Here is a 55,829-nt window from a genome sequence, read left to right as displayed (position 1 = left end):
CGACCCGGCGCTGGCTTCGGCGGCGGGCGAGCAGACGAGCGCAGTGGGCGTGACTTCGGGACCGCTCGGTTTCCTCGTGGCGGGCGGCAATCAGCGCGGCGCGGATCTCCTCCCGCTGGCGTGGACTTCACGCGACAGGCAGAGCTGGCAGCGCCTCACCGTGCCCGGCACCGGCTCCACCGCGCAGCGTCCGGCCTGTGACACGACGGGCTGCGTGTTGTTCGGGGCGAGCGCGGGCACACGGCCACAGGCGCTGTGCTGGCCCGCCGGTCCGGGCGGCCCGGTGGGCGACGCACGGACCGGGCCCACTGGGTCCACTGTGGACATAACGCAGGCTTCCCTTGGCGCGCAAGCATTCGTGACCTTGCGGGTGGATTCGCAGGCGAAGCTCTACTCGGTCACGCGCGACTGTGCGACCTGGACCGAGCTGTCGTTGCCCGTCAGCGCACCCGAGGCACATTTCGCGTCGGTGCCCGGCGGGCTGCTGCTGGCCACCACCGCGCCCGACGCGTCCCACCTCTGGCTGCGGACGTCCTGAGCGACGGCGACGCAGCGGGTACAGTTCGCCTCGTGCGCGAAATCGCCGTCTTCAGTGGCAGTGCCCATCCCGAGCTGGCCGCCGAGATCTGCGCGAACCTGGACGTGGAGCTGCATCCGGTGCGGGTGCGGCGGTTCGCCAACGACTGCCTGGAAGTGCAGCTGGGCGCCAACTGCCGCGAGCGCGACGTGTTCCTCATCCAGCCGATCGTCGCCCCGGTGCAGGAAAATCTCGTCGAGCTGTTGCTGATGGCCGACGCCGCGCGTGGGGCTTCGGCCGCGCGGACCACGGTGGTGATGCCGCACTACGCCTACGCGCGCTCGGACAAGAAGGACGCGCCGCGGATCTCCATCGGCGGGCGCCTGGTCGCGGACCTGATGGTGACGGCCGGGGCGAACCGGGTGCTGGCGATGACCTTGCATTCGCCGCAGGTACACGGGTTCTTCAGCGTGCCGGTGGATCACCTGCACGCGCTGCGGGAACTGGCCCGGCATTTCCGCGGCTACGACCTCTCGCGCACCACCGTCGTCTCCCCCGACCTGGGCAACGCCAAGCCCGCGTCCCATTTCGCGCGGCTGCTGGGCGTGCCGGTGGCGGCGGGCGCGAAGGAACGGTTCGCCGACGACAAGGTGACCATCAGCTCGATCATCGGCGAGGTGGCGGGCCGGGACGTGATCGTGCTCGACGACGAGATCGCCCGCGGCAGCACGGTGCTGGAGGTGCTGGCGCGGCTGCGGGAGCTGGGTGTGCGGTCGATCCGCGTGGCGTGCACGCACGGTCTGTTCGCCGGCGACGCGCTCAAGCGGATCGCCGACGAGCCGGACGTGCTGGAAATCGTGTGCACCAACACGGTCCCGGTGCGCGTGGCCGAACCGGAGCCCAAGCTGACCGTGCTGTCCATCGCGCCCGCACTGGCCGAAGCGATGCGCCGCATCCACAACGGCGAGTCCGTCAGCGCGCTTTTCGACTGAGCACGCTGGACGACCTGACCGGAAGGAACTGATCCGCTGTGACCATGGGGATGGTTCTGGGCGACCGCTGCTCCCGCGCTTCGGCGCACGAGCAGCACATGTCCACGGCCAGCTGGACTGAGGACGGAACACGGCAAAGCGCGATCTGGTGCCCGGAGAACAGGACTCCGGCACCAGCGCGCATCGCTGTCGTCGACGACCGCATTTCCGCGCTCGAGGCCCTCCGGCTCTGGTCTGCTCTGGCGAGGCGACTTCCGCAACGCCAGGCAGCTCATGCGCGCCACCGACCGCCGTCTCCCGGCGCGATCGACCCCGGCGGCAGAGCGCGCCGACCTGGGCGCCCTTTTCCGCGCGAACAGGAAGGCTCGCGCGGAACGAGCGGCAATACTCGGGAAAATACTGATCACGCTGCAGCAAGACCACTCGGTTCCGCTACGCCGGGCACCTGACGTGCGTGCGGCGCGCGAGCACGCGTACGGGAAGCCAGGGGAAGCGACGACGCTCGTCTCGCTGCCTGAACCTCTCGGCGTCATCGGCGCCTACGAGTGGCACCGCAAGGGCATCGACATCGCCGCTTCGGGCGCCCGGCTGCACCCCGCGTACGGCGTCTTCGCTCCGACCCGCGACGAGTACGTCGATCTCGTCGCCCAGGCTCCCTTGCCGTACGGCATCGAGCACCCCGTCGTATTCGACATCGGCACGGGAACGGGAGTGCTCGCCGCCGTACTCGCCCGGCGCGGCGCCCGGGAAGTGCCGGCGACCGACATCAATCCACGCGCGTGCGGTGCGCGCGGGAGAACATGCAACGGCTCGGTCTCACCCGGGTCCGGGTCACCGAGGCCGATCTCTGGCCCGCCGGCCGGCGGCGCGCCGACCTGATCGTCGGCAACCCTCCCTGGCTTCCCGGACTGCCGACCTCGCCGTTGGAACTCGGGATCTACGACCCGGCCTCCGACGTGCTGAACCGCTTCCTCGGCGGCTTCGCGGACCGGCTCACGCCGCACGGCGAAGGGTGGCTGATCCTGTCGGACCTGGCCGAACACCTCGGTCTCCGCACCCGCGACGAGCTTCTCGCGCGCATCGCCGAAGCCGGTCTCACAGTCACCGCCCGGCACGAGACGACTCCTCGCCACACCAGCGTCGCCGACAGCACCGACCCGCTCCATGCCGCCCGGGCGGGCGAGCGAACCGTGCTCTGTCGGCTGACCGCCGCTAAGTGAGGGTGTGGCCGGACAGGAAGTTCCACATGACGTTCGCCGCCGCGGCCTGGTCGCCGACCGGGGTTGTGTACGGGGCCAAGGTCTTGGCCGCGACCGGCCAGTAGTGCGTCAGGCCCTGGTAGATCCCGCCCACCACCTCGGTCCCCGCGTCACAGCCCGTCCACGTGGTGGTGGTGAGCGGGCCGGTGTGGCCGGTGGCCGAGGCGGTGCAATGGCTCTGTGTCCGCCATTGCGACACCACCGAGTCCACGGCGGCCGTCGAACTCGGTGCCGAACGCGCCTGCCGGACGATCGGATCGTTGGTGCCGGAGGCGATCAGCGCCGAGATCGGTTTTCGCGCCGGGCAGCTCGCCGGGGGCACCGCGCCGTAGGTGGCCACGGCGGCGAACAGGCCCGGCTGCTCGCACACCTCGGTGAACGCGAGCCGCCCGCCGTTGCTGTAGCCGACGAGGTACACCCGCCGCGGGTCGCTGCCGAAATAGCGCGTGGCATCGCCGACCACGGCCGTCACGAATGCCGTGTCGTGCGCGCCGACTTTCACAGCCAATCCACAGCAACCGTGCCCCGCATTCCAGGACTCGCCGATTCCCACGGGGTAGACCACATCCGCGAGACCGCGCTGGGCATAGTCGAGAAATCCGGTTCGTGTCGATTCCTGCCTGGCCGTGATCCCGCGTCCGTGCAAAACCACCAGCAACGGAAGTCCGGTTCGTTTCGTACTCGCCCTGACTGCGAGATAAGAGCGTTTCGTCCCGCCGATGCTCAGGTCGCGCTGCACCGTGGAAATCCCTTTGACCAGCGCGGACTGCGCCGGCACAGCGTGCGCCGCGGAGGTCACGGGTGTCACCGGAGCGGATACCGAGCAGGCCGCTAGGGTGACCAGCGCGCCGACGACCAAAACGACCCGCGCAATTTGTCCAATTGCGGTGCCGCCGCGCGTCTGGCGCCAAAACTTCATGGTCACAGTGTGCCCCTGGGGTGCGCAAAGCCGTGTTAACAGCGGCCTTCTCAGGTATCTCTCATGAGCCTGCCAGCGCACTCCTAGGAAACATGACCAAACTCGGTCACAGTTCGGTGAAAAGCGTGTGGAGGGCTTTATGGCGATTGTGTCCCGTTTACTGTCCACCCGGGCGCGCGAGCAACCGGACTCGCCCGCCTTCCTCGCGGGTGCGGACGGCCGGGCACTGACCTGGCGCGAGGTCGCCGGGCACGCCGCGAGATGGCGCGACGTCCGCCCGGGCAGCCGCGTGGGGCTCGTGATCGCCGATCCGCTCGTGTTCACCGCCGCCTATCTCGGCTGTCTTTCGGCCGGGCTGACCGCCGCCCCGATCGACCCGCGGCTGACCGCCACGGAACTGTCGGAGGTGCTCACCAGGCTCCGGGTCGACGTGCTGGCCACGGACCACGCGGAGCCGGTCATCCGGCCGGAAACGGACACCTGCGAGGTAGACCTCGCAGGGCCGCGCCTGGTCTGGTCCGCCACCACGACGGCCCGGCCGAGCGACGCCGCCGCGCTGCGGCCCGCGGTGCTGCTCACCAGCTCCGGAACCACCGGGCGCCCCAAGGGAATCCCGCTGACCGAGTGGCAGCTGATGCACGCCGCCGGCCGGGTCGCGCGGCACCACGGGTTCGGCCCCGGCGAACGCGGCTACACCCCGCTGCCGCTCTTCCACGTCAACGCGCAGGTGATGGGCCTGCTGGCGACGGTGGCGGGCGGTGGCTCGCTGGTGATCGACCGGCGGTTCGAGGCCGGTGAATACTGGGCCCGCGTCGAGAAGCACTCCCCCACCTGGCTCAACGCCGTCCCCGCTGTCCTGGCCTCGCTGGCGAACCAGCCCGCGCCCTCATCCCGTGTGGCCGAACGGATCCGCTTCGCGCGTTCGGCCTCCGCGCCGCTGCCGCCCGAAACGGCGCGCGCGTTCACCGAGCACACCGGGATCGGCGTGCTGGAAACGTATGGCATGTCCGAAGCCGCCGGGCAGATCACCGCGAACCCGCTCGATCCGGCGCGGCGCCGGCGCGGTTCGGTGGGGCTGCCGGTGGAGCTGGAGCTCATCGTCGGCGGGCCCGACGGAACCCCGGTCGCGACCGGCGCGGAGGGCGAAGTCCTGTTGCGCGGGCCGCAGATCGTCAGCGGTTACCTCGAACTCGACGGCGCAGGGCCGGAACGCGTCCGGCCCGCCCGCACCGCGGAAGGCTGGCTGCGCACCGGCGACGTCGGTGTCCTCGACGACGCCGGGTTCCTGCGGCTGGCCGGGCGCGCGGACGACGTGATCAACCGCGGCGGCGAGAAGATCTACCCGCAGGAAGTCGAAAACGTGCTGCTGGCGCATCCCGGCGTGGCCGCGGTCGCGGTGGTCGGCGCCCCGCACGAACGGCTCGGCCAGGTCCCGGTCGCGTTCGTGACCAGCCAACAGTCCGACGCCGACGCGCTCGCGAGCGCGCTCCGCGACTGGTGCGCCGAGCGGCTCACCCGGTACAAGCGGCCGACGGTGATCGAAGTGACCGACGCGCTGCCGCTCGGTCCGACCGGCAAGGTGCTGCGACGTGCGCTGCGGGCCGAGCTGGCGGGCACTCAATGAGCGGGCGCGGGGAACACCTGCACTACGTCGACCTGGTCCGGGTGCTCACCGTCGGCCTGGTGATCGGGATGCACGTGCTCGCCCTCGCCCCCGTGGTGCCCACCGTGCAGATCGGCGCGCTGATCATCGTCTTCCACGTCAGTCGCGAGGTTTTCTTCCTGCTGACCGCTTTCGTGCTCACCTACAGCACGAAAGGCAAGAAGATGCGCTGGCCGGAATTCTGGCGGCGACGCTATCTGTTCGTGGTGGTGCCGTATCTGACGTGGACGGTGCTGTACTTCTTCGCCAACGGCGGGCCCTACCTCGGCCAGAACTTCGTGCGGCAGCTGCTCACCGGCACCGCGCGCTACCACTTGTACTTCCTGCTGGTGTCGATGCAGATCTACCTGGTGTATCCGCTGCTGCGCGCGTTCCTGCGGGTCACGCGGAGACACCACGGCCTGCTGCTCGGTTTCGCGGTGTCCTTCCAGCTGCTGTTCTCGCTTGCGGTGCAACGGAACTGGGCGCCCGGACCGCTGGCCGGCTGGGTGCACGCGCCGGACGCGCTGCTGCCCAGCTACCTCGGCTACATCCTGGCGGGCGGGATCGCGGCCTGGCACCGCGAGCGGCTGATCGCCTGGACGAGAGCGCACGTGCGAATCGCGTTCGGCGCCTGCGCGGCGTCGATCGCGCTCGGCATCGGGGTGTATCTGCTGCAGGTCTACGCCGAGGGGCTGGACCCGCTGGCGGCGAGCATCGTGTTCGAGCCGGTGGTCGTGGTGGAGAGTTTCGGTGTCGCCTGGGCGTTCCTGGCCGCCGGCCTGCTGTGGGCCGAACGCGGGCGCCCCGGCGAGAAGCTGGTGCGCGGCGGTTCGGACGCCTCGTTCGGTATCTACCTCGTGCACCCGCTGCTGTTGCAGGGCGCGCTGCTGGCGGCCACGTGGCTCGGCTGGGTGGACTACGCCCAGACGGTGCCGAATCCGCTCGTGCTGACCGTGCTCGTGCTGGTGCTGCTGCCGGTGCTGTATCTCGCGTCGGGACTGGTCACCGCGGCCGTCCGGCGCACCCCGCTCAGTCTCGCGCTCTCCGGCCGGGTCTGGGCCCGCCCGGTGCGCCGGGACGTTCCCGCCCAGAGCCGCGAGGACCTCGCGCTCGTGAACTCAGGAGGAGCCCGATGAGCCGCACCACGATGATGATCGACCCCGGCCTGCCGACCGGCCTGTTCACCGATGTGATCACCAGCCACGGCGAGTACGTGGGACTGGTCAAGTTCGGCTGGGGCACCGCGCTGGTGACCCGCGACCTCGACCGCAAGATCGCCGTGCTGCGCGACGCCGGGATCGGGTTCTACTTCGGCGGGACGCTGTTCGAGCGGTACCTGTGGGGTGGCCGGGTCGACGACTACCTCGCGCTCGTCGACCGCACCGGGGCCACGCACATCGAGGTGTCCAACGGGACCATCCCGCTGGACCAGGAGGCGAAGGCCGGCTACGTGCGGCGCATGGCGGGCCACCGGCCGGTGCTCTCGGAGGTCGGTTACAAGGACGCCGAGCGTTCCGCGCGGCTTTCCCCGGACGACTGGGTCGGCGCGATCGAGCAGGATCTGGCGGCCGGCGCCGAGCTGGTGATCACCGAGACCAGGGAGAGCGGCCGCAGCGGGATGGCCCGGCCGGACGGGCACCTGCGCGACGACGTGCTGCGGGCCGTGCTCTCCGCGGTCGACCCGGGCCGGCTGCTGTTCGAGGCGCCGACGAAGGACCTGCAGGTGGAGCTGATCCGCGAGATCGGGCCCGAGGTGAACCTCGGCAACATCGCGGCGGCCGACGTGCTGGGGGTGGAGACGCTGCGCCAAGGCCTGCGCGGCGACACCCTGCTCCAGTTCGCACCCGCCGATTTCCCCGTGTCACGGGCCGTTTCCGTGGCTTGAACCGTCCACAAAGGAGCAAGACAGTGCGCGACATGCACGACGCCTGCCACATCGCGATCCCCGCGCGGGATCTCGACGAGGCGGTCGAGTACTACGTTTTCGGGATCGGCGCCAGGATGGCCCGGCGCTACGACGACCGGGTCACCTTCGACTTCTTCGGTGACCAGCTGGTCTGCCACCTCTCCGACGACGTCCCGGCCGAAGCCGTGATGTATCCCCGGCACTTCGGGGTGAGCTTCGCCCGCGCCGAGGACTTCGACCGGCTGCTGCGGCTCGTGGAGCACCGCAAGCTGAAGGTGCTGGCCGGCCCGGCGCTGCGGTTCGAGGGCACCGCCGAGCAGCACCGCACCATCGCGCTCGTCGACCCGTCGAACAACGTGCTGGAGTTCAAGAACTACGACGATCCCCGGCTGCAGTTCTGATGGTGCTACGTCTGGTGCGGCACGGCGAGAGCGAGTGGAACCTGGCCGGCCGTGTGCAGGGCCAGTGCCCCGAAGCCGGCCCGCTCACCGCCCGCGGGCGGGAGCAGGCGGCCCGGACGGCGGAGCTGCTCGCCGGCTGCCGGGCCGACGCGATCATCTCCAGCGATCTGAGCCGGGCGCGGGAGACGGCGGACATCATCGCCGCCACGCTGGGCCTCGAGGTGCTCATCGATCCGGAGCTGCGGGAGCAGAACCTGGGCTTCCTGGAGGGCCGGGCGTTCGCCGACCCGCTCGGGAACGGCACTGTGCAGGACGTGATCGACGGGCTGTGGTGGGAGCCACGACGGCATCCCGAAGGCGGCGAAAGCATTCTCGACCTGTACCAGCGGATCCACGCCGCGCTGGCCCGCTACGAGGGGCGCGACCTGGTGCTGGTCGCGCACGGTGGCCCGGTACGGGTGGCGACCACCACGGCCGACCCGCGGACCGGCGAATCGGTGCCCCGAGTCCCGGTAGGCAACGCCACTGTCACCCCATTGGGTAGTTTTGTGGGAAAGTAGCGCCGTCTGAGTCCGGGATGCGATCGCGGTGGCGGCCGCCGCGGGAGTGAGGAGGGCCGGTGCCGCTGTTCGAACGCCGGAGAAGGCGCGTCGCCGCCGCCGCGGACAACAGCGTGATCCGGTCGCTGCGCGACAGTGGCGCGATCCAACTCGTCCCGATCGGCGGGCTCGACCCGCTCCGCCTCGGCGTGCATCCGGCCTGGCAACTGCCCGGCGGCGAACCGCTCCCGCCGTACGTGCCGCGCACCGCGGACGCCGAACTGGACCGTGCGCTCTCCCGGGGCGGTCTTGTGGTGCTGCAAGGGGATTCGGCCGCGGGCAAGACGCGCTCGGCGTACGAGGCGGTGCTGCGTAACGCTTCCCGGCTCAGCTGGCGCACGCTCGTCGTGCCACGGGACACCGCGGCGTTGCGTGCGCTGGCCGGTACCAGCATCGGGCTGACCGAAACCGTGCTGTGGCTGGACGACCTGGACCGTTACCTGTCCACCGACAGCCTGGACGACGGGCTGCTCGGCGCGCTGTGCCCGCCCGGCCGTCCCGACGTCGTGCTGCTCGCGACCCTGCGCTCGGGCGCCCGCCCCGCGCTCGACACCGACAAAACGGGCCGGATGCTGACCGGCCCGGTGTTGCTGGCGCGGCGCCTGGACCAGGCGGAAATCGCGGTGGCGCAACGGTTCCGCGGTGACGCCCGGATCGCCGAGGCGCTCGACGGAGACGCCGGACTCGCCGAGCAGCTGGCCGCGGCCCCGGCCGCCGTGCAGCGCTGGCGAGCGGCCGAGAACGAGCCGGGCGCGGCCCTGATCAGTGCGGCGGTGGACCTGCGGCGCGCCGGTTATCTCGACCCGGTCCCGCTGGACTGGCTGGTGGAGCTGCACACCCCGTACCTGTCCGCGCAGTTCCGGAGCGGGTTCGGCGAGACGGATCTCGCCGGTGCGCTGGCGTGGGCCGTCGAACCGGCGCGCGGTGCCGCCTGCGCGCTGCGACCGGTGGACCCGAACCGCTATGTCGCCTTCGACTACCTGGTCGACGACGCCGAGGCCGCCGGGGACGAGATCCCCGACCCGGTGTGGCGCCGGCTGCTGGGCACCCGCGGGCTGGCCGTGGACCAGATGTTCCGCATCGCCGGGGCGGCCGCCCGGCACGGCCGGATCGCGGAAGCGAGCAGGCTGTGGTCGGTGCTGGCGGCGGGCAACGACCCGTTCGCGATGTACAACCTGGGCTGGGCCGCGCAGACCGGCGGGGACGAGGCCGCGGCCGAAGGCTGGTACCTGCGCGCCGCCGAGGCGGGCAACAGCTGGGCGATGTCCGCGCTGGGCACGCAGGCCGAGGCGCGCCAGGACGTGGCGAGCGCGGAGTCGTGGTACCGGCGGGCCGCCGAGGCCGGGGACATCAAGGGGCTGACCAACCTCGGCGGGCTGTTCGCGCAGACCGGCCGGATCGACCAGGCCCGCGCGGCCTACCGTCAGGCGTCGGCGGCGGGTGATCCGGCCGGGGCGCGCAAGGAGGCGGTGCTGGAGATCCTGCACGGGGATCGCCAGCGGGGCGCGGAACTGCTGCGGCGGGTCGCGCTCGCCGGGGACGCGGCGGCGGTGCGGCTGATGGGCCTGTTGTCCCAGACCGGGAACACCGGAGTGCCACGGGAGGACGTGCAGGCGCTGCGCCGGGTCGCGGCCGAGGAAGGCGACACCGAAGCAGCGCTCGAACTGGCCAGAAGCCTCTGGAGCCAAGGAGATCTGGACGCGGCGGAGACGTGGTTCCGGCGCGCGGCGACCGCGGAGCACCCGCGGGTGGCGGAATTCGGCCTGGCTGTGCTGCTGGAACAGCGCCGCCGCACCGAGGACGCCGAGGCCTGGTACCGGCGCGCGGCCGAACACGGGCTGCCCGAGGCGATGCTCAACCTCGGCACGATCCTGCAGGAACACGGCGAGTACACCGAAGCCGAGCAGTGGTACCTCCGCGCGCTCGAAGCCGGGCACCTGCCCGCGGAGGTCAACCTCGGGGCTTTGCACTGGCGCCGCGGCAACCTCGCCGAGGGCACCACCTGGTACCAGCGTGCCGCCGCCCGCGGTGACGAACTCGCGAAACAGGCATTGGCCGACTCCCGCGCGGAAAGCTGAGGGCTTGGCCGGAGAGACAAGATCGGCCTAGGCTCTGCTGATGAGCGGTCCAGGTCGTGCCGACATCACGCTGTTTCGCACGATCCAGCGCGACGCGGTGTTCCAGGCGACCGGATCGCCCTATCTGGTGTTGGACACCGGGCTCCGGATCCGGGCCGTCAACCCGGCCTACCTCGCGGTGACCGGCCGCTCGCAGCGGGACCTGCTGGGCATGCACCTGTTCGACGCGTTCCCGGACAACCCGGACCGTCCCGACGCGGACGGGGTGACCAACATCGAGCGCTCGCTGGAGCGGGTGATGTCCCGCAAACGACGGCACCACATGCGCGTGCAGCGCCACGACCTCGCGAACGCCGACGGGGAGTTCGTGGCGCGCTACTGGGTTCCGGTCAACTCCCCCGTGCGCCATCCCGGCGGGAAGCTCGCCGGGGTGCTGCACCACACCGAAGACGTCAGCGCGCTGGAGCCGTTCCTGCACGGCAATGAGCCGGATGATCCGAGGATGTCCGGGCTGCTGGCGATCGCCGCGCTGCGGGAACGGATGGCGAGCGCGGCGCTGCACGAGGAGGCGGCGAACCTCCGGCAGGCACTGGTCGCGCGGGCCACCATCGAGCAGGCGAAAGGGCTGCTGATGGCCTGGCACCAGTGCGGCCCGGACGAGTCCTTCCTGTTGTTGCGCAAGCTTTCCCAGCAGAACAACGCCAAGGTCCGCGAGGTCGCCGCCAAGCTCGTCGAGGAGAACGGCCAGGGCCCGCACTGACCACTTGTATCGTGCCGTTGATACAAGACGGCGGGATCGATCAGCGGGCCGCGGTCGACACCGAGACCGGCGTGCCGCCATGGCGCCAGGTGCACGACCAGATCACCACACCGACCGTCACCGGGGTGCTGGGCAGCCGTACCCGGCTCCCGCCGATCCGGCAGCTCGCGGGCGATCCGGGCCTGGCCTCGGGCACGATCGCGCGTCGACCGCGAGCTGGAGAACGGCGGCTGGGTGCGCACGGGCAGGGCCCGCGGGACGGTCGTCGCCGAGGTGCCCATTCAGCCGGGCAGGCTCACGGTGCTGGAGGAGGCCGCCGCCCGGTTCGCCACTTTCGCGCGGGATCTCGGCGTGGACGCCGAAACCGCGGCGGCCGCGGTGCGCGCGGCCTGCGAACGGCCGCCGGACTGATCAGCAGGCGCCCCGGCATACCCCGCCGGGCCACCCTAAGCTCTGCGGCTATGGCCAAGTACTTCGACGTGCATCCGGAGAACCCGCAAAAGCGCGCCATCGACCAGGTGGTGGGGCTGGTGCGCGAAGGCGGGCTGATCGCCTACCCGACCGACTCCTGTTTCGCACTCGGCTGCCGGCTGGGCAACAAGGACGGCATCGACCGGATCAAGTCGATCCGCCAGCTCGACGAGAAGCACCACTTCACCCTGGTGTGCCGGGATTTCGCCCAGCTCGGCCAGTTCGTGCTGGTCAACAACTCGGTGTTCCGCTCGATCAAGGCGGCCACCCCGGGCAGCTACACCTTCATCCTGCCCGCCACCAAGGAAGTCCCGCGACGGCTGCTGCACCCGAAGAAGAAGACCGTCGGCGTGCGCATCCCCGACCACGTGGTGGCGCAGGCGTTGCTGGCGGAGCTGGGCGAGCCGCTGGTGTCGAGCACCCTGCTGCTGCCGGACCAGCAAGAGCCGCTGACGCAGGGCTGGGAGATCAAGGACGAGCTGGACCACGTGCTCGACGCCGTGATCGACTCCGGCGACTGTGGCACCGAGCCGACCACCGTGGTCGATTTCTCCGATGGCGAACCGGAAATCGTCCGCTACGGCGCCGGGGATCCCGCGCGTTTCGAGTGAGCGTCAGACCAGGGGCCTGCCCTCGGCGATCCGCCGGCGCAGGTCCCACAGGTAGGCGTTGTACGGGAATTCACGCAACGGCCGCGGCGAATGCAGCGCCACCGCGCCGATCCGCCGCATCAGCCGGTCGAAGCGGCGCTGGCGCCCCGGTGACCACGTCAGCTTCATCTCCTCGCGGAACCGCGGCGGCAGGAAACCGGTGGTGACGAACGTGGTGAACCCGCCCATCGCCGCGCTGACCGGCCGCGGCATGAACTTCATCCTCGTGATGTCGAGCAGGTGGGCCCGGATGGTGTCGTCGATGGCGATCCGGTCCAGCGCGCTGTTCCAGTATTTTCTCGAAGGCGGCGCGGTCGGCGGGCCACATCTCCTCGCGGACCTGCAGCGTGGTGCCCAGCCGCGAACACGCCTGATAGGCCTCCTCCGCGACGTCCGGGTCCAGTCCGCCCGCGAACACCCGGTAGATGTCCTCGACCCCGCGGTAGAGACAGGCGGCGACCCACAGCTGCAGTGCGGGATCCAGCGCGTTGTACTTCACCGGGCTCGACTCGGTGGAGCGCACCTGGGCGTGCTGTTTGCTCACCGCCCGCCGATAGGCCTTGCGCTCTTCATCGGTGCCCATCGTGGCGACCGCGAGGTAGGTCAGCGTGGTGCGGGTCCGCTTCACCGGGTGGTCGAACAGCCGCCCGTTTTCCACCCTGCTCTCGTAGACGCCGTAGCCGACGGCCGGGTGGCCCAGCTGCATGATCACGTTCGCCGGCCCGGCGAGCAGGCCGGCCCCGAGCATCAGGTCGTCGCTTCGCATCGCGGCTCCAATCTGAACACACCCGTTAGCAGATATGCTGTGCCGGAGCGCCGCGGATGTCAAGATGGCCGGTATGGAAACGACACCGCTGCGCACGTACGGAGGCGTCGCGGGCGAGGACCGGCAGGCCGGGCGCCGCGCCCAGCTGATCGAAGCCGGCCTGCGCCTGCTCGGCTCGCCGGACGGACCGCAGGAGCTCACCGTGCGCGGCGTCTGCCGGGAGGCGAACCTGGCCGCGCGGTACTTCTACGAGAACTTCGCCGACCGCGACGCGCTGGCGATCGCGGTGTACGACCACGTGATCACCGAGATCGCCGCCACCACACTCGAAGCCGTCCGCGCCGCCCCGGCCGACGCGCGCGCGAAAACCCGTGCGGGCCTGGGAAATCTGGTCCGCCGGATCGCCGAGGACCCGCGGCGCGGGCGGCTGCTGTTCTCCCCCGCGCTCAGCGCCACCGTGCTCGCCGCGCGCCGCGTCGAGTCCACCCGCTGGTTCGTCCACCTGCTCGGGCTGCAGGCGAGCGAGTTCCTGCGGGTCGACCCCGGGCCACGGCTGGAACTGCTCTCGCAGGTGCTGGTCGGCGGGCTGGCGCAGGCGCTCACGTCCTGGCTGGACGGCACCCTCGAGGTGGCCGAAGACGGCCTGGTGGAGCAGTGCACGGACATCTTCGTACAGGTCTCGGCGCTGGCGTGAGCTTTAGCGATCGCTCAGTAAAGGTGTACCTTGGGCCGATGGCGACCGAGACGACCGGCCACGACTGGCGCAGCTACGAGCCGCTCGCGCTGTCCCCGATCCTGACCCACGCGCTGGACGCCTTCTACGAGCAGGGTTTCCACGGCACCGCGGTCCGCGACATCGCCCGGCGGGTGGGGGTCACCGTGCCCGCGCTGTACTACTACTACGAGAACAAGGAAGCCATCCTCGTCACGCTACTGGAGACCGCGACCAACGACGTGGCGAGCCGGGCGTTCGCGGCCGCCGAAGAGGGCGGCGAACGGCCCGAGCAGCGCCTCGCCAACGTGATCGAGGCCGTGGTGCTGCACATGACGCACCGGGTGCGGATGGCGGCGCTGGACTCGGAGCTGCGCTACCTGCTGCCTGCCAACCGCAAGCATTACGCGGCCACCCGCAAGAAGATCGAACGCCTGCTCACCGGCATCATCGCCGACGGCGTCCGGGACAAAGTCTTCCAGGTGGCCGACGTGGCCGAGACCGGCCGCGCGTTGCTGGGCATGTGCCAGTCGGTGGCCACCTGGTACCGCGAAGACGGCCCGCTGCGGCCGGAGAAACTGGCGGCGAAATACGTCGAGATCGCGCTCTCGACCGTCGGCACCACGAAGAGACCGCGCAAAAACTGAGTCGTCACAACGGGTTCTGTACTTAGCGATCGTTTAGTAGGCTTCCGCCACGAGGAGGTGCCGACGATGGCCCGACCGATCCGCATCGCGAATTTCTCCGGTTACCTCGGAGACCGCTACACCGCGCTCGACGAGGCGATGGCCGGGGATCCGGTGGACGTGCTGGCCGGGGACTACCTCGCCGAAATCACCCTCGCCGCGCTCGCCGCCCGCTACCGCAAGGATCCCTCCCGCGGTTACGTCGAGTACTTCCTCGACCAGATCGCCCCGCACCTGGACGCCATCGGCAAACGGGGCATCAAGGTGGTGACGAACGCGGGCGGCTTCCACCCGGCCGGGCTCGCCGCCGCGCTGCGCGAGCTGGCGCCGGAGCTGCACGTGGCGCACGTCGAGGGTGACAACGTCGTGTCCCGGCTCGACGAGTACGCCGAAGCGGGGCACCGACTGGAGAACCTGGACACCGGGCTGCCGCTTTCGTCCTGGGGAATCGTGCCGATGGCCGCCAACGCCTACCTCGGCGGGTGGGGTATCGCGGCGGCGCTCGCCGAGGGCGCCGACATCGTGATCTGCGGCCGGGTCACCGACGCGTCGCTGACAGCCGGCCCTGCCGCTTGGTGGCACGGCTGGCGCCGGGACGACTGGGACGCCCTCGCCGGAGCCGTCGCCGCCGGGCACATCATCGAATGCGGCCCGCAGGCGGTGGGCGGCAACTTCTCCGGGTTCACGCGGATCGCGAACATGCTCACCCCGGGGTTCCCGATCGCGGAAATCGCCGCGGACGGCGGCAGCGTGATCACCAAGCACGCGCGGGACGGCGGCGAGGTCACCGTGGACACCGTCACCGCCCAGCTGGTCTACGAAATCCAGGGCCCCCGCTACCTGAACCCCGACGTGACCGTGCACCTGGACACCCTGCGGCTCGCGGCGGCGGGCAAGGACAGGGTCGAGCTGTCCGGCGTCACGGGTTCGCCGCCTCCCCCGACCACGAAGGTCGCGGTGTTCGGGCAGCTCGGCTACACGGTCGTCAACACGGTGTACGCCACGGCGCCCGACGTGGACGCGAAGGTCGCCCTGCTGCGCGCGCAGATCGGCAAGGATCTGCCCGAGGGTGTCGAGCTGGACATCACCTGCCTCGGCACCGCGGCGACCGACCCCGAGACGCAATGGGCGGCGACCGTCCCGGTGCGGGTGATGGCGGCGGCGGCCGAACGCGAGCCGCTGGTGGCGTTCGACCTGGCGCAGCGGCTCGGCAGCCTTTACCTGCAGAGCATTCCGGGCTTTTTCCACGACGGCGGCGGCACCTTGAAGGCCACCCCGAGGCCGCGCATCGACTACTGGCCGGCCCTGCTGCCGATGTCCGCGGCCGGGCACCGGACGGTCCTCGGTGACGGGCGCGCACTGGACATCGAGCCACCGGCCGAAACCGCCACCGCACCGCAGCCGGTGCATCCCGAACCGCGTGCGGCCCCGGCGCCCGCCGGCACCCGGCTGGTGCCGCTGGGCACCGTGGCCTACGCCCGCAGTGGCGACAAGGGCGGCAATTCCAACGTCGGCGTGTGGGTGCCCGACGAGCGGGCCTGGCCGTGGCTGCGCGACACACTGTCCACAATCGAGATCCGCAGGCTGCTGCCGGAAGTCAAGGACGCCGAGATCGTCCGGCACGAGTTCCCCGCGCTGCGTGCGGTGCATTTCGTGCTGCGGGGCCTGCTGGGCACCGGCGGGTCGTCGAACCTGCGGGTGGACCAGGTGGGCAAGGCGGTGGGCGAATACCTGCGCGCCAAGCACGTCGCCGTCCCACAGGAGCTGCTCGATGGCACTGACTGACCGGATCGCCAAGGCGGTCGCGAACCCGCTCACGCACGACGGGTTCGATCCGGATGCCGAGTTCGCCGAGGTGCTCGGCGGGATCGGGATGAGCCCGGCGGACACCGGCGGCGCGGTCACGTTCACCGGCGCCGATCCCGTCGTGCCCAGCACGCTGCGCCTCGGCGGCGCGGCGGCGATCGCGCTGGCCGCGAAGTCCGCCGCGATCGCGAAACTGTGGCGGCTGCGCGGCGGCGAGGGCCAGGACATCGCGGTGGACCTGCGTGTGGCGCCGCACCGGTTGTGCCCGTTCTACGACCGGAAATGGGAGCTGCTGAACGGATATCCGGCCGGCTCCCCCTCGAATCCCAGTCAGGCGCTGGGTTTCCGGTTCTACCGCACCGCCGACGACAGATGGGTGATGCCGCTCAACCCGTATCCGAAGATCAAGGTCGCGGCGCAGAAACTGCTCGGTGTCCCCGATTCCACCGAGTCCGTCACGGCGGCGATCGCCCGGTGGAAGGGGCTCGACCTCGAACATGCGGCGGCCGAGGCGGGCGCGGTGCTGCCGATGCTGCGCACGGCCGAAGAGCTGCTGGCCGAGGAGCACTACCGCGAGACCCTGGCGGGGCTGCCGCTGATCGAGGTGACCAGGATCGGTGACTCGGAGCCGGAACCGCTGCCCGGCGGGGTGGCGCAGCCGCTGACCGGGGTCCGGGCGCTGGGCATGGGGCACGTGATCGCCGGGGCCGGCGTCGGCCGCGCGCTCGCCCTGCACGGGGCGGACGTGCTGAACCTGTGGCGCCCCAACGAAATCGAGCACGACGTCACCTACATCACGGCGAACGTCGGGGTCCGCTCGGCCACCGTCGACCCGTACCGGCACCAGGAGCGGGTGGCCTCGCTGCTGGCGGGCGCGGACGTGTTCTACGCCAACCGCAGGCCCGGGTACCTCAGCCGCATCGGGTTCTCGTCCGAGGAAGCGGCGGCGGCGCGGCCGGGCATCGTGTACGCGACGGCGTCGCTGAACGGGGAGACCGGGCCGTGGGCCGGGCGCGTCGGCTTCGACCAGACCGCGGGCAGCCTCGTCGGCATGATGCACCTGGAAGGCGACGGGGAGCGGCCGGCGCTGCCGCCGATCCTCGTGGTCAACGACTACATCGTCTCGTGGCTGCTGACAGCCGGGATCGTCGAGGCGCTGGCCCGGCGGGCGGTGCACGGCGGCAGTTACAAGGTGCACGTGTCGCTGACCCGCGCGGCGCTGTGGATCCTGAGCATGGGCGTGTTCGACAAGGACTACGCCACCGAAACGGCCGGCCGCGGCGAGGAACACGCCTACCGTGACCCCGAGACCTTCACCGCGGACACCCCGCTCGGGCACTACCAGGGGGTGACCGACCAGGTGCGGATGTCCGCCACCCCGGGCGAGTACCCGTTCGTCCTCGCGCCGCGGGGGTCCTCCCGTCCCGAGTGGTGAGGCCGGCGTGACTCTCGAACGGGGCAGCCCGGCCTGGCGGTACTTCGGGGATTTCCGGACCGGCCTGCTGGCCGCCCAGGTGCTCACGCTGCAGGTGGCGCATCCGGTGGTGGCCGCCGGGGTGCGGGACCATTCGGACTACGTGGCGAACCCGTGGACACGCCTGATGCGCACTGGCGCTTCTTTGTCGATTTACGTCTATGGCGGGGCGGAGGGCGCGGCGTACGAGGCCGGGCGCCTGCGGGCGCTGCACCGGGAGTTCACCGGTGTCCGGGACGACGGGCGGCGGTACTCGGGCCTCGATCCGCACGCGTATGCCTGGGTGCACGCCACGCTGGTGCGGCTGGCGGTGGACGCGCAGGAGTTCTTCGGGCGCCCGATCCCGGCGGCCGAACTGGAGGAGTACTACGCACAGATGACCGAAGTGGGCAGGCTGCTGGGGATCGGGGACCGGTACCTGCCGGGGTCGTGGGGCGAGTTCTGCCGGTACTACGACGAGATGGTGGCTTCGTTCGGCCCCAACGGCACGATCGACGAACTGGTCGAGACGATCGGCACCGTGCGCCCGCCGTTCCCGGTCCCGTTCTGGTCTTCCTTACGGGGCCTGCAACTCTTCCTGCTGTCGGCCACGCTCCCGCCGGCGTTCCGCGACCGGCTCGGTCTACAGTGGACGGACGCGCAGCAACGACGCTTCGACCGTTTACGCACCGTCGTGCGCACGCTGGCCGCCCCGGTCCCGGCGTCCCTGCGCAACGCGCACTTCCGCTTCCTCGCCTGGCTGAACATCTGGTACCGCGCCCGCCACGCGCCTGCGGACTAGAGCAGCGTGATCTCGTCGAGACGCCATTCGCCGTTGGCCCGCACTAGGGAAAGGCGCATCCGGCTACGGTCGATGCGCGGGTCTTTCAGGTTGGTGTTGCGGATGCTCTGGTCGACGAACGCCAGTACGACGGCGTGCTGGTCGTCCGCCTCGGTGACGGCGGCGTCGAGCACAGAGCCCTGCGACGTGGCCTGGTACTGCTGGATCAGCTGCAACAGCGAAGCCGAGGCGTTGCGGTAGTCCGCGGCGAACTTGTCCGTCGAATGCGCGACGATCTCGTCCAGGTTCGCGTTCGGGCTGTGATAGTCGTAGGTCGAGATCGCCGCCGCGTACCCTGGATCTGACTGGATATCACATATATGATCTGCCGGTGATGTCGGTGACGCAGTGCTGCCACGGCCCTTCCCCGCCCCGTGCGCAGGCGAGCGCTCGGCCGTGCGGGCGCACGGGACGGCCGGCGGCGGGATCAGTCCTCGCGCCAGAGCCCGGTCTTCTCCAGATGCGCGATCAGGCGCGCGCCGCTTTCCGTGACGTGGCGGTGCATTTCCACGCCGCCGGCCGCCGTGTCACCCTTGCGCAGCGCGCGCAGGATCTTCCGGTGCGCGCTGACGGTGAGGTCACGCCATTCGGCGTCCGAGGAGTAGAAATGCCGCGGCAGATAGACCGTCGCGCTGCGCAGGAACCACGAAAGCTTGCGCGAGTGCGCGGCCCGGTTGATGGCGCGGTGGAAGTCGTACTCAAGCCTTTCCAGCTCCGCCGGGTCCGGCCGGTTCGCCGCCTCGGCGAGCTCTTCGTTCATCCGCTCCAGCTCGTCCAGGTCGTCGGCGGCCAGGTGCTCGGCCGCCCGGCCGAACAGTGTGGTGGCCAGGTCCGCCTGCAGCCCGAACATGTCCTCGACGTCCAAACGGGACAGTGGCGCGACCACGAAACCACGGTGTGGCTCCAATTCCACCATGTCCTCGCCGCGCAGCACGGCCAGCGCCTCGCGCACCGGGGTGACGCTCACGCCGAGTTCGGCCGCGACCTGGTCGAGGCGGAGGAACTCCCCTGGCCGCACCTCACCGGACATGATCAGGTTGCGCAGGTGCGCGGCGACCTCGTCGGCCAGCTGGGGCCGCCGGGGTAGTCCCGCGGTTCGCGACATACCGTCCTCCCTCTATTCGATATAAGATATTAGACCGATCCCGGAGGTGTCGATGTCCGGCTACTGGCTCCGCCGCATCGAGCGGCTCGATCCCGTCACCGACCACCAGGAGATCTACCGGATCTCCATCGGGTACGAGTTCCCGTGGGATTACCAGCGGGCGCTGGAATTCGCGCTGTTCCGGACTTACTGCGTGCCGAGCATCTCGAACCTGCTCTCGGCGACGCGGGAGTTCGCCGAGCGGCCGCAGCGGCGCTACGACGACACGGCGCTGCTGATGGCGGAGCTCGCCGAACACGGCTACGACTCACCGCGCGGACGCGAGGCGCTCAGTGTGGTGAACCGGATGCACGGCCGTTACCGCATCAGCAACGACGACATGCTGTACGTGCTCTCGACGTTCGTGTTCGACCCCATCGAGTGGATCGACCGGTACGGCTGGCGCCGGCTGCACGAACACGAGCGGCAGGCGGCGTATCACTATTTCTTCGAAGTCGGCCGCCGGATGGGGATCAAGGAGATCCCGGCCGGTTTCGCGGAGTTCCGCCGGTTCAAGGACGCCTACGAGCGCGAGCATTTCGTGTACTCGGACACCAATCACGAGATCGGCACGTACACCCTGAACCTGTTCGCGTCGTGGTATCCTGGCCCCTTGCGGGGCGCCGTTTCCACCGGCGCGAAGAGTCTGCTCGACCCGCTCATGCTGGCCGCCTTCGGCTTCGACCCCGCGCCCGCGTGGGTCGGGCGGCTCGTGCGCGGGGCGTTGCGCGCCCGCGCCGTGCTGGAACGTCCGCTGCCCCGCCGCCGTCGCTCGAAGCTCCTGCGTCCAGGCTCCGCCAAGAGCCACCCGGATTATCCGAACGCCAAGACCCCGGCCGACATCGGCGCCCCGGAGCCCCCGAAGGACATCGATCCGGCCCATCTGCGCCGCCCCCGCACACCCACCGCCTGACGCGGACTCCCGTGCGGCGCAGGGCCGCACGGGAGTCCGCGTCAGGAGTACAGCGAGGTGATGTCCGGCGCGAAGCGGTCGCGGATGATGCGGCGACGGAGTTTCAACGTCGGGGTGAGCTCGCCGGACTCCGCGGTCCACGGCTCGGGCAGCACGGCGTATCGCTTGATCTGCTCGGCGCGGGCCAGCTGCCCGTTCACCTCCTCGATGAGCGCGTCGAGCTCCGCGCGCACGGCCGGGTGGCCGGCCAGGTAAGTCAGGGTGCCCGTGATTCCCCGCGCCGCGGCCCACGCGGGCGCCGTCTCCTCGTCCAGCGTCACGAGCGCGGTGAGGTACGGCCGCTGGTCCCCGAGCGCGATCGCGTAACCCACCAGCGGATGCGCCCGCAGCAGCCCCTCGATCTTCGTCGGCGCCACGTTCTTCCCGCTGGAGGTGATGATCAGTTCCTTCTTGCGGTCGGTGATCGTGAGGAACCCGTCCTCGTCGAGCGCCCCGATGTCACCGGTGGCGAGCCAGCCCTCGTCGTCGGTGTCGTCGCGCACCGTGCCGTCCGGCTGCAGATAGCCGAGGAACACGATCGGCCCGCGCACCAGGATTTCCCCGTCCTCGGCGATCCGGACCTCGACCCCGGGCAGCGGCTTCCCGACGGTGCCGGCCTTCGCGGCGCCCGGCGTGTTCGCGGTGGCGCAGCCCGTGGTCTCGCTCATCCCCCACACTTCCAGCACCTCGATTCCCAGCCCGCCGAGGAATTCCCGCACCGGACCCGGCAGCGGCGCGGACCCACTCGCCGGCCAGTTCAGCGCGTCCAGCCCGAGCTGTGAGACGAGCCCCGCGGCGCCGTCGGCCACCGAACGCAGCGCGCTCGCGATTTTCTCCCACACCCTGGGCACGCCGAAGAACGACGGCGGCCGCACACTGGCCAAAGTGGACACGATCTGCCCCGGGTCCGCGCAGATGAACACGTGCGAGGCCTGGTACAGCGCGCGGTAGATCGCCAGCTCCCGCTCGGCGACGTGCGCGAGCGGCAGGTACGCGATCGTCGGCGCGTGCAGGTCCATCGGCGCCACGCGGTTGAGCGAGACGGCCTCGTACAGCACGTTGTAATGGCTCAGCACCACGGCTTTCGGGTCACCGGTGGTGCCCGAGGTATACATCATCGCCACCGGCTCGGTGGCGACGACATCGTCGGTCAGCTTCTCCACCACGGCCGGATCCTGCCGGTGCAACCGGGCACCCCGCGCGCGCAGCTCCGGCCACCGCACGAACCGTGGATCGTCGGGCAGCGGTACGTCGTCCACCACGACGACATGCCGGATGGTGCTCGACGCGGCCAGCGCCGGCGCCCATCTCGCGAGCTCGTCCGCCCCTTCGAGCACGACCACCGTCGCACCGGAATGTGTTGCGACGTAAGTGATCTGGTCCGGGCTTAGGGTGTGGTAGGCGGTGCACGAGATCGCCCGGACGTGCGCGGCGGCGAGATCGGCGATCCAGTGCTCGAACCGGCTGGTCATCATGATCAGCAGCCGTTGCCCCGGCGCGATCCCCAGCGCGCCCAGCCCGCGGGCGACCTCCGCGGCACTCGTCCGCAGCTCCGCCCAGGTAAGCGTTTCCTCGCCGGCTGTGAGCGCCGGATGGTCCGGGTATGTCTCGGCGTTGCGCCGCAGCAGTCCGGGCACCGTCAGCTCGGCGGCCTCGGCCGCACACTCCTGTGCGAGGTCCATGCTCAACTCCTCCGCTCGACTCCGCTCGGCATAACGAGTGTTACGTATCATGCGTTACGCAACAAGGGTTACGATGCAAAAGGTGCGCAGGAAGGCGTTCCCAACACACACTGTGAGGCACTGATGGCGCGTCGGGTGCGGGATCCGCAGTCCAGGGACCAGCTCGTCGACGCCGCGTGGCGGCTGGTGGCGCGGCTCGGCCCGGCGGCGACCACACTGCGCGCGGTCGCCGCGGAGGCCGGGGTCACCACCGGCTCGGTGACGCATTACTTCGAGGACAAGGCGGAACTGATGGCCGCGGTCCTGCGGCACAACGGCGCCGTCGCGACCGAGCGCGTGGTGCGGGCCGTCGGCGCGAAACGCGGTATGGCCGCGGCCCGGCACGCCACCCTCGCCCTGCTGCCACTCGACGACGTGCGGTTCCGGTGCTGGCAGGTGTGGCTGGCGTTCTGGTCACAGGATCCGGGGCAGGTCCGCGAAGGCGGCTTCGCCGAGGGCTACCGGGAGTGGTCCGGTCAGGTGGCCCGGCATCTCGCCGAAGCCGTCGAGGACGGGGAGCTGCCGGCCGGGCTCGACGTCCACCACGAGATCAACGTGCTGGGCACGCTGGTCGCGGGCACCGGGCTGCTCGCCGGTTCCGACGAGGCCGGCCGCGCTCAGCTGCGACGCCGGGCGCAGCGCGTCTTCGGCGAGCATTTCGCCGCGCTGGCCGCGCCGGAAGTCAGTTGAGCGTGGGATTCTTCGGCAGGCAGAACGCGAGCCGGGACCACGGCGGGGCCGAGCGGCCTGGCTCCGGCACGGGAAGCGTCAGGTAGGCCCAAACGCCCATCCCGTCGCTGTCGTAGTCGACGCCCCAGCCCGCCGAGCCGTTGCGCCCGCCGTCCATGAACCCGGGCCTGCTCGGCGGGACCAGCCTGTCGCCCCGCACATCGACCCTCAGATAGTGCGGATCCGTGGCCCGCACGAGACAGACGGTGACCGGGCCGCAGTCGTCGTCGAAGGCGTCGGCGCAGAGTTCGTCCAGGAACAGCAGCACGCTGACCACCACTTCGGAGGTGCAGTCGAACAGCAGTCCGCACAGGGCGTTGCGCAATCGCGCGAGGTCGGGCAAATCGCGCAGCCGGCGCCATACGATCTGCTCTCCGCAGGACCACTGGACCGTCATGGTGGGGACCCTCTCCGCTGGCTGTTCAACGGCCGGTTATCCGAGTTACCCGCGAGCACACCGGCTAAACACGAATAATTTGGCGGCCCCGGTCCTTTCGGTGACACTGGACTCCATGACCGAGCGAATGGCACCCGGCAGGCCGGACGAGGACAGCGCCGCGCTGGCCGAACTGCTCGGCTCGGTGGTGCGCACCCTCGAACCCGAGCCCGACGTGGACTCGACCCTCGAACACATCGTGCAGGCGGTCGCCGCCACCGTGCCGGGTACCGAGAACGCCGGGGTGACCCTGCTGGAAGGCGGCAGCGTCCGCTCGGTCGCGCCCACCAGTGAGGTGGTCGCGAAACTGGACCGGCTGCAGGAGGACCTTTCGCAAGGCCCGTGCGTGGACGCGGTTTTCGAGGGCACCGTGTACCGCACCGGGAACATCGGCGCCGACACGCGCTGGCCCGAGTTCGCCGGCGCCGCCGCGGGGCTGGGTATCCGCTCGATGCTGGGCATCCGGCTGTTCACCAGCTCGGCCAACCTCGGCGCACTCAACCTCTACTCCACCGAGTTCGACGCTTTCGACGAGGAGGCCGAGAACATCAGCACCCTCTTCGCGGCACACGCGGCGATCGCGCTCGCCGGCTCGAGACGCCAGGAGCAGCTCCGGAACGCGCTGGCCACGCGCGACACCATCTCGATGGCCAAGGGCATCCTGATGGAACGGCACCGGATCACCGACGAGCAGGCCTTCGGCCTGCTCGTGCGGACTTCCCAGCGCTCGAACAGGAAACTGCACGACATCGCGCAGTGGCTGGTCCACGAGGCCAACACGCACGGCCGAACCGGCTGAGCCGCCTGGGTGTCGTGGTGGGCGACGGGTGAGCGGTTCCTCGCGCCGGCCCGCGAACCACTTTCAAAACACTCATCAGCCCTCGTCGGCGAGTTTTTTCAGCACTGACTCGGAGATCTCGGCGAAGGCCTCGACCTGGTCCGGGGCGAGCGCGTCGAACACCAGGCGGCGCACCGTTTCCACGTGCCGAGGGGCGGCGTCTTCGATGGCCCGGCGCCCTTCCGGCGTCAGCACGATGAACGCGCCACGCGCATCGGACGGACATTCTTCGCGTGCGACGAGGCCCCGCCGCTGCATCCGCGCGAGGTGGTGGGAAAGCCTGCTCTTCTCCCACTGCAGGGCGCGCGCCAGCTCGAAGATGCGGACCCGCTCGTCCGGGTTGTCCGTCAGCTGCACCAGGACCGCGAAATCGGAATGTGACAGCTCGGAGTCGGCCTGCAGCTGCCTGCTGAGCACGGCGGTCAGTTGGGCCTGCATCGCGATATAGCCGCGCCAGGCCCGTTGTTCGGCGTCGGTCAGCCAGCGAGTTTCCGTCACGCGATCGAGTATACGGGAATAGTTGACACGTCACCTAAGTTGGCTACGCTGAACGCATCAACCGCCACAAGGAGGTTTTCCCATGACTGCCCCGGCAAACTACGGCCAGCTCACCGGCACCTACGAGCTCGACCCGGCGCACACCCGGATCGGTTTCGTGGCCCGGCACGCGATGGTCACCAAGGTGCGCGGCGCCTTCAACGAGTTCACCGGCAAGGCCGAGATCGACGGGGACAACCCGGAGAAGTCGAGCGCGTCGGTCACCATCAAGGCGGCGAGCATCGACACCCGCAACGCCGACCGGGACGCCCACCTGCGCAGCAACGACTTCCTGCAGATGGACGAGTACCCGGAGATCACCTTCACCAGCACGGAGATCAAGCAGACCGGGGACAACGAGTTCGACGTCAGCGGTGACCTGACCATCCGCGGTGTGACGAAGCCGGTCACCATTCCCTTCACGTTCGAGGGCACGGCGCAGGACCCGTTCGGCAACACCCGGATCGGTTTCGAGGGCTCCACGGTGATCAACCGCAAGGACTACGGCATCACCTGGAACGCCACCCTGGAGACCGGCGGCGTGCTGGTCAGCGACAAGGTGACCCTGGAGTTCGAGGTCTCGGCGATCAAGACCGCCTGACACCCCGGGCACGGAGAAGGCCACCCAGCGCGACCCGCGCCGGGTGACCTCCCGCCTGTGTTCAGGCGCGTGCGGCCGCCAGCGCCCGGGTGGTGAGCACCCGGGCGAGATGCGACCGGTACTCCGCCGTCGCATGCGGTTCGTCGACCGGGGAAGCGTTTTCCGCCGCCAGCGCACCCGCCTCGGCGACGGAAGCGCCGGACGCCAGCGCCTGTTCGGTGGCGGTGGCCCGGATCGGCGTGCCGGCCATGTTGATCAGGCCGACCGAACCGCCGGCCACGGCGACCCCGACGATGGCCCAGTCGATCGCGCGGCGGGTGAACTTCTCGAAACCCCAGCCTTCCCCGGTGCGCAACGGAACCCGGATCTCGGTGAGCAGCTCGTCGGGCTCCAGCGGGGTGGTGAACGGGCCCAGGAAGAACTCCGCCGCCGGGATCCGGCGCTCGCCGCCGGGTCCGCGCACGACGAGTTCGCCGTCCGAAGCCAGCACGGCGGCAGGCAGATCCGCCGCCGCGTCGGCGTGCGCGAGCGAACCGCCGATGGTGCCGCGATGCCGGACCTGCTGGTCCCCCACCTCGCCCGCCACGTGCGCCAGCAGCGGCGCGTGCTCGCGGAGCACGCTGTCGTGGTGCAGGTCGTGGTACCGCGACAACGCGCCGATCGCCACGACGTCGCCCTCGACGCGTACGTACCGAAGGTCCGCGATCGGCGCGACGTCGACGAGCACCTCGGGCGCGGCGAGCCGCAGCTTCATCAGCGGCAACAGGGAATGCCCGCCTGCCAGCAGCTTCGCGTCGTCACCGTACTCACCGAGCAGCGCCAGCGCTTCGTCCACAGTGGACGCACGGCGGTAGCTGAAACCGGCCGGGATCACTGCTGCACCTCCTGGCCCGACGCGTCCATCACGGCGCTGACGATGTTGTGGTAGCCGGTGCACCGACAGAGGTTGCCCTCCAGGCCGGTGCGCACTTCTTCCCTGCTGGGCTGGGGATTGTGCGCCAGCAGGGACACCGAGGCCATGATCATGCCCGGGGTGCAGAACCCGCACTGCAGGCCGTGCTGTTCCCGGAACGCGCGCTGCACCGGGTGCAGCTCACCGTCCTTTCCGGACAGTCCCTCCACGGTGGTGACCTCGTGCCCGTCGGCCTGCGCGGCCAGCACCGTGCATGATTTCACCGACTCGCCGTCCAGCAGCACCGTGCAGGCACCGCAGGACGTGGTGTCGCAGCCGATGTTCGTCCCGGTGAGCCCGGCGTTCTCGCGCACGAAATGCACCAGCAGCGTGCGGTCCTCCACCTCCTCGGAAACGGTGCGGCCGTTGATCTCGATGGTGACCTTCACTGCGCCTTCGCCTCCATGTATCTTGCGGGACACCCGCACCCGATCGGTCCTCCCCGCACCCGTTCGTGCTTCACGGCTGCTGCGTCCGGTCCTCGATATCTTGCGGGACACCCGCACCCGATCGGTCCTCCCCGCACCCGTTCGTGCCTCACGGCTGCTGCGTCCGGTCCTCGATCGCCTGCCAGACCCGCAGCGGGGTGGCCGGCATGTCCAGGTGCCGCACGCCGAGATGCGACAGCGCGTCGACCACCGCGTTGTGCACCGCGGGCGTCGATCCGATGGTGGCGGCTTCGCCGATTCCCTTGACGCCCAACAGGTTCCGCGTGGTGGGCGTGGCCATCTCGACGAGCTCGAAGTCCGGCAGCTCGGTGGCCGTGACGAACGAGTAGTCGGCGAGCGTGGCCGTGGTCGGGTTGCCGTCCTCGTCGTAGCTCATCACTTCCAGCAGCGCCTGCGCGATGCCCTGGCCGAGCCCGCCGTGCCGCTGGCCGCGGAACACCAGCGGGTTGATCACCGGGCCGGCGTCGTCGGCCGCGACGATCCGGCGCACCACGACCTTCCCGGTCTCGGTGTCCACGTCGACGACCGCGAGGTGCGCGCCGAAGGGGAAGGTCGGGCTGCCGTCGCCGAACCAGACATCCGCCGACAACGCGCCTTCGTCGGCACGTGCGGCAAGCTGGGCCCAGGTGACCGCGCCGCTGGCCGGGGCGCCGCGCACCTGCCACGCGCCCTCGTCGAGGTTGAGCTCCAGGTCGTCGGGCGACGCCTCCAGCAGGTCCGCCGCGATCTCGCGGGCCCGGGAGATCACCTGCTCGGCGGCCTGACGCACCGCGGATCCGCCCAGCTGCAGGGAACGCGAGCCGAACGTGCCCACGGCCTTGGGCACCTCGTCGGTGTCGCCGTGGCGGATGGTGATCTGCTCCATCGGGATGCCGAGCTGGTCCGACAGCAGCATCGCCAGCGACGTGTCCAGGCCCTGACCGTGCGGGGAGCTGCCGGTGTACGCGGTGACCGTGCCGTCGGGGTTGATGTCCACCCGGCCACTCTCACCGCTCGCGTCGCCGCCGGTGATCTCGACGTAGCTGGCGATGCCGAGGCCGAGCGCGACCGGCTCCCCCGCTTCCCGGCGGCGTTTCTGCTCGGCGCGCAACTCGGCGTAGCCCGCCGCTTCGAGCACCTTGTCCAGCGCCCGCGCGTACTCGCCGGTGTCGTAGCTCGCGCCCGTCGGTGTGGTGTAAGGGAATTCGCCGGGCTCGATGAAGTTGGCCCGGCGCACGTCGCCCGGGTCCATGCCGATCTCGCGGGCGAACAGGTCCATCGCACGCTCGACCGCCGCTGTCGCCTCGGGCCTGCCCGCGCCGCGATAGGCGGCGATCGGGGTCGTGGTGGTGACGACGACCCGGCTCCGCGTCTCGACCTTCGGGAAGTGGTAGACGCCCGAGGCCATCAGCTCAGTCAGCGTCGGCAGGAACGCCGCGCGCGGATACGCCCCACCGTCCTGCACCACGTCGAGGCGGAACACCTCGACCGTGCCGTCGCGGCGGCCGCCGATGGTGATCGTGTTCTGCTGCGCGCGGCCGTGCGTCATCGACGTCAGGTTCTCGCTGCGGGTCTCGGTCCACCGGATCGCCCGCCCGGCGCGTTGCGCGGCCCAGCCGAGCACGACCGGCTCGGGGTCCGAGCCGATCTTCGCACCGAAACCGCCGCCGACGTCGGGCGTGATGACGCGGACCTTCTCCTCCCCGACGCCGAGGCCGCCGGCGATCGCGCCCCGGGCCATCTGCGCGTTCTGGGTGGACAGCCAGACTGTCAGCCTGCCGTCCTCGCCCCAGGCGCATGCGGCGCCGCGCACTTCCAGCGGGGCGGGGGCGACGCGCTGGTTCACGATCCGCTGGGTGACCACGACCTCACAGCCGTCGAAGGCGTGCTCGTCGAACCCGCCGCCGTGCACCTGCACGACGTTGCTGTCCTGATCGGCGAAAACCTTTGTCTCATCGGACAACGCGGCGTCGATACTCGCCACCGCGTCGAGCGGGTCGTAGTCCACGTCGACCAGTTCGGCCGCGTCCGCGAGCTGGTACCGCTGCTCGGTGAGCACCAGTGCGACCGGCTCGCCCACATAACGCACGACGTCGGCCGCGAGCCAGGGCTCGACGACCGGGCCGGAATTTCGCGGCGCCAGATCGAGATCGGCCGCGGTGTAGGCGGCCACGACACCGGGCGCCGCCAGCGCCTCCGTGGTGTCGATGGCGGCGATCCGCGCGTGCGCGATCGGACTGCGCACGAACACCGCGTGCACGGCGCCGGTCAGTGCGGGCTCACGCAGGTCCTCGACATAGGTGCCGCCCGTGGTGATCAGTTTCCTGTCCTCTATCCGGACCACCCTGGTACCGACGATGCTCAACTTGGGCCCTCCTGCTCCGGTTGCCCCCGGGAAGATCTTGGCCCAACATATGCTCCCGTTTCCGCGCGCCGCAACGACGGTCAGGAATGGAAGGCCTGCCACGCCAAAGTCGCGGCGAGGCCGAGCGCGGCGAGTCCGATTCCGATGCGCAACGGGGCGGGCGGGAGCCGCCGCACGATCGCCGGCCCGATCCAGGATCCGGCGATAGAACCGGCGCACAAGGCGACGACGGCGAGCCAGTCCACCTTGCCGGTGAAGGCGAAAACCGTTGCCGCGATCAGGTTCGCGGCGCCGGTCGCGATGTTCTTCGCCGCGTTCGAGCGGGCCAGCGACTGCACCCAGACCGTGGACAGCAGGGCCAGCATCAGCACCCCCGCGGCGGCACCGAAATAGCCGCCGTAGATGGCGACCGCGAACGCCGCCGCCCCCGTCGCCGGACCGAGCCCGTGCGTGCTCGATCCTTCCGCGAATTTCCGCAAACGCGGACCGAGGAACAGCAGGACCGACGCACCTGCGATCAAAAAGGGGACTACATAAGAGAATGTGTCGGACGGGGTGAGCAACAGCAACGCGGCCCCGCACGCGCCACCGACGGCCGTGACGAGACACAGCACCTTGAGCCGGTCGCGCTGCCCGGACAGCTCGGGCCGCGAGCCCGCGGCGGCGCCGATGGTCGAGCCGAGCATGGCGATCGTGTTGGTGACGTTCGCCGACACCGGCGGCAGCCCGACGGCGAGCAGCGCCGGATACGAAACGAGCGACGCGAGCCCGGCGACCGACCCCGTCAGCCCCGCCCCCACGCCCGCGACCAACAGGAAGAGCAGCAGCAGCGGGTTCGAGGTCATGAGCGGGAGTATCTCGGCGGGCCAGGGGCCGGGCCGCCGGTGGTGGCGCCGAATGTGACGCCGCGCTCGCCCCGGACGGAAAATACCTACCTAAGTCGCTTGTCCCGCCGTCGGCGTCGTTCCTATGGTTTGTTCTCCTTCACAACAAAAGGAACGGAGGAACCAGCGATGTCACCGAAGACCCGTCTGTCCCGTTTCCTCAGACTCGCGGTGCCCGTGCTCGCCGTCGCCGCGCTCGCGGTGCCCGCCGGGGCCGCGCAGGCCGCCGCCACGACGTTCAGCGACGACTTCGACGGGCCGGCCGGTGCCGCCGCCGACGCGTCGAAGTGGAATCTGGAGACCGGCGACAACGTCAACAACCACGAGCTCGAGTACTACACCCCGGGCGCGCAGAACGCCGCGCTCGACGGCGCCGGGCACCTGGTGATCACCGCCCGGCAGGAGGGCGGGCACACCTGCTGGTATGGCGAGTGCACCTACACCTCGGCCCGGCTCAACACGGCGAACAAGTTCACCCAGGCCTACGGGCATTTCGAGGCCAGGATGAAACTGCCGCGGGGGCAGGGCATGTGGCCGGCGTTCTGGGCGCTGGGCGACGACATCGGCAGCGCCGGCTGGCCGACGTGTGGCGAGATCGACTTCATGGAGAACGTGGGCTTCGAGCCGAACACCGTGCACGGCACCATCCACGGCCCCGGCTACTCGGGATCCGGCGGGATCGGCGCGGCCTACACCGGGCCGAACTTCTCCGACGACTTCCACACCTACGCCGTGGACTGGGCGCCGGACTCGATCCGGTGGTACGTCGACGGGAACCTGTACCAGACCCGGACCGCGGCCGACCTGAACGGGAACCGGTGGGTGTTCGACCACCCGTTCTACCTGATCCTCAACCTCGCGGTGGGCGGCGACTGGCCCGGTTCTCCGGACGGGAACACACAATTCCCGGAGCAGCTGATCGTCGACTACGTGCACGTCACGTCGTGAACCGGTGCCGGGCGGCGACCGCGCGGCCCGGCACTTTCGCGATCTGGCTAGAACGTGTTCTACTGGTGGCATGCGCCATGGGATCGTGTTGTTCACCAGTGATCGCGGCATCGCGCCCGCGGCGGCGGCCAAGGCGGCCGAGGAAGCCGGCTTCGATTCGTTCAGCGTCCCGGAGCACACGCACATCCCGGTGAAACGGGAGGCCGCGCACCCGCGCACCGGCGACGCCACCCTGCCCGACGATCGTTACCTGCGCACCCTGGACCCCTGGGTCGCACTCGGCACGGCGGCTTCGGTGACTTCGCGGATCCGGTTGTGCACCGCGGTCGCCCTGCCCGTGGAACATGACCCGATCACGCTGGCGAAGACGATCGCCTCGCTGGACCATCTCTCCGGCGGCCGGGTCACGCTCGGGGTCGGCTTCGGGTGGAATGTCGACGAGTTGACCGACCACGGTGTCCCCCGCGGCAGGCGCCGCACGATGCTGCGCGAGTACCTCGAAGCGATGCGTACACTTTGGACGGACGAGGAAGCCTGCTACGAAGGCGAATTCGTGAAGTTCGGCCCGTCCTGGGCCTGGCCGAAGCCCATCGGCACGGTCCCGGTCGTCGTGGGCGCCGCGGGCACGGAAAAGAACTTCACGTGGATCGCCTGCTCGGCGGACGGCTGGCTCACCACCCCGATGGAAGACGACGTTTCGGCGAAGATCGCCCTGCTGCGGGAAAAATGGCAGGAGGCCGGCCGCGAGGGCGAGCCCGATGTCGTGGCACTGGCCGGACGTCCCGAGCCGGAAACCCTGTCCCGCTGGGCGGATGCCGGTGTCACGGAAGTCCTCTTCGGACTCCCCGACCGCGGCACGGAAGAGGTCGAGGCCTACATCGGAAAGCTGGGCGGAAAACTCGGCCTGGGCTAGAACCACCAGCCACTCACCCAACCCCCGCCGAGCAACGCGACGGCAGCCTCGCCCGGCCAGGCCCCTCCCCGCACCGATCCCCAGCCGCCCCGGAACCGCGAACACTCAAAGATCAGGGCGGGGCCCAAAGCGCGCTCCGCGCGCGGCCGTTGCTGTCGCAGGCTGAGCCGGGAGCGGCGCGAATCCAAAGATCAAGAGAACTCCTCGCCGGAGGGGCAGACTCCAGGATGACCAGGGACCCGTAGCTCGGCCGCCGGTTTTCGAGGTGGTTGGGAGAGCCCGGGGGGGTGTGTCGCTTCGCCTGCGAAAGCGGTATCACTTCACCCCGGACCCGCAAGCGTTGATCCCTCGGCCGCCGGACCCAGCGTGGCGGGAAAGAGCCCGGCGTGTGTCGCGCCGTACCCCTACTCCGAAGCCTGCTCCGTCAACGGCAGCAGCACCTGGAACCGGGTATCCCCCGGCTTCGACTCCACGCGCAGATCACCGTGGTGACGTTCCACCACGATGCGCCACGAGATGTCCAGCCCGAGGCCCGTGCCCTTCCCGACCGGCTTCGTCGTGAAGAACGGTTCGAAGATCCGCTGCTTGTGCTCCAGGCTGATACCCGAACCGGTGTCCCGGACCTCCACGCACACCTGGTCGTTCACCAGGCTGGTGCGGATGGTCAGCGTCCCGCCACCCTCCATGGCGCCGACGGCGTTGTCGATCAGGTTCGTCCACACCTGGTTCAGCTCGCCCGGATACGCCGGGATCCGTGGCAGTTCGCGGTCGAAGTCCTTGACCACCTCGAGCCCGTCGAGCTTTCCCGACATCATCACCAGGGTGGATTTGAGCCCCTCGTGCACATCGACCCACTGGTGCGGCGCGCGGTCCATCTGGGAGTACTGCTTCGCGGCGCCGACCAGCGCCGAGATGCGGGTGGTCGAGTCCTCGATCTCGCCCATCAGCATCTCGGTCTCCAGGGCATACGCCAGCCACCGCACGGCGCCGTCGATCAGTGAATCGCCGACCGATTCCAGGACGTGGTCCATGTTCTCGGCGGTCAGGCCCGCGCTGACGAAGATCGGCGAGAGGTCCCAGCCCTGCTCCAGGCCGTGTTCCTCCAGCCAGTCGCCGATCTCGTCCTCGCGGTCGGCCTGCTGCATCGCCGTCAGCGGTGGGGCCGACGCGACCTGCTTGACCAGGCGCTCCTGCACGTCGATCAGCTGTTCCAGCAGGTTCGGGTCGATGTCCTTTTTCGCCAGTATGGCCAGCTTGTGACGCATCCCGGCGACCCGTTCCCGCAGCGCGGCCGTGGCCCGCACGGCCGCGCCGGCGGGGTTGTTCAGCTCGTGGGTGAGTCCGGCCGACATCTCGCCCAGCGCCAGCAACCGCCGCCGCGAACCGATCAGGGCGTCGGTGTTGCGCCAGCCGAGGTAGGAACCTTCGAGCAGGTGGGTGGCCATCGGGAACCACGCGCGGAACTGCTCGGCGAACTCCTCGGCGGGCAGCGTCAGGAACTTCAGGTCGCTGACCGCGTAGATCGAGGCCGCGTACTGCTGCTGGTTCTGCCCGTAGAAGAACTGCGTCGCCCCGCAGTAGACCCCGCGCTGATCGGAGCGGGTTGTCTCGACCTCGTTGCCGCCCACCAGTTTCGTCATCCGCAGCGCGCCGGAGAGCAGCACGTAGAAACACGTCGCCGGATCGCCCTCGCTGATGACCTTCCCGCCGCCCGCGTAGGGCTCGACGGTGGCGTGCTCGAGAATCCAGTCGAGCTGTTCGTCGGCCAGGCTCGTGAACAGGAACAGTTCCCGCAGGAACTCCCTCGTCAGCACCACTTCGGGTTCGGTCATCGCTGCTCCAGGTAACGGTGCACAAGGGTGACGGCCATGGCGCCCTCGCCGACCGCGGACGCGACACGCTTCACCGATTGCGAGCGTACGTCGCCGGCGACGAACACCCCCGGAATCGAGGATTCCAGGTGATGCGGATCGCGGTCCACCGGCCAGCCCGCCGGGCGCTGCCCCTCCACCAGCAGATCCGTGCCGGTGCAGACGAAGCCGAACTCGTCACGCACCACCTCGTCGCCGAGCCATTCCGTGCGCGGCGCGGCGCCGATGAACACGAACAGGTGGCTCGCGTCGACCGTCTCCTCCACCCCGTCCTCGCACAGGGTGAGCCGCTCCAGGTGCTTCTCGCCGTGCACCTCGGTGACTGTCGTATGGGTCCGGACATGCACGTTGCCGATCGCGTCGAGCTGCTCGATCAGGTAGTGCGACATCGAGGCCCGCAACGACGGCCCGCGCACGAGGATGGTGACGTCGCTGGCGTAGCGGGAGAAGAACACCGCCGCCTGCCCGGCCGAGTTCGCCCCGCCGACGATGTACACGTGCTGACCGGCGCACTCCGGCGCTTCGGTGGCCGCCGAGCCGTAGTACACGCCCCGGCCGGTGAGCCCCTCGACGCCCGCCGCCTGCAGCGAACGGTAGGAAACCCCGCTGGCGAGCACCACCGAATGCGCCGCCAGCTCCGAGCCGTCCCCGAACTTGATCACCCGCGCCGAACCCCGCGCCTCCAGGCCGACCACGTCCCGCGCGGTGAGCACCTCGGCACCGAACTTCTGCGCCTGGCGACGAGCCCGGTCGGTCAGCTGGGCCCCGGAAACCCCGTCCGGGAAACCAAGATAGTTCTCGATGCGGGAGCTCTGCCCGGCCTGCCCACCGGTCGCCTTACGTTCGACGAGCACCGTGCGAAGCCCTTCGGAAGCGCCGTACACGGCGGCGCCGAGGCCCGCCGGACCACCGCCGACGACGATCAGGTCGTAGAACTCCTCGGCGGGCCGGGTGGACAGGCCGACCGCCGCGGCGATCTCCTCCCCGCCCGGCTTGCGCAGCACCGTGCCGTCCGGCGTGATCAACACGGGAATGTCGTCACTGGTGGCCTCCGCGGCCTCCAGCAGGCGGCAGGCCTCCGGCTCCTCGACCGAGTACCAGCGGTACGGCACCGAGTTGCGGGCGAGGAAATCCCGGACCGCGTACGACGGCGACGACCACCGGTGGCCGATGATCTTGGTCTCCTCGGTGGGCCGATCCCCGGCCGCGCGCCACGTGTCGACCAGCGAGTCCACCACCGGGTAGAGCTTCTCCTCCGGCGGGTCCCACGGCTTGAGCAGGTAGTGGTCGACATCGACCACGTTGATCGCCTGGATGGCCGCGTCGGTGTCGGCGTAGGCCGTCAGCAGCGCCCGGCGGGCGTGCGGGAACAGGTCCATGGCCTGTTCCAGAAAGGCGATGCCGTCCATCTGCGGCATCCGGTAGTCGGCGAGGATCGCGGCGACCGCGTCCCCGCGCAGCTTGATTTCGCGCAACGCGTCGAGCGCGTCGGCGCCGGACCCGGCGCGGATCACGCGGTAGTCCTGGCCGTAGCGGCGGCGCAGGTCACGGGCGACCGATCGGGACACGGCGGGATCGTCGTCGACCGTCATCAGGATGGGCTGGCTCACAAGGAAACCCTACGGCGTTTTCCACCGCTCAGTCGATCGTATGACCACCGTTCACGGTGAGGCGTTCGCCATTGACGAAACCACCGGCCTCCGAGGCGAGAAAACACACCGCGGCCGCGACCTCTTCGGGCCGTCCGAACCGCCGCAGCGGCACGTCCGTGACATACCCGCGGCGGTTCTCTTCCGGCGCGTCGGCGTGCCGTTCCACCGGGATCCACCCGGGCGCCACGAGGTTCACGGTGATGCCGAGCGGCCCGAGTTCCCGCGCCCACACCCGGGTCAGCCCGTGCTGCGCGCTTTTGGCGGCGGTGTAGGCAGACCACCCGGGCAACGCGCGCTCGGCCATGTCCGAACCGATCTGGACGATCCGGCCGTGCCCGAGCTCCTTCATCCCCGGCAGCACGGCCTGGGCCAGCAGCATCGGGCTCTTCACGAAGAATTCGAGCTGGTCGAGCTGATCGCGCCAGGTGAGTCGCTCCAGCGGGATTTCCGGCTGCGGGCCGGTGGCGTTGGCGATCAGTGCGCCGACGGTGCCCAGCTCGCGCTGGACCTGTTCGACGAGATCCCGGACCCCGTCCTCGTCCGTGATGTCCGCCTTGGCCGCCAGTGCCTTGCCGCCCGCGGCCTCGATCCCCTCGACGACGCGCCGCGCGCCCTCGTCGTCGGAGTGGTAGTTCACGGCGACGTCCCAGCCCTCGGCCGCCAGGCACGCCGCGATCACGGCGCCGAGTCCGCGCGAAGCCCCGGTCACCAAAGCCACGCCCATCGCTGCCCCTCTGGTCATAGTGCCGAAGCTGTGACCATAGCTGCGACCACGGCGCGGTCGTGCCCGTGCACAGCGAGACGAGGGTGGCCTGTTCGTCGTTGTCCAGACCGGCGCCGTTGTCGATCTTCGCCACCGGCGACCGTCGCGGCGAAGCGTGGCCAGCCGACCTGCTCGCCCTGTTCCTTGTTCAGCGCCGGCGACGGCCCGCGGCCATCAGTACCAGCAGCATGGGCACCGCGTAGTACGGCTTTCCGCCCAGCAGCAACAATTCCACGCACAGCACCGGATACGCGACGGCGACCGAGCGGAACTCCTGCCCCCGCCACAGCCGCACCAGGCCCGCGATCGTCGTGGTGGACACCCTGTGCGAGACGACAAGCACGGCCGTAGACAGTGCCGCGGCCGCCCCCGGTCCCGCGGGCGATCAGCGCGACGAGCACCACCGTGGCGGCGCCGGCGAGCCGAAAACCGCGACGGAGAGCCTGGCGAGCATCGCGGTGACGAGGAAGTACGGCTAGTCCCGATTTGACCCGTAACGACCCGACAGCATCGACGGTCGCACGCCACAGGCTCCCCCGGACGATGCAGGTACGCCCGGTCCCGGGCACTCCGCCAAGTGGTGCGATCCGGACACCACGTGCCGTGTCCACAATGGACGAACAGCCCGTGTATCCCGCACGTTAAATGCCTGTGCCAACTGGAATTCCAGCCGGAATGGTGGATTTTCACCACTAGCCTCGGCACAGGAAAGAGGTCAGACCACTGGGAGGCGACATGGCCGGACTGGTGCTGCGAGACTGCCGGGTGGACGGATCACCCGGGCTCGTGGACATCGCCGTGACAGCGGGCCGGATCGAGGCGATCGGGCCGGGGCTCGCGGGCACGCGCACCCTGGACTGCGGTGGCGCCGCGGTGATCCCGGGGCTCGTCGAACCACATCTGCACCTGGACAAGGCATTGCTCGACGCCGAACGGCCCAACGAGGCCGGCACGCTCGGCGGCGCGATCGCGGTGACCGGCGAGCTCAAGCGGGCGTTCACCGCCGGGGGCGTGCGGCAGCGGGCCGCGCGGGTTCTGGACTGGGCCGTGGCCAACGGCACCACGCTCGTGCGGGCACATCCGGACGTCGACCCGATCGTCGGGCTGCTGTCGGTCGACGTGCTGCTCGGGCTCCGCGAGGACTACGCCGACGTACTCGACCTGCAGATCGTCGCCTTCCCCCAGGAAGGCATCCTGAGCGCGCCCGGCACCCGCGAACTGCTCACCGAGGCGCTCCGCCGCGGGGCGGACGTGATCGGCGGGTGCAGCTACCAGGAAGCCTCGGTCGAGGACTGCCGGCGGCAGGTGGACACGATCTTCGAACTGGCCACCGAATTCGCCGTCCCGGTGGACATCCACGCGGATTTCGCCGACGACGACACCGATCCGCGGTTCACCCTCGCCGGCTACATCGCCGAAAAGACCAGGGAAGCCGGCTGGCAGGGCCGGGTCGCGCTCGGGCACATGACGTCACTGGCCGGGCTGGATCCGGGGCGGCGCAAGGAAACGCTGGCCGAACTGGCCGATGCCGGGGTGTCCGTCGTGGTGCTGCCGGCGACCGACATGCACCTCGGCGGGCGCTCCGACGAGCGCAACGTGCGGCGCGGGATCGCTCCGGTGCGGGAGCTTCTCGACGCGGGAGTGCGGACCGGCTTCTCCTCGAACAACATCCGCAACGGGTTCACCCCGTTCGGCAACGCCGACGTGCTCGACATCGCGCTTTTCCTTGCACAGACGGCACATCTGGGCAGCCCGGCCGACCTGCGCCGGCTCATCGAAATGGGCACCACGGGCGCCGCGGAGATCGTCGGCGCCACCGGCCACGGCCTGCGGCCCGGCGCCTGGGCCGACCTCGTCGTCCTCGGCGCGGACAGCCCCGAGGAGGCGCTGCTCGGCCGCGCGCCGCGGCGCTACGTGCTCAAACGCGGGCGGGTCGTGGCCACCACCGAAGTACATCAGCACCTGTTCCGGCAAGCGGGGTGAGGCAATGCGTTTCCGTATTCCGAACGAGATCTTCTCGTCGATTCTGGCCGCGACGACCGCGTTCATCGGCGGCAACCTGCTCAACCTGCCCGTCTGGGCGATCTTCATCGGCTGGGCAGGCACCTTCCTGGCGGGCGGCCCGAACCGCGCAACACTGAAGAAGCTCCTGCCCGCGATGGCCGCGGGCTCGACGTTCGCGCTGGCCATCGTGCTGCTGGAGCAGACCTTCGGTGCCGCGCTCGGCGAAAGCCAGACCGCCAAGAACGCCATGCTCGCGCTGTTCATCCTGGTCCTCAACACGGCGCTGATGTACGCGGGGCGCACGCGCGTGCTGGCGCTGATCCCGGGTATGTTCCTCGGGTTCGCGTCCTACTTCGCCACCATGTTCGGCGGGTTCGGTTTCTCCGCGCACAACGCCTTCGCCGCCTGGGTTTCGGTGCTGGCGATGAACGCGCTGGGGCCGGTGTTCGCGGTCGTCGCGCACGCCGTGACGGCGCGGGCCGAGTCGCCGGGAACGGAGCCTGTCGTTGCCCTCGACTGAGAGCCCGCACCGCCGCACCCGCGGCGTCGGGGTCGAACTGGCCGCCCGCCTGGAGCGGATGATCGCGACCGGTGAGTTCGGCCCCGGCAGCAGGCTGCCCGGTGAACGGGACCTGGCCACGTCGCTGGAGGTCTCGCGGGCGTCGGTGCGCGAAGCGCTGCAGCACCTCGAAGCCAAGAACCTGGTGGAACGGGTGCACGGGCGCGGCACCATCGTGCTACCGCCGCCCGAGCAGGTCACCGAACTGTACGAAGAACTCACCGACACGGCGAAGGAACTGGCGCATATCGCCGAGCTGCGCGTGGTCGTCGAACCCCGGATCGCGGAGTTCGCGGCGCTGCGCGCGACGGGCCCGGACCTGCGCCAGCTGGCCGACATCCTCGCCCGCTCGCACGAGCGGCTGAGCACCGCGCAGTCGCTGCAGCTGGACGTCGAGTTCCATCTGGCGCTGGCACGGGCGAGTCAGAACCCGTTGCTCAACGCGCTCAACACCCTCGCCAGCTCGTGGACCTCCGACGTGCGCAGCCACTCGCACGCGACACGGGAGGGCAGGCGGATCTCGTGCGACGGGCACCGGGCGATCTACGACGCGGTGCTCGCGCGTGACGGCGACGCGGCCGCGGCGGCGATGACCAGGCACCTGGCGGACGTCGAGCTGCTGGTCAGGAAGGCGGCCCGGCGGGCGAAGCGCTGATCCCCGGCAGTATCGTGGTCCTCCGTGGACACGTTGCGCGCCGACTGCAGCCAGTGCTTCGCATTGTGTTGCGTCGCAACGGCTTTCGCGCGTTCCGCGGAGTTCGCGATCGACAAGCCCGCCGGCCGGCCGTGCCCGAACCTGGCGACGGACTTCGGCTGCACCATCCACGACCGGCTGCGCGCGAAGGGCTTCGCCGGCTGCACGGTGTACGACTGTTTCGGTGCCGGGCAACAGCTTTCGCAGGTCACCTTCGGCGGCCGTGACTGGCGCACCGAACCTTCGCTGCGCGAGCAGATGTTCCCGGCGCTGACGGTCATGCGCGCGCTGCACGAACTCCTGTGGTACCTCCGCGAGGCGCGGGGTTTTCCGCGAGCCCGGCCGGTCCACGCCGAGCTGGCGCGCGCGTTCGAGGAGACGTCGGCGCTGACGGAGCTCGACGCGGGCAAGCTGCTGGAGCTGGACGTGGACGGCCATCGTCAGCGGGTGAACTCCTTGCTGCTCAAGGCAAGTGAGCTGGCCCGCGCGGGCGGCCGCGGCCCGGACCACCGCGGCGCCGACCTGATCGGCAAGCGGTTCCGCGAGGCGGACCTGCGGGGCGCGAGCCTGCGCGGGGCGCTCGCCATCGGCGCGGACTTCACGGGTGCGGATCTGCGTGCGGCCGACGTGATCGGCGCCGACCTGCGCGGCGCGAACCTCTCCGGCGCGAACCTGACGACGAGCCTGTTCCTCACCCAGTCCCAAGTGGACTCCGCCACCGGCGACGCGAGCACGGCGCTGCCCGAACGGCTGGAAAAGCCCGCGCACTGGTAGTCAGCCGAGTTCCCGCACGCGGTTCGCGAGGTACCGGCGCTCGGCCTCCGTACCCGCCAGCGCCAGCGCCTCCCGGTACGCGGCAACGGCCTCGGTGCGCCGATCCAGCCGCCGCAGGAAGTCCGCACGGGTGGCGGGCAGCAGGTGGTAGCCCTCGAGGCAGCCCGAGGCTTCGAGAGCGTCGAGAAGCTTGAGCCCGGCCGCCGGGCCGTCCGCCATGCCGAGGGCCACGGCCCGGTTCAGCTCCACCACCGGCGAGGGCGTGAACCGCGCGAGCCGCGCGTACAGCGCCGCGATCTGCGGCCAGTCCGTGTCCGCCGCTTCGGTCGCGTTCGCGTGGCAGGCGGCGATCGCGGCCTGCACCTGGTACGGACCCGGCTGCCCGCGCCGCAAGGTTTTCTCCAGCAGCGCAACACCTTCGCCGATCTCGGCGCCGTCCCAGCGGCGCCGGTCCTGCGCCTGGAGGGTGACCAGGTCACCGGCCGCGTCCACCCGGGTGGCACGCCGGGTCATGCAAGAGCATGAGCGCCAGCAGGCCCGCGGCCTCGGGTTCGTCCGGCATGAACCCCACGAGCACGCGCGCCAGCCGGATCGCCTCGCCGGTCAGGTTGCGCCGCACCAGCTCCGCGCCGGCGGTGGCCGAGTAGCCCTCGTTGAACATCAGGTACAGCACGGCGAGCACCGCGGGCACCCGCTGCGGCAGCAGTTCCGCCGGCGGCACCCGGTACGGGATCCCGGCATGCCGGATCTTCGCCTTCGCCCTGGTCAGCCGCTTCGCCATGGCGGGCTCGGCGACCAGCAACGCCCGCGCGATCTCGGCCGTGGTCAACCCGGCCAGCGTGCGCAGGGTGAGCGCCACGGCCGCTTCGAGTGCGAGTGCCGGGTGGCAGCACGTGAACATCAGCCGCAACCGGTCGTCGGGCACGGGATCGGCCGGCTCTTCCGCACCACTCAGCACCGCGACCTCCCGCAGCTTCGCCGCACCGGTGGCTTCCCGGCGCAGCCGGTCGATGGCGCGATTGCGCGCCGTGGTGGTGAGCCAGGCGCCGGGACGGCGCGGGACGCCTTCGCTCGGCCAGCGTTGCCACGCCAGCGCGAAGGCGTCCTGCGCGCATTCCTCGGCCAGATCCCAGTCACCGGTCAGCCGGATGAGAGTCGCGACAACGCGGCCCCACTCCGCGCGGAACGCCTGCTCGACCGCCCCGGTCACGGCTGATACAGCGGCCGGACCTCGATCGTGCCGTAGCCCACCGCCGGATGCTTCGCCGCTATCTCCAGTGCCTCGTCGAGATCGGCGCATTCGATCAGGCAGAACCCGCCGATCTGCTCCTTGGTCTCGGCGAACGGGCCGTCCGTGAGCAGCGTCCGCCCGTCGCGCACCCGCACCGTGGTGGCCTCCTTGGGCGGCCGCAGCCCGGCACCACCGCGGATCACGCCCCGGGCCGCCATTTCCTCGCTCCAGCCGCCGCAGCCGTCCTCCGCGTGCTCGGCCGCCGACTCGTCACCACAGATCATCAGCATGTACTGCACAGGTCCTCCTCTGGTCGCCGGTTCGACAACACGACGAACGCGCGGCGCCCGGAAGGACAGCCAACCACAGAAATCTCTCAGGGAATCCTGGCGGCCAGCGCGCGGACCACTTCGGCCGAGGCCTCCGGGTCCTCCCAGACCGGGGTGTGCCCGGTGGCCACGGCACGGAACTCGGCGCCGGGGATCATCGCCGCCATCGCCCGCGCCTGCTCGATGGGCCGGGCCCGGTCCTCGATCCCGTGCAGCACCGTCACCGGGCAGCTCAGCCCGGCCAGCACCGGGGTCAGGTCGAGGTCGCGCTGGCTGGTGAGCGCTTCGAGCACCGCCGCCTTCGGCACCTTTTCGGCGTAGCGGAGGAAGGTGGCGCGCTCGTCCGGCGGCAGCGGGCGGGCGAACGAACGGTCCAGCACCGCGGCGGCCAGCTCCGGCCCCCAGGCGACGCGGACCGTGTCGATGATCCGGTCCACGTCGCCGTGGCCGTGCATATGCGCACCGGTGTCGATCAGCAGCAGCCCGGAGACCAGCTCGGGGCGCGTCGCGGCGAGCCGCAGCGCGATCGCTCCCCCGGTGGAATGCCCGGCCAGCAGCACCGGCCGCTCGATCGTCGCCGCGACGCGCTCGGCGACGGTTTCGATCCCCCACGGCCCGTCGTCGAGCATCCAGTCCACGGCCCGCACCGTCGGCCGCCCGGCCAGCAGCTCCGCCACGCGCGAGAAAACGCCGGGCGCGCACAGCGTGCCGGGTATCGCCACCAGTTCGGTTTCCACGCGGGTCATCATGCCCGCGGCAAGTGACCCCCGGGGCGGGGGGACAAGGGAGCCCGCACCCGGGAGGCACTCACCCACCACAACGTCCCGAGGGGGAGTCCGGACGCTGGGCGAGACGGTTACGCCACCTGCCAGCAGGCGCGTCGCCATTGTGCCCCGTAGTCGGTGGCCTCGCGGATTCCGTTACGGCGGAACGGTTTGCCGGTCTTCGCCCGCGTTCCGCCGGATCGCGACAGAATCCGACATCGCCACGCTTGGGCGTTTTGCCGCTTTCTGCCACGGAAAACTCGGCGCCGGGGTGAGAATCACCGGCCGGACCTGTAGCAACGGCGAATTCCGGGTCGACTACACCGTGCCGGGTTTTTCCCGCTACGAAGGGAAACGGACAGTGGGCGCACGAAGACCGGTCGCGGTGGTGGTCGGGGCGACCGGCGGGATCGGACGTGCTGTGGTCGACCTGTTCGCCGAGGACCACACGCTCTGGCTGGTGGGCCGGGACGAGACGGCCCTCAAGACCATGGCCGCCACGCTGCCCGAGGCGTTCGGCTGGCAGGTGGACCTGGCCGGCAGCGACGGGATGCCGCCGGAGACGCCCGCCGACCTGCGCCTGGTGGACGTGCTCGTGCACTGCGCCGGGATGTTCGAAGCGGGCACGGTACTGGAGATGCCCGAGCAGCGGTGGCGGGAGATCTTCGCGGTGAACGTGTTCGGGGTGGTGGAACTGACCAAGACGCTGCTGCCCGCGCTGCGCCTGACCCGGGGCCGCGTGATCGTGGTCAACTCGACCGTGGTCACCCGCTCCCCCGCCGGCCGTTCCGCGTACGCGGCGAGCAAACAGGCGCTGCGGGTGTTCACCGAGGCGCTGCACCAGGAAGAGCTCGAACGCGGGGTGCGGGTGACGAGCATCTACCCGGGCCGGGTGGCCACGGAAATGCAGCGCACCGTGCGCCGGCGGGAGGGCGGGCCGTTCGAGCCGGAGCGGTATCTCGCCGCGGAAACCGTGGCCAAGGCGGTGCGCTCGGTGCTGGCCACACCCCCGGACGCGCACCTCACCGAGTTCGTCCTGGAACCGGCCTGGCGGCACTGAACGGCCCGGATCGCCCGTTTGCGGGACGCCGCCGGATCTGTTCATACTGTGCCGATCATCACTGGTCCGACTACAGCCACGGCGGAAATGGGTTGGCTACGAGCAGGCCCGCCGCGGTTGGTGTCCGCCTACTTCCGGTCGGCTCAGTGATCAGCCTTCAAGATCGTCACCAGCGGCGATCCCGGTTCCCGCGGAGCGAGCAGATGGCACGGCAGGCGTTCCGCGAGGACGAAAGGCGCGAGCGCCGGCTGTCCGTGTGGGGCTACGCCGGGCTCGCGCTGGGCTATCTCGTGATCGCGCAGGGTCTCGGCGCGCTGCTCACCCGCGGGCTCGAAATCACCTACGCCGGGCCGACGAGCATGAACGAGATCTGGCGCGACATGACCGTGCCGATCGGCGTCGCGCTCTGCTACGTCGCGGCCCTGGTCACGGTGCTGCGGTGGTGGCGCCCGGTGTGGGTGGACGAGGTGCCCGTGGCGCGCTGGGTCGCGGTCGTCCCGGTGGCGATGGTCGTCGCGTCGCTCGCGTCCACCGACTACGGGGCGCTGGCCGACCGTGGCCTCGGCTTCACCCTGCTGCTTCTGCTCAGCGTGCTGTTCGTCGGCTTCGCCGAAGAAGGGATGTTCCGCGGGATCGGGATCACCGCGCTCCGGCGAAACGGGTGCAGCGAGGCCAAGGTCGCGCTCTGGTCGTCGGTGGTCTTCGGGCTGGCGCACGCGAGCAATCTGATCAACACCGGGCCCCGCGCCCTGCTGCAGGTGGTGGTCACCGCGCTCGCGGGCTATTTCCTCTACCTGGTCCGGCGCCGCTCGGGCGGGCTGCTGGTGCCCGGGCTCGTGCACGGGCTGTGGGACTTTTCGCTGATCTCCAGTTCGCTCGTACCCGGCGAGAGCTACCTCGGGCCGGTGCTGAACGTGCTCGCGGTGATCGTGCTCGCCGCGCTGTTGTACGTGCGGCGGCGCCGGATCACGGTGTCCACTTAGGATTTTTGTTGCCTTGACGCGCACGTCAATGTCTAGGCTCATCTCATGCGGATCGGCGAACTGGCGCAGCGGGCGGGCACGACGACCCGGGCACTGCGGTTCTACGAGGCACAGGGCCTGCTGCCGGCGCGGCGCGCCGCGAACGGCTACCGCGAGTACGGCGAGGAAGACCTGCGGCTGATCAGCGAGATCCGGACGCTGCAGGCCGTCGGGTTCAGCCTCGACGACACCCGCCCGTTCGTGGACTGCCTGCGCGCCGGGCACGAGACCGGGGACTCGTGCGCCGATTCGATCGAGGTCTACGAACGCAAACTCGACGAGGTCGACGCCTGTATCGAGCGGCTGACCGAGGTGCGGGCACACCTGCTGGGCAAGCTCGCCGGCGCGCTGGAACGCGAACCGGGGCCGTGCACCGTGCCCGGCCCGGCGGCACCGGACACGAAGGAGAGCTAGATGCTGAAGATCGTCACCGACGAGACTTTCGAGCAGCACGTACTGCGCCACGAAGGGCCGGTACTGGTCGACTTCTGGGCCACGTGGTGCCCACCGTGCCGGATGGTCGCGCCGGTGCTGGCGGAGATCGCGGCGGAACTCGACGGCTCGCTGACGGTGTGCAAGATCGACGCCGACGCGAGCCCGGTCACCGCCCGGCGCTACCAGGTGATGTCCCTGCCCACCCTGATCCTGTTCGAAGCCGGTGTCCCGGTGCGCACCATCGTCGGCGCTCGCCCGAAGTCCCGCCTGCTCGCCGAACTCGGCCTGCTCCCGGCCTGATTCCCGTCAGCGGGCGGCGGCGCGAGTGAGGGTTTCGCGGACGTTGGGCTCGGTGGTCAGCTCCATCGCGTCGGCGAAGGTGAGCCAGCGCAAGGGCGCGTCCGCACGTTCGGGGCGGATCGCCTCCGGCGAGGACGTCGTGAGCACATACCGGAGGTCGCCGTGCTCGTGCGCGGGCTCGGCGCCCTTCGCCGGGACGGGCACCACCGCCACGTGCAGCAGCCCGCCGGCCGGGACGAGATCGGTCAGCCCGGTCTCCTCCCGGCCTTCCCGCAGCACGATTTCCAGCGGCTCGGTCTCGCCAGGGTCCCCGTGCCCGCCGATCTGCAACCACGCCCGCTGCCGCGCGTGCCACCGCAGCAGCACCCGCCCGCTCTCCGGGTGCAGCACCAGAGCCGAAGCCGTCACGTGTAACGGAAGCGTTCGCGCGTAAGGGTTCCCCGCCGTCCGGACGACCTCGGCGACGCAGGCCACGTCCGCCGCCTCCGCATCGCCGCGGGCTCGGTAGCCGCTCAGCTCGTCGATCAGGCTCACGCGGGCAAGCCTATCCGGGGAAGCCGAACCGGTATCCCTGCGCCACGAACCAGGGCAGCAACTGCCCCAGCGCCTCGACCGTCTGTGCCCGGTTCCCGCCGCCGTCGTGCAGCAGGATCACCCCGCCCGGCTGCACGCCCTGCTGCACCGCGCTGACGATCCGCGCCGTGCCGGGCGTGGCCCAGTCGCGCGGGTCCACCGACCACGCGAGCGGTTTCATTCCCTCGCGCGCGGCCACATCCCGCATCGGCTGCGACCATTCGCCGCCCGGCGCGCGGAAATAACCGACCGGCACGTCCGCGTCGGCGGCCACCTGGAGATCGGACCAGCAGCCCTCGATTTCCGCGGTCACCCGCTGTTCCGTGCGCTTGGCGAGATCCTCGTCGTGATTCACCGTGTGATCGCATAATCGCATTCCGTGTGCGAGTACGGAGCGCACGAGTTCGGGATGTCTGCGAACCTGTGTGCCGACCATGCAGAACGTGGCGACCGCGCCATTTCGGGCGAGCACGTCGAGGATCTGCGGGGTGAACACCGGATCCGGCCCGTCGTCGAAGGTGAGCGCCACGACCTTGCCCTGACCAGCGGTGTGCCGCAGCAGATCGGGTGCCGGAGCTGCTGTCGCGGAGGCCGTGGCGGCAGCCGGCGGAGTGGGCTGAATGGGCGAACCCTCGGCGCCCGGTTGGCAGATCGAAACGATGATCGAAACGGAGAGAACCAGGGCGGAGATCAGCACGGCCCAGCGATAGCAATAGGGCGGACGCAGGATGCGATGGCGCATTTTCACCTCCTCGCGAAGCGCACGATAAGGTGAAATGCCGCCGGAACGGGGGATTTCGGCTCCGGAGTTTCGCGCCAGTTAGTAATCCGACCAAAAGTAGGCCGAACCCCGGGTGGGAGGTAACCGTTGCCGCGCAAGCCCTGCGGCCGTGGCTGTGGTCGGATTAGTAACGATCGGCACAGTAGTCGCGGCTGAGCGCCACCCACTTGAGCTTTTCCTGTTCGCGGCGGGGCAGTCCGGCCACCACGAGGTCGTAGGAGTCCTCGATCATCTCGCGCACGAGCTGATCCGGCACCGAGCCGTCCAGCTCCACGGTGTTCCAATGCCGCTTGTTCAGGTGGTAGCCCGCCGTGATCGCGGGGTGGTCGATCCGCAGCTGCACGGCCAGCTCCGGGTCGCATTTCAGGCTCACCCGCAACGGCTTCGCGCCCAGCCTGCTGATCGCGAAGATCTTCCCGGACACCTTGAACACGCTGTTGCTCTCGTCGAACGGGAACTCTTCGCGGCTGCCCGCCAGACTCAGGCACACCTTCTTCAACTCCGCCGCCTTCACAGGCGTCACCCTAGCTCACGACGACCGCCGCACCAGACCCGTGAACCCGGCCACGAACAGCGTCAGGAAGGCCCAGGCCAGGGCCTGCAGCACCCAGCTCACCGCGACCATCGCGGTGCCGCCGGCGGAGTCCGGAACGAGCTGACACCGTTGCTGGGCGGTCGATTTCAGCAGCGGAACCGTGGTGTCCAAGGCCAGCCCCACCTGATCCACCACACTGCAGCCGCCCGCCGCGCCGACTCGCACGGCCAGCCCGGCGGGCCCGGCGAAACCGGCGATCAGCAGCACCGCGAGCAGGAACACCCCGGCCCACCACAACAACGCGATCGCGGGCCGGTAGCCGTAGCCGACGGTGAGCCCGGTGATGCGGTGCCACAGCCTGCCCCACCAATCCAGCCCGCCGCGGCGGAGCAGATCTCGTTGGCGTGCGACGTGAATCCGCCGGACGTCACGTTCGTGCCCGGTGCCGCGGTGCGCCTTCGCGAGCTGGAAGTACGGCTGGCTGGCGTAGTGCGAAGTGCGCCGCGCGAGCATCTCCAGCCATTCCGCGAGGCTCGCGTAACGCACGGCGCCGTCGTAGGTCAGCCCGTCCAGCCGCAGCAGCCCGGGGGTGAACGACGCGGGCAGCAACAAGTCGCCGGTCACGTGCGCCTGCGACAGGTTGAGCACGAGATCCCCGGCCCGCACGGCGAAAGCGTGCCCGCCCTCGCACATCATCCGGCCGCCGATCCGCGCGCCGACGAGCCGGATGCTGCCGGTCTCGTGCCTGCCCTCGGCGCGAAAACCCTGGTTGAGCATGAGGTTGCTGCGGGTGCTGAGGTAGTCCGCGACGAGCGCCGGGCCGTGCAGGTTCGCCAGCCACGCGCCGGTCAGGTTCAGCTGGCCGCCCAGCTCCGCCCCGGAGAGCCGGACCGTGCCCAGCCCGCCGCCGCCCTCGGCGCGGAACCCGCGGTTGAGGAACACGCCCGAGCCGGTGCGCAGGTTGTTGCCGTGGAACACCGGGCCTTCGCGGTGGCGGTTGGTCAGCTGGCTGCCGGACAGGTCGACCACCGAGCCTATCCGCGCCCCGCCGAGGTTCACCACACCTTCGGCGCTGTCGCAGCTCAGCCGCGCTCCGATGAGCAGCAGGCTGCGCTCGATGCCGGCCTCCACCGCGACCACGTTCGGCCCGGCAAGACCGGAGAGGTCCACAGTGGACAGTCGACTGCCGGAGAGCCGGACCGTGCCGGTGGTCCGGCAGTCCACCAGCCGCACCGGGAGCGCGGAGGTGATCTCGGCGAGATCGAGGCCGTCTTCGATGGTGGCGCCGCGAAGGCGGACCCCGCGCGGGTCCGGGCTTCGCCCGTCCGGCCACGGGAAGCCGTCGAGCAGGATCGACCGGATGGCCTCCCCGCGCACCGGACGGTCCTCAGTGCTCAGATCGAGCTCGGTGCCCGCGAGTACCGCGTCGACGAGTCTTCGCTCGGTATTGGTCAGATCCGCCAAGGTCGAAAAGGCCACCGCGGCAGCTTACGGGCGGACACAAGCCCATTGGTCCGTTTGCGGTAACAGATCCCGGGGTGGGCGCCGGAGGCGTCGGCTCCCACCCCGGGACTCCCCCAGTCAGAAAGGCGTCAGCTCCACCGTGCAGGACGCCGGGGCGCCGTCCTGCACGTAGGACGCCAGGCCGACCACATCGTCGAACGGGAACCCATAGGCCTTCCCATCGACGGTGTTGGCGTGCATCGCGGCCGAGTAGTGGTTGGTGACGGATCCGGTGTAGAACGTCGCCGGATCCGTCGCGGGCTGGCGCGGTTGCGTCAGCAGTGTCGTGCGGTTGAAGCCCGCGCCCAGCACGGCGGCGACCGGGCCGGTGACCCCGTCGTTCGGGGCGGCCAGCGCGCCGTCGCAGTAGAAGACGTTCTGCGTGCTGGGTCTGGCGAACGCCGCCACCCCGCCGGAGAACCGCAACGTCCCGCCCGAGACCGTGCCGGTGTAGGTGCCGGAATCCACGGTGACCGTCAGCGGTTCCGCCGCGTACTTCGCCCACACCTGGTCGATGTAGGAGTCGAAGTACGTGGCGGGGAAGATCCCGCTGTCGATCCCGTGTCCCGGCGCGATCACCCGCAGGTCCCCGACCACGAGCGGCGCGAAGTCCGCGTTGGCATTGAGCGCGGCGAAGATCGCGTCACGGCCGCCATCGACCAGCCTGCCGGTGGTCTGGCTCGACGCGCCGTCGAGCTTGATCGCCAGCGGGATGCCGAACATGTCGACCATCGTGGTGTTGCAGAACATCCCGGCGCTGTTGTGCGTGAACTCGACGAAGTCGTGCAACACGCTGTAGCTGGGGTCTCCGGAGACCCAGCCCGCCGGGTACTGCAGCGCCGCGTTGCCGTTCCCGTCGGTGACCACCTTGAACCTCAGCCTGTCCCCGATGGAGAAGTACACCCGCCCGGACATGCCGGCGGGGATCGCCAGGTGGGTGTCACCGTCCGCCACGAGCGGGATCGACAGATCGGCGAACCCGTCAGAACCGTTGTCGGACAAGGAAACCGTGCTGAGCGTACCGTCCGGGCGGACGAACACCTGCTTGCCGGTGGACAGATCCGTGCCCACGATGTACACGAAGATCTGCGCGTTCGTGTAGCGGTAGGTGTGGTTGACCACGGTCAGCGGCAACCCGGTGCCGGCCGCCTGAGCGCCACCGCCCGCGGTCTGCGCCGCCACCACGGCGGCGCCGATCGGCGTGCCCACGAGCGCCACTCCGGCCCCGCGAAGGAACGAACGTCGGTTGAACATGGTGCTCCTGCCGGTCAGAAGGCGGCGAACGCCTTGGTGAAGTCCAGCGCCGTCTGGTCGATGCTGCTGCAGGTCGGCTGCGCGTATCCGGTGGCGCCGCCGGGGCAGGGCTGGTCACGGGTGGCCGACCACATCGCCAGCCAGGCCAGGTTCCTGGTCTTGGCGAACGTGGCCAGCTGCTGCGCGTCGGCGACGCGGAACACTTCACTGGCGGTGTCGTTGACCCCGATCATCGGCGTGACGGCGACGTGCGACCACGCGTCCGCGTCGGAGAGCCCGAGCACGCTCTTGATCTGGGACTGCGTGGCGGTGGCCGCGTCGATCGCGTACTGGCCCATCTTGCCGTCCGGGTTCGGGGCGGCACCGTCGCCGTAGTCCATCGCCATCACGTTCACCGAATCGACGGTGACGCCGTTGTCCTTGGCGTTCCGCACCAGGTTCACGCCGTCCTGGGTCAGCCCGGAGGGCAGCACCGGCAGTGTGAAGGAGACGTCGAGCCGCCGGCCGGCGGCCGCGGCCTGCTGCTGCAGCTGCGCGATCGCCTGTGCGCGGCGGGTGTTGGCCGTCGTGTCCGAAAGCGCACCGCCCTCGATATCGAAGTCCACTTCGGACAGTCCGTAGGCGCTGATCGCCTGGCTGTACGCGGCGGCGAGCGAGGACACGTCGGAGCAGGCCTGCGCCAGCTCGGTGCCGTTCGCGCCGCCGAAGGACACTCGCACGTCACCGCCCTTGGCACGCAGGGCGTCGATCTCGCCCGGCACGCCATCGGAGTTGAGGTCGGTGACCCCGCCCCATTTCGGGGTGCAGCCGCCGCCGGAGAGCACGAAGGCGAGGGTGAAGTTCTTGACCCCGGTGGCGTCCGCGGTGGCGAGCATGTCGTAGGCCGGATACAGCGACGTGTCGACGTACGGCGAGAATCCGCCGGACGCGTCGGTCACAGGCGCCGAGGTAGTCGTGGATGTCGGTTTCGAACTGCTCGCAGGAGCGCTGCTCGACGTGCCCGGCGCAGCGGTGGTCGTGGTGACCGGCGCGCTGCCACCGGCGGTGGTGCAGCCGGCGCCGTTGATCCGGCACGCGGCCGGGTCGGTCGCGCCGCCGGAGACCACGAAGCCGATGTCGAGCGAACCGTTCGGGGCGATCGCGGCCTGCCACGTCGGCGGCGTGACCGTGACCTGCCGGCCTTCCACGTGGTACGAGGCGTTCCACAGTGACGTGAGTTTCGCGCCGGCGGGCAGGTCGAAGGTGAGCGTCCAGTTGCTCAGGGCGCCGTCGGTCGGGTTGCTCACCTCGTACTGGCCGCTGTACCCGGTGCCCCAGTCGCTGGTCTTGGTGTAGACCGCGCTGAGTCCTTCGGCGCTGGCCGTGCCGGGAATCGCGGCGAAGGCGACCCCGCCCGCCACCGCGATCGCGGCCGCCGCGCCCGAAACGATCGTGCGGCGTCGGCGCCGGTGCCGGCCTTTCTGCAACGACATCGCGTGCATACCTCCTTGGTTGGGCTTTCGCGGGCGGACGCTAGCCCGTACCGGAGGCGTCACGGCCCGTGCTCAGAGACGGCAGAAGGTCTCTTAAGCCGGGCTTAAGGAAAGAGGTCCAGACCAGTCGGTGGTCAGGACCGGGCCAGGCTCCGGGATCGGCGGTGCCGGGTGCGGCGGGGCGCCGGCACGCCGGCCGGCGCGGTGCGCAACCGGATCCGGATGTCCGCGCCGCCCAACGGAGAGCGCCCGATCACGACGTCACCGCCGGTCGACTCCGCGACCCGAAGCGCGATGTCCAGGCCAAGGCCGGTCGATCCGGCGCCGCCCACCCCGCCGCCCCGGCGCAGCGCGGCTTCCGGGTCGGCGATGCCAGGGCCCGCGTCGAAGACGCGGATGGTCACCGCGTGGTCCGTCGCGCGCACGTCCACGGCGAAGTCCACGCCGTCGGCGGTGTGCCGGAACACGTTGCCCAGCACGGCGTCCACCGCCGCGACCAGGTCCGTCCGCGACACCGGCACCAGCGCCCGGTGCTCGGTCCCGGTAACCCGCCAGCGCCTGCTCTGGTCCTCGGCCAGCGCGGACCAGAAGTCGGTGCGGTCGCGCACGACGTCGGCCGCGTCGCAGCCCAGCACCACGGTTTCGTCGTCGCCCCGGCCGCGTGCGGCGCGGATGATCTGGTCCACCTCGTGCTCGAGCCGTACGACCGCGTGCCGGGTCGCCTGGGCGGCCTCGGTCTCCCCCAGCGCCGCGGTGTTGAGCCGCAGCACGGTCAACGGCGTGCGCAGCCGGTGTGACAGGTCCGCGGCCAGTTCCCGTTCCGTGGCAAGGAGTTGCTGCACCCTGGCGGCCATCGCGTTGAACGCCGCCGCCGCTTCGCGTAGCTCCGGCGGCGCCTCCCGGTCGGTCGCCGGGGCGCGCGCCTGCAGGTCACCGGAGCCGAGTTCCCGCGCCGCCGTGGCGAGCCTGCGCGCCGCGCCGACGATGCGGGTGCCGAGGCGGTCCGCCACCAGCACGGAGATCAGCACGAGCGCCGCCGCGACCCCGCTCAGCACGAGCCAGGCCGCTGTCACGCCCTGGCTGAGCGCGGCTTCGGGGACGAACACCTCGACGACCGCGATCCGCGCGTTGTCCACCGCGACCGGTTGCAGCAGCGCATATCCGCCGGGCACGCCGACCACGGAAGAACGCCCGCTCGCCGTCGCGGTCGCGAGTTGCAGCGTGTCCGCGCGGACAGTACCGAGTGTGCTCAGGCCGCCGTCTTCGGGGACGTGCACGGCGATCATGCCCTGCTCGCCCGCGCTCGTGCTGGCCAGCGCGCGCTGCAACGCGGTGTGATCGGTGGTGATCGCCAGCGCCGGCCCCAGCTCCGCGGCCTGACGCTCGGCGGCGTTGAACGCGCGGTCGTGCGCCGTCTCGCGCACCATCAGGCCGAGTGGCACGAGGAAGGCGAGCGCGACCATCGTGGTCACCGCGACGGCGACCTTCACCAGCGCCCACCTCATGACCGCGGCGCCTCGAGCTTGACGCCCACCCCGCGCACGGTGTGCAGATAGCGTGGCCGCGCGGCGGTCTCGCCGAGTTTGCGGCGCAGCCAGGACAGGTGCACGTCGATGGTCTGGTCACCGCCGTAGGCCTGCTGCCACACGGCGGCGAGCAGTTCCCGGCGCTGCACCACGACCCCCGGCCGCGCGGCGAGGAAGGCCAGCAGGTCGAACTCGCGGCGGGTCAGGTCCAGGGAAAGCCCGTCCAGCACCACTTCCCGGCGCCCCGGGTCGACGGTGAGCCCGCCGACGCTCAGCACCGGCGTCTCCGCGGCCGGGCTCGCGCGACGCAGCACAGCGGAAATCCGCGCGTTGAGATGCTCCGGCGAGAACGGTTTCACCAGGTAGTCGTCGGCGCCGCTGTTGAGCAGGCGGACGATTCCCGCTTCGTCGTCACGAGCCGTCGCGACGACCACGGGCACTTCGGTGACTCCGCGCAGCATCCGCAGCGCCTCGGCGCCGTCGAGGTCGGGCAGGCCGAGATCGAGCACCACGAGATCGCAGCCGACCTGCGTGGCCTCGCGCAACGCGTCCAGGGCCGTGCCCACGCTGCGCACCGCGTGCCCGGCTTCGGACAGGTGCCGGACGAGTGCGGCGCGCACCAGCGCGTCGTCTTCGACAACGAGAACTGTCGCCATACCGCGCTACCGTACGCAAAGCGATGGGGCAGGATGGCGGCGATGAGCCGAACGCTGCTTCGCGTGCTGGCCTGGGTGGCCGCCACCGCACTGGGCATGGGGATGTCCTGGTTCGGGGTGCACGCCGTGCTGTCGGCGGACACGTCCGACGCCGCGCCGCAGGCCATCACGGTGGAGACGCCGGTACCCGAGACCACGAGCGCGTCCCCGCCGAGCACAACGACCACCGTGCCGCCGCCTTCGTCTTCGCGACGCACGAGCAGCAGCGAGACCACCACGCCGCCCACCACCTCGCCCGCCGCGGATGTGCGCAGTGTGCAGCTGACCGGCGGGCGGGTGGTGCTGCAGCTGACCGAGACCGACGCGAAGCTGGTGTCGGCGACACCCGAGCCCGGCTGGCAGGTGCAGGCGTGGCAGGCGGATGGGTGGCTGCGCGTGGACTTTTCCCGTGACAGCACGACGTCCTCGTGTTTCGTCACGTGGAACGGCCACCCACCCGCCATTCAGACGACCTAGCAGGCGGCGGTGTCGGTCCAGACGCCCGCGGCACCGCCGGGGGTGTCACCGTAAGTCCACCACTTCGCGGTCCACGTGTGCCCATTGTAGGAGACGACCGCGCCGCCGTTGTACGCCGTGGTGGCGCTCCACGCCGCGGCCGTGCAGCTACCGCCGCCGCCCGTGGTCGTGGTGGTCGTCGTCGTGGTGGTGCCCGAGGCCGGCGGGGTGGCTCCGGCGAACTTCGCGGTGTACTTCGTGAAATCCCAGTCACTCTGCGAAACGTTGCTGCACACGCCGTTGTCCGTCGTCGTGGTGCAGGCACGGTCGCGGTTGACCGACCAGTACGTGAACCGGCCCAGCTGGTGACTGGTCGCGTAGTCCAGCACGGTCTGGAAATCGGACTGGTAGAAGTACTCCCCCGCGTCGCTCTTGCCGTTCATGCCGGAGAAACCCTCGTGCGCGTAGGCCGTGGCGCTGTCCCAGCCGAGGTGACTCATCAGCAGCGAGTGGAACGCCTCCAGCGCGGACGTCTGCGAAGCCGCGCCGTTGAACCCGCCGTCGAAGGGCATGATCGAGAAGTTGTTCGGGGTGAAGCCGAGCGTCTTGGCCTTGTCCAGCAGCTGCGTGCCGAACCAGCCGGTGCCCGCGGTGGTGCCGGGCATGGTGACGGACACGAACAGCCCCGAGTTGTTGCGCTGCAGGATCTGCGCGGCGCCGAGCTCGTTGTTCACCGCCGCATCGTTTTCGTATTCGGGTTCTTCGAGGTCGAAGTCGATGGCGTGCAACGAATACTTGTCGATCACCTGCTGATACGCCGCCGCTGTCGAGGCCGCGTCGCCACAGGTCTGGCCGAGTTTCGTGCCGCCGTACCCACCGACGGAGACGGACACATCGCCGCCCGCGCCCCGGATCTTGCTGATCACCCCGGCGACGGTGGTGTCGGACGAGACCGCGGAGGTGCCGTCCCAGGTGGGGCTGCAGCCGCCCCCGGTCGGCGCCAGGATGAACGCGAGCTGGAAGGCCTTCTGCCCGGTCGCGGCCATCACCGTGGTGGGGTCGGGCGGGTTGTTGCTCTGGGGCATCAGGTACGGGGCCGAGGCGTACCAGTTGCTGCTCAGGGCCGCGGCTTCGACCGCGGCGGAAGCTCCGTGGGTGGCGAGGGTGAGCGCGGTACCGGCGACGACCGCGGCGGTGGCGAGGACCGAGCCGATTCTACGAGGGTGCATTCTTCTTCCTCCTCGGAACGGAAGTAGCTCACGTAATGTGGACTAGACCAATACGAATGGTCAAGACCACCACGGCGGTTTCCCAGGATGCCTACTTTCGTCGGAACTCCGGAACGACATGACAAAGGGGAGAAAACGCCGGATGTCCGGTCGGGGGCGGCCGCCAGGCCGTTCCTGAGTCAGGGGGCGGCCGCCAGGCCACCCCGCTCCCTCTCAACCACCCACCCGAGGTGAGCCGAGCTACGGGCCTCCTCATCCTGGAGCCAGCCCGCCCGGCCAATACCGCTAACTTAGGCGGCTCCCTGGCGAGGTTCGAGTCGGGACACGCGTGGTGAATGTCCAATGGCGGTGGGATTTTCTTCTATTATTTCGACGTGCCTCGAGTTGGTCAGCAGAGAAGGTCAAGCGGTTCCGTGTCTGCGGGTGTGCGGTTAACGG

The 55,829-nt window shown here is 70.3% G+C and carries 59 protein-coding genes and 3 pseudogenes (1 of these 62 running past the window's edge); 34 read left to right on the top strand and 28 right to left on the bottom strand.

The window, feature by feature from the left end:
* The 4 genes from VHD82_RS33175 to VHD82_RS33160 all read left to right on the top strand — a co-directional run.
* Positions 1-538 carry the 3' portion of a hypothetical protein gene (locus VHD82_RS33175; protein ID WP_325712866.1) on the top strand. Its footprint begins 530 nt before the window's first position, so 538 of the gene's 1,068 nt are visible here — the last part of the coding sequence; the start codon falls outside the window, past its left edge; its stop codon occupies positions 536-538.
* Between the two features lie 32 nt (positions 539-570).
* A complete protein-coding gene (locus VHD82_RS33170) occupies positions 571-1,509 on the top strand; it encodes a ribose-phosphate pyrophosphokinase (protein ID WP_325712864.1) in 939 nt (312 codons plus the stop codon).
* A 450-nt stretch (positions 1,510-1,959) separates the two neighbouring features.
* Entirely contained in the window at positions 1,960-2,388 is a 429-nt protein-coding gene (locus VHD82_RS33165) for a 50S ribosomal protein L11 methyltransferase (RefSeq protein ID WP_325712862.1), read from the top strand.
* 44 nt (positions 2,389-2,432) lie between these two features.
* Positions 2,433-2,729, top strand: coding sequence for a hypothetical protein (locus VHD82_RS33160; RefSeq protein ID WP_325712860.1), 297 nt, complete (start codon positions 2,433-2,435; stop codon positions 2,727-2,729).
* Here VHD82_RS33160 and VHD82_RS33155 read toward each other — a convergent pair.
* Positions 2,722-3,567 carry an alpha/beta hydrolase family esterase gene (locus tag VHD82_RS33155; RefSeq protein WP_325712858.1) on the bottom strand — a complete coding sequence of 282 codons (846 nt, stop codon included), beginning with the start codon at positions 3,565-3,567 and terminating at the stop codon, positions 2,722-2,724. The two genes, VHD82_RS33160 and VHD82_RS33155, sit on opposite strands and share 8 nt — an antisense overlap.
* 259 nt (positions 3,568-3,826) lie before the next feature.
* Between VHD82_RS33155 and VHD82_RS33150 the strand changes: the two genes are divergently transcribed.
* Genes VHD82_RS33150 through VHD82_RS33120 form a run of 7 tightly spaced genes read left to right on the top strand, consistent with a single transcriptional unit; the run spans position 3,827 to position 11,076 of the window.
* Complete coding sequence (locus tag VHD82_RS33150) at positions 3,827-5,311, top strand: class I adenylate-forming enzyme family protein (RefSeq protein ID WP_325712856.1); 1,485 nt, start codon at positions 3,827-3,829, stop codon at positions 5,309-5,311.
* Entirely contained in the window at positions 5,308-6,468 is a 1,161-nt protein-coding gene (locus tag VHD82_RS33145; RefSeq protein WP_325712854.1) for an acyltransferase, read from the top strand. The genes VHD82_RS33150 and VHD82_RS33145 overlap by 4 nt, the downstream gene beginning before the upstream one ends.
* Complete coding sequence (locus VHD82_RS33140) at positions 6,465-7,217, top strand: phosphosulfolactate synthase (RefSeq protein ID WP_325712851.1); 753 nt, start codon at positions 6,465-6,467, stop codon at positions 7,215-7,217. Before VHD82_RS33145 ends, VHD82_RS33140 begins: the two co-directional genes overlap by 4 nt.
* 32 nt (positions 7,218-7,249) lie before the next feature.
* Positions 7,250-7,639 carry a VOC family protein gene (locus VHD82_RS33135; protein ID WP_325712891.1) on the top strand — a complete coding sequence of 130 codons (390 nt, stop codon included), beginning with the start codon at positions 7,250-7,252 and terminating at the stop codon, positions 7,637-7,639.
* Positions 7,639-8,199, top strand: a complete 561-nt coding sequence (locus VHD82_RS33130) for a histidine phosphatase family protein (protein ID WP_325712849.1) — start codon at positions 7,639-7,641, stop codon at positions 8,197-8,199. Before VHD82_RS33135 ends, VHD82_RS33130 begins: the two co-directional genes overlap by 1 nt.
* Positions 8,200-8,258: 59 nt before the next feature.
* The gene (locus VHD82_RS33125; protein WP_325712847.1) at positions 8,259-10,316 is read left to right on the top strand and encodes a tetratricopeptide repeat protein; all 2,058 of its coding nucleotides are present in this window, start codon (positions 8,259-8,261) and stop codon (positions 10,314-10,316) included.
* A 40-nt stretch (positions 10,317-10,356) separates the two neighbouring features.
* Positions 10,357-11,076, top strand: coding sequence for an ANTAR domain-containing protein (locus VHD82_RS33120; RefSeq protein WP_325712845.1), 720 nt, complete (start codon positions 10,357-10,359; stop codon positions 11,074-11,076).
* Between the two features lie 40 nt (positions 11,077-11,116).
* Here VHD82_RS33120 and VHD82_RS33115 read toward each other — a convergent pair whose 3' ends face one another.
* Positions 11,117-11,272 (bottom strand): hypothetical protein, encoded by a 156-nt coding sequence (locus VHD82_RS33115; protein ID WP_325712843.1) that lies wholly within the window; start codon positions 11,270-11,272, stop codon positions 11,117-11,119.
* 38 nt (positions 11,273-11,310) lie between these two features.
* Here VHD82_RS33115 and VHD82_RS33110 point away from each other — a divergent pair, with 38 nt between their 5' ends.
* The gene (locus VHD82_RS33110; protein WP_325712841.1) at positions 11,311-11,487 is read left to right on the top strand and encodes a hypothetical protein; all 177 of its coding nucleotides are present in this window, start codon (positions 11,311-11,313) and stop codon (positions 11,485-11,487) included.
* 50 nt (positions 11,488-11,537) lie between these two features.
* Positions 11,538-12,158, top strand: coding sequence for an L-threonylcarbamoyladenylate synthase (locus VHD82_RS33105; RefSeq protein WP_325712839.1), 621 nt, complete (start codon positions 11,538-11,540; stop codon positions 12,156-12,158).
* 165 nt (positions 12,159-12,323) lie between these two features.
* Here VHD82_RS33105 and VHD82_RS33100 read toward each other — a convergent pair.
* Positions 12,324-12,903: pseudogene (locus tag VHD82_RS33100) on the bottom strand (oxygenase MpaB family protein); the annotation flags it as partial.
* Positions 12,904-13,036: 133 nt separating this feature from the next.
* Between VHD82_RS33100 and VHD82_RS33095 the strand changes: the two are divergent.
* The 5 genes from VHD82_RS33095 (at position 13,037) to VHD82_RS33075 (ending at position 18,422) form a co-directional block, all read left to right on the top strand.
* Positions 13,037-13,657: a TetR/AcrR family transcriptional regulator gene (locus VHD82_RS33095; RefSeq protein WP_325712837.1), complete on the top strand. Its 621-nt coding sequence runs from the start codon at positions 13,037-13,039 to the stop codon at positions 13,655-13,657.
* A 38-nt stretch (positions 13,658-13,695) separates the two neighbouring features.
* A complete protein-coding gene (locus VHD82_RS33090) occupies positions 13,696-14,322 on the top strand; it encodes a TetR/AcrR family transcriptional regulator (protein ID WP_325712835.1) in 627 nt (208 codons plus the stop codon).
* Positions 14,323-14,388: 66 nt separating this feature from the next.
* The gene (locus tag VHD82_RS33085) at positions 14,389-16,146 is read left to right on the top strand and encodes an acyclic terpene utilization AtuA family protein (protein ID WP_325712834.1); all 1,758 of its coding nucleotides are present in this window, start codon (positions 14,389-14,391) and stop codon (positions 16,144-16,146) included.
* Entirely contained in the window at positions 16,133-17,602 is a 1,470-nt protein-coding gene (locus VHD82_RS33080; protein WP_325712833.1) for a CoA transferase, read from the top strand. The genes VHD82_RS33085 and VHD82_RS33080 overlap by 14 nt, the downstream gene beginning before the upstream one ends.
* Before the next feature lie 7 nt (positions 17,603-17,609).
* Positions 17,610-18,422, top strand: a complete 813-nt coding sequence (locus VHD82_RS33075) for an oxygenase MpaB family protein (protein ID WP_325712831.1) — start codon at positions 17,610-17,612, stop codon at positions 18,420-18,422.
* Here the strand turns inward: VHD82_RS33075 and VHD82_RS33070 are convergent.
* Together VHD82_RS33070 and VHD82_RS33065 are read right to left on the bottom strand one after the other, a co-directional pair.
* Positions 18,419-18,637 carry a hypothetical protein gene (locus VHD82_RS33070; RefSeq protein WP_325712827.1) on the bottom strand — a complete coding sequence of 73 codons (219 nt, stop codon included), beginning with the start codon at positions 18,635-18,637 and terminating at the stop codon, positions 18,419-18,421. The two genes, VHD82_RS33075 and VHD82_RS33070, sit on opposite strands and share 4 nt — an antisense overlap.
* A 251-nt stretch (positions 18,638-18,888) precedes the next feature.
* Complete coding sequence (locus tag VHD82_RS33065) at positions 18,889-19,566, bottom strand: GntR family transcriptional regulator (protein ID WP_325712825.1); 678 nt, start codon at positions 19,564-19,566, stop codon at positions 18,889-18,891.
* Between the two features lie 52 nt (positions 19,567-19,618).
* Here VHD82_RS33065 and VHD82_RS33060 point away from each other — a divergent pair, with 52 nt between their 5' ends.
* A complete protein-coding gene (locus VHD82_RS33060) occupies positions 19,619-20,518 on the top strand; it encodes an oxygenase MpaB family protein (RefSeq protein WP_325712823.1) in 900 nt (299 codons plus the stop codon).
* Positions 20,519-20,559: 41 nt separating this feature from the next.
* Here the strand turns inward: VHD82_RS33060 and VHD82_RS33055 are convergent, their stop codons facing one another.
* Positions 20,560-22,239, bottom strand: coding sequence for an AMP-dependent synthetase/ligase (locus VHD82_RS33055; protein ID WP_325712821.1), 1,680 nt, complete (start codon positions 22,237-22,239; stop codon positions 20,560-20,562).
* A gap of 123 nt (positions 22,240-22,362) precedes the next feature.
* On the opposite strand from VHD82_RS33055, the gene VHD82_RS33050 reads away from it, so the two are divergent.
* On the top strand, positions 22,363-22,968 hold the full coding sequence (locus tag VHD82_RS33050) for a TetR/AcrR family transcriptional regulator (RefSeq protein WP_325712819.1): 606 nt from the start codon (positions 22,363-22,365) through the stop codon (positions 22,966-22,968).
* Here VHD82_RS33050 and VHD82_RS33045 read toward each other — a convergent pair.
* Entirely contained in the window at positions 22,961-23,404 is a 444-nt protein-coding gene (locus VHD82_RS33045) for a hypothetical protein (RefSeq protein ID WP_325712817.1), read from the bottom strand. The genes VHD82_RS33050 and VHD82_RS33045 overlap by 8 nt on opposite strands.
* 115 nt (positions 23,405-23,519) lie before the next feature.
* Between VHD82_RS33045 and VHD82_RS33040 the strand changes: the two genes are divergently transcribed.
* Entirely contained in the window at positions 23,520-24,242 is a 723-nt protein-coding gene (locus VHD82_RS33040) for a GAF and ANTAR domain-containing protein (protein WP_325712815.1), read from the top strand.
* A 75-nt stretch (positions 24,243-24,317) separates the two neighbouring features.
* On the opposite strand, the gene VHD82_RS33035 is transcribed toward VHD82_RS33040, so the two are convergent.
* Positions 24,318-24,719 (bottom strand): MarR family winged helix-turn-helix transcriptional regulator, encoded by a 402-nt coding sequence (locus VHD82_RS33035; RefSeq protein WP_325712888.1) that lies wholly within the window; start codon positions 24,717-24,719, stop codon positions 24,318-24,320.
* Between the two features lie 142 nt (positions 24,720-24,861).
* Between VHD82_RS33035 and VHD82_RS33030 the strand changes: the two genes are divergently transcribed.
* Positions 24,862-25,419 carry a YceI family protein gene (locus VHD82_RS33030; protein WP_325712813.1) on the top strand — a complete coding sequence of 186 codons (558 nt, stop codon included), beginning with the start codon at positions 24,862-24,864 and terminating at the stop codon, positions 25,417-25,419.
* A gap of 61 nt (positions 25,420-25,480) precedes the next feature.
* Here VHD82_RS33030 and VHD82_RS33025 read toward each other — a convergent pair whose 3' ends face one another.
* The 4 genes from VHD82_RS33025 to VHD82_RS33010 all read right to left on the bottom strand — a co-directional run bounded on the left by VHD82_RS33025 (position 25,481) and on the right by VHD82_RS33010 (position 30,009).
* Positions 25,481-26,293 (bottom strand): xanthine dehydrogenase family protein subunit M, encoded by an 813-nt coding sequence (locus tag VHD82_RS33025; RefSeq protein ID WP_325712811.1) that lies wholly within the window; start codon positions 26,291-26,293, stop codon positions 25,481-25,483.
* Positions 26,290-26,760: a (2Fe-2S)-binding protein gene (locus VHD82_RS33020; RefSeq protein WP_325712809.1), complete on the bottom strand. Its 471-nt coding sequence runs from the start codon at positions 26,758-26,760 to the stop codon at positions 26,290-26,292. Before VHD82_RS33020 ends, VHD82_RS33025 begins: the two co-directional genes overlap by 4 nt.
* A gap of 148 nt (positions 26,761-26,908) precedes the next feature.
* Positions 26,909-29,164 carry a xanthine dehydrogenase family protein molybdopterin-binding subunit gene (locus VHD82_RS33015; RefSeq protein ID WP_325712807.1) on the bottom strand — a complete coding sequence of 752 codons (2,256 nt, stop codon included), beginning with the start codon at positions 29,162-29,164 and terminating at the stop codon, positions 26,909-26,911.
* An 80-nt stretch (positions 29,165-29,244) separates the two neighbouring features.
* Positions 29,245-30,009 (bottom strand): sulfite exporter TauE/SafE family protein, encoded by a 765-nt coding sequence (locus VHD82_RS33010; RefSeq protein ID WP_325712805.1) that lies wholly within the window; start codon positions 30,007-30,009, stop codon positions 29,245-29,247.
* A gap of 186 nt (positions 30,010-30,195) precedes the next feature.
* On the opposite strand from VHD82_RS33010, the pseudogene VHD82_RS33005 reads away from it, so the two are divergent.
* A pseudogene (locus VHD82_RS33005) lies at positions 30,196-30,993 on the top strand (glycoside hydrolase family 16 protein); the annotation flags it as partial.
* Positions 30,994-31,066: 73 nt separating this feature from the next.
* Positions 31,067-31,909, top strand: coding sequence for an LLM class F420-dependent oxidoreductase (locus VHD82_RS33000; RefSeq protein WP_325712803.1), 843 nt, complete (start codon positions 31,067-31,069; stop codon positions 31,907-31,909).
* A 404-nt stretch (positions 31,910-32,313) separates the two neighbouring features.
* On the opposite strand, the gene VHD82_RS32995 is transcribed toward VHD82_RS33000, so the two are convergent.
* From VHD82_RS32995 to VHD82_RS32980, 4 genes are all read right to left on the bottom strand, one after another.
* Positions 32,314-33,741 carry an ATP-binding protein gene (locus tag VHD82_RS32995; protein ID WP_325712801.1) on the bottom strand — a complete coding sequence of 476 codons (1,428 nt, stop codon included), beginning with the start codon at positions 33,739-33,741 and terminating at the stop codon, positions 32,314-32,316.
* Positions 33,738-35,390, bottom strand: coding sequence for an FAD-dependent oxidoreductase (locus tag VHD82_RS32990; protein ID WP_325712799.1), 1,653 nt, complete (start codon positions 35,388-35,390; stop codon positions 33,738-33,740). The genes VHD82_RS32995 and VHD82_RS32990 overlap by 4 nt, the downstream gene beginning before the upstream one ends.
* A gap of 28 nt (positions 35,391-35,418) precedes the next feature.
* Positions 35,419-36,174, bottom strand: coding sequence for an SDR family oxidoreductase (locus VHD82_RS32985; protein ID WP_325712797.1), 756 nt, complete (start codon positions 36,172-36,174; stop codon positions 35,419-35,421).
* A 169-nt stretch (positions 36,175-36,343) separates the two neighbouring features.
* Positions 36,344-36,517, bottom strand: a complete 174-nt coding sequence (locus VHD82_RS32980; RefSeq protein ID WP_325712795.1) for a hypothetical protein — start codon at positions 36,515-36,517, stop codon at positions 36,344-36,346.
* On the opposite strand from VHD82_RS32980, the gene VHD82_RS32975 reads away from it, so the two are divergent.
* From VHD82_RS32975 to VHD82_RS32955, 5 genes are all read left to right on the top strand, one after another.
* On the top strand, positions 36,510-36,674 hold the full coding sequence (locus tag VHD82_RS32975) for a hypothetical protein (protein ID WP_325712793.1): 165 nt from the start codon (positions 36,510-36,512) through the stop codon (positions 36,672-36,674). The genes VHD82_RS32980 and VHD82_RS32975 overlap by 8 nt on opposite strands.
* Before the next feature lie 256 nt (positions 36,675-36,930).
* Positions 36,931-38,178 (top strand): amidohydrolase family protein, encoded by a 1,248-nt coding sequence (locus VHD82_RS32970; protein ID WP_325712791.1) that lies wholly within the window; start codon positions 36,931-36,933, stop codon positions 38,176-38,178.
* Positions 38,179-38,182: 4 nt separating this feature from the next.
* Positions 38,183-38,719 carry a DUF1097 domain-containing protein gene (locus VHD82_RS32965; RefSeq protein WP_325712790.1) on the top strand — a complete coding sequence of 179 codons (537 nt, stop codon included), beginning with the start codon at positions 38,183-38,185 and terminating at the stop codon, positions 38,717-38,719.
* Positions 38,706-39,413: a FadR/GntR family transcriptional regulator gene (locus VHD82_RS32960; RefSeq protein ID WP_325712788.1), complete on the top strand. Its 708-nt coding sequence runs from the start codon at positions 38,706-38,708 to the stop codon at positions 39,411-39,413. The genes VHD82_RS32965 and VHD82_RS32960 overlap by 14 nt, the downstream gene beginning before the upstream one ends.
* Positions 39,414-39,437: 24 nt before the next feature.
* Complete coding sequence (locus VHD82_RS32955) at positions 39,438-40,226, top strand: pentapeptide repeat-containing protein (protein WP_325712786.1); 789 nt, start codon at positions 39,438-39,440, stop codon at positions 40,224-40,226.
* Here the strand turns inward: VHD82_RS32955 and VHD82_RS32950 are convergent.
* The 3 genes and pseudogenes from VHD82_RS32950 to VHD82_RS32940 form a co-directional block, all read right to left on the bottom strand.
* A pseudogene (locus VHD82_RS32950) lies at positions 40,227-41,436 on the bottom strand (RNA polymerase sigma factor). It abuts the gene before it with no gap.
* Positions 41,433-41,756: a YciI family protein gene (locus VHD82_RS32945; protein ID WP_325712784.1), complete on the bottom strand. Its 324-nt coding sequence runs from the start codon at positions 41,754-41,756 to the stop codon at positions 41,433-41,435. Before VHD82_RS32945 ends, VHD82_RS32950 begins: the two are co-directional and overlap by 4 nt.
* Positions 41,757-41,833: 77 nt before the next feature.
* The gene (locus VHD82_RS32940) at positions 41,834-42,523 is read right to left on the bottom strand and encodes an alpha/beta hydrolase (protein WP_325712782.1); all 690 of its coding nucleotides are present in this window, start codon (positions 42,521-42,523) and stop codon (positions 41,834-41,836) included.
* Positions 42,524-42,911: 388 nt separating this feature from the next.
* Here VHD82_RS32940 and VHD82_RS32935 point away from each other — a divergent pair, with 388 nt between their 5' ends.
* From VHD82_RS32935 to trxA, 4 genes are all read left to right on the top strand, one after another.
* Entirely contained in the window at positions 42,912-43,610 is a 699-nt protein-coding gene (locus VHD82_RS32935) for an SDR family oxidoreductase (protein ID WP_325712780.1), read from the top strand.
* A 203-nt stretch (positions 43,611-43,813) separates the two neighbouring features.
* Complete coding sequence (locus VHD82_RS32930) at positions 43,814-44,593, top strand: CPBP family intramembrane glutamic endopeptidase (protein ID WP_325712778.1); 780 nt, start codon at positions 43,814-43,816, stop codon at positions 44,591-44,593.
* Positions 44,594-44,638: 45 nt separating this feature from the next.
* A complete protein-coding gene (locus tag VHD82_RS32925; protein ID WP_325712776.1) occupies positions 44,639-45,046 on the top strand; it encodes a MerR family transcriptional regulator in 408 nt (135 codons plus the stop codon).
* Positions 45,047-45,367 (top strand): thioredoxin, encoded by a 321-nt coding sequence (gene trxA, locus VHD82_RS32920; protein WP_325712774.1) that lies wholly within the window; start codon positions 45,047-45,049, stop codon positions 45,365-45,367. It abuts the gene before it with no gap.
* A 6-nt stretch (positions 45,368-45,373) separates the two neighbouring features.
* Here the strand turns inward: trxA and VHD82_RS32915 are convergent, their stop codons facing one another.
* From VHD82_RS32915 to VHD82_RS32880, 8 genes are all read right to left on the bottom strand, one after another.
* Positions 45,374-45,901, bottom strand: a complete 528-nt coding sequence (locus VHD82_RS32915) for an NUDIX hydrolase (protein ID WP_325712772.1) — start codon at positions 45,899-45,901, stop codon at positions 45,374-45,376.
* A 10-nt stretch (positions 45,902-45,911) separates the two neighbouring features.
* Complete coding sequence (locus VHD82_RS32910; RefSeq protein WP_325712770.1) at positions 45,912-46,682, bottom strand: polysaccharide deacetylase family protein; 771 nt, start codon at positions 46,680-46,682, stop codon at positions 45,912-45,914.
* Between the two features lie 163 nt (positions 46,683-46,845).
* Positions 46,846-47,235: an MmcQ/YjbR family DNA-binding protein gene (locus tag VHD82_RS32905; RefSeq protein WP_414637612.1), complete on the bottom strand. Its 390-nt coding sequence runs from the start codon at positions 47,233-47,235 to the stop codon at positions 46,846-46,848.
* A 15-nt stretch (positions 47,236-47,250) separates the two neighbouring features.
* A complete protein-coding gene (locus tag VHD82_RS32900; protein ID WP_325712766.1) occupies positions 47,251-48,735 on the bottom strand; it encodes a hypothetical protein in 1,485 nt (494 codons plus the stop codon).
* A gap of 102 nt (positions 48,736-48,837) precedes the next feature.
* Positions 48,838-50,013, bottom strand: a complete 1,176-nt coding sequence (locus VHD82_RS32895) for a glycoside hydrolase family 64 protein (RefSeq protein WP_325712764.1) — start codon at positions 50,011-50,013, stop codon at positions 48,838-48,840.
* A gap of 14 nt (positions 50,014-50,027) precedes the next feature.
* Entirely contained in the window at positions 50,028-51,485 is a 1,458-nt protein-coding gene (locus tag VHD82_RS32890; RefSeq protein ID WP_325712762.1) for a cellulose binding domain-containing protein, read from the bottom strand.
* A gap of 134 nt (positions 51,486-51,619) precedes the next feature.
* The gene (locus VHD82_RS32885) at positions 51,620-52,990 is read right to left on the bottom strand and encodes a HAMP domain-containing sensor histidine kinase (protein ID WP_325712760.1); all 1,371 of its coding nucleotides are present in this window, start codon (positions 52,988-52,990) and stop codon (positions 51,620-51,622) included.
* The gene (locus VHD82_RS32880; protein WP_325712758.1) at positions 52,987-53,667 is read right to left on the bottom strand and encodes a response regulator transcription factor; all 681 of its coding nucleotides are present in this window, start codon (positions 53,665-53,667) and stop codon (positions 52,987-52,989) included. The genes VHD82_RS32885 and VHD82_RS32880 overlap by 4 nt, the downstream gene beginning before the upstream one ends.
* A 42-nt stretch (positions 53,668-53,709) precedes the next feature.
* Here VHD82_RS32880 and VHD82_RS32875 point away from each other — a divergent pair, with 42 nt between their 5' ends.
* A complete protein-coding gene (locus tag VHD82_RS32875) occupies positions 53,710-54,183 on the top strand; it encodes a hypothetical protein (RefSeq protein ID WP_325712756.1) in 474 nt (157 codons plus the stop codon).
* Here the strand turns inward: VHD82_RS32875 and VHD82_RS32870 are convergent.
* On the bottom strand, positions 54,180-55,391 hold the full coding sequence (locus VHD82_RS32870) for a carbohydrate-binding protein (RefSeq protein WP_325712754.1): 1,212 nt from the start codon (positions 55,389-55,391) through the stop codon (positions 54,180-54,182). The genes VHD82_RS32875 and VHD82_RS32870 overlap by 4 nt on opposite strands.
* Between the last annotated feature and the right edge of the window lie 438 nt (positions 55,392-55,829).

Source organism: Amycolatopsis sp. (genome assembly GCF_035546795.1).
GTDB lineage: Bacteria > Actinomycetota > Actinomycetes > Mycobacteriales > Pseudonocardiaceae > Amycolatopsis_E.
This window is presented reverse-complemented; position numbering and strand designations above follow the sequence as displayed.

Bases quoted from the DNA above. Each gene is read 5' to 3' on its own strand.
- VHD82_RS33150 (WP_325712856.1), top strand. From the start codon at position 3,827: ATGGCGATTGTGTCCCGTTTACTGTCCACCCGGGCGCGCGAGCAACCG.
- VHD82_RS33145 (WP_325712854.1), top strand. From the start codon at position 5,308: ATGAGCGGGCGCGGGGAACACCTGCACTACGTCGACCTGGTCCGGGTG.
- VHD82_RS33140 (WP_325712851.1), top strand. From the start codon at position 6,465: ATGAGCCGCACCACGATGATGATCGACCCCGGCCTGCCGACCGGCCTG.
- VHD82_RS33135 (WP_325712891.1), top strand. From the start codon at position 7,250: ATGCACGACGCCTGCCACATCGCGATCCCCGCGCGGGATCTCGACGAG.
- VHD82_RS33130 (WP_325712849.1), top strand. From the start codon at position 7,639: ATGGTGCTACGTCTGGTGCGGCACGGCGAGAGCGAGTGGAACCTGGCC.
- VHD82_RS33120 (WP_325712845.1), top strand. From the start codon at position 10,357: ATGAGCGGTCCAGGTCGTGCCGACATCACGCTGTTTCGCACGATCCAG.
- VHD82_RS33105 (WP_325712839.1), top strand. From the start codon at position 11,538: ATGGCCAAGTACTTCGACGTGCATCCGGAGAACCCGCAAAAGCGCGCC.
- VHD82_RS33095 (WP_325712837.1), top strand. From the start codon at position 13,037: ATGGAAACGACACCGCTGCGCACGTACGGAGGCGTCGCGGGCGAGGAC.
- VHD82_RS33090 (WP_325712835.1), top strand. From the start codon at position 13,696: ATGGCGACCGAGACGACCGGCCACGACTGGCGCAGCTACGAGCCGCTC.
- VHD82_RS33085 (WP_325712834.1), top strand. From the start codon at position 14,389: ATGGCCCGACCGATCCGCATCGCGAATTTCTCCGGTTACCTCGGAGAC.
- VHD82_RS33080 (WP_325712833.1), top strand. From the start codon at position 16,133: ATGGCACTGACTGACCGGATCGCCAAGGCGGTCGCGAACCCGCTCACG.
- VHD82_RS33065 (WP_325712825.1), bottom strand. From the start codon at position 19,566: ATGTCGCGAACCGCGGGACTACCCCGGCGGCCCCAGCTGGCCGACGAG.
- VHD82_RS33060 (WP_325712823.1), top strand. From the start codon at position 19,619: ATGTCCGGCTACTGGCTCCGCCGCATCGAGCGGCTCGATCCCGTCACC.
- VHD82_RS33055 (WP_325712821.1), bottom strand. From the start codon at position 22,239: ATGGACCTCGCACAGGAGTGTGCGGCCGAGGCCGCCGAGCTGACGGTG.
- VHD82_RS33050 (WP_325712819.1), top strand. From the start codon at position 22,363: ATGGCGCGTCGGGTGCGGGATCCGCAGTCCAGGGACCAGCTCGTCGAC.
- VHD82_RS33045 (WP_325712817.1), bottom strand. From the start codon at position 23,404: ATGACGGTCCAGTGGTCCTGCGGAGAGCAGATCGTATGGCGCCGGCTG.
- VHD82_RS33040 (WP_325712815.1), top strand. From the start codon at position 23,520: ATGACCGAGCGAATGGCACCCGGCAGGCCGGACGAGGACAGCGCCGCG.
- VHD82_RS33035 (WP_325712888.1), bottom strand. From the start codon at position 24,719: ATGCAGGCCCAACTGACCGCCGTGCTCAGCAGGCAGCTGCAGGCCGAC.
- VHD82_RS33030 (WP_325712813.1), top strand. From the start codon at position 24,862: ATGACTGCCCCGGCAAACTACGGCCAGCTCACCGGCACCTACGAGCTC.
- VHD82_RS33010 (WP_325712805.1), bottom strand. From the start codon at position 30,009: ATGACCTCGAACCCGCTGCTGCTGCTCTTCCTGTTGGTCGCGGGCGTG.
- VHD82_RS33000 (WP_325712803.1), top strand. From the start codon at position 31,067: ATGCGCCATGGGATCGTGTTGTTCACCAGTGATCGCGGCATCGCGCCC.
- VHD82_RS32995 (WP_325712801.1), bottom strand. From the start codon at position 33,741: ATGACCGAACCCGAAGTGGTGCTGACGAGGGAGTTCCTGCGGGAACTG.
- VHD82_RS32985 (WP_325712797.1), bottom strand. From the start codon at position 36,174: ATGACCAGAGGGGCAGCGATGGGCGTGGCTTTGGTGACCGGGGCTTCG.
- VHD82_RS32970 (WP_325712791.1), top strand. From the start codon at position 36,931: ATGGCCGGACTGGTGCTGCGAGACTGCCGGGTGGACGGATCACCCGGG.
- VHD82_RS32965 (WP_325712790.1), top strand. From the start codon at position 38,183: ATGCGTTTCCGTATTCCGAACGAGATCTTCTCGTCGATTCTGGCCGCG.
- VHD82_RS32930 (WP_325712778.1), top strand. From the start codon at position 43,814: ATGGCACGGCAGGCGTTCCGCGAGGACGAAAGGCGCGAGCGCCGGCTG.
- VHD82_RS32925 (WP_325712776.1), top strand. From the start codon at position 44,639: ATGCGGATCGGCGAACTGGCGCAGCGGGCGGGCACGACGACCCGGGCA.
- trxA (WP_325712774.1), top strand. From the start codon at position 45,047: ATGCTGAAGATCGTCACCGACGAGACTTTCGAGCAGCACGTACTGCGC.
- VHD82_RS32910 (WP_325712770.1), bottom strand. From the start codon at position 46,682: ATGCGCCATCGCATCCTGCGTCCGCCCTATTGCTATCGCTGGGCCGTG.
- VHD82_RS32895 (WP_325712764.1), bottom strand. From the start codon at position 50,013: ATGTTCAACCGACGTTCGTTCCTTCGCGGGGCCGGAGTGGCGCTCGTG.
- VHD82_RS32890 (WP_325712762.1), bottom strand. From the start codon at position 51,485: ATGTCGTTGCAGAAAGGCCGGCACCGGCGCCGACGCCGCACGATCGTT.
- VHD82_RS32885 (WP_325712760.1), bottom strand. From the start codon at position 52,990: ATGAGGTGGGCGCTGGTGAAGGTCGCCGTCGCGGTGACCACGATGGTC.
- VHD82_RS32880 (WP_325712758.1), bottom strand. From the start codon at position 53,667: ATGGCGACAGTTCTCGTTGTCGAAGACGACGCGCTGGTGCGCGCCGCA.
- VHD82_RS32875 (WP_325712756.1), top strand. From the start codon at position 53,710: ATGAGCCGAACGCTGCTTCGCGTGCTGGCCTGGGTGGCCGCCACCGCA.
- VHD82_RS32870 (WP_325712754.1), bottom strand. From the start codon at position 55,391: ATGCACCCTCGTAGAATCGGCTCGGTCCTCGCCACCGCCGCGGTCGTC.